Raw genomic sequence first — 56,705 nt, 5'->3', positions numbered from 1 at the left:
GCTAATCGATTGACGATTAGCGGCAGCCCGCTGCAAGTTACTTAATTTTCTTCAAGCCTCATCAGTTCATCCGTCAGAGTTTTGAAGGCGTACTCGTCCTTTTCATCAAGCGCAAGATCAATCAGCCTCAAGAGGCGTTTCTTCGTTTGCTCACGATGAATATGGTTCAGAAATAAATCCATGTAAATATCATTCAACAATCTCTCCGCTTGAAGAGAAGTACTACTTTTCCCCACGGCTTTTAAGAACTCGGCATATGAATAATTGTTTTCCATCTCCCTCACCCCTGATGCCTTTTTTTTATTATACATACATTCCGGGATCAGTTGCAAGGTTTTTGAGAATATTCTATTATTATTTTTTCAGGACGTTCCGTTCAAGCTTCCTCCGTCTTCTCATTTGAAGCACGGATTGTCACCTCGGAAACGATGAATACGATCGCTGCCATTATGACTGGCGTTACGGAAATCCCGACTGTAATCAGACCTGCCACGAGGACAGAAATTGCCTGCAACAGTTGAACACCAGTAACAGTTTTGCGGATTGCAGGTTCCCTTGTACTTTCTGCTTCCGGGAAAAGCATGTCCATCCGGAAGTCATCCCCCGCTCGTAATGCATGGACCAATTGGATGGATGAAGCAAACGCCAACGCACCGATAAAAATATATACGACGATCGGGAAAGGAATGAGGACGACACCTAACACCGCCAACGCCGTCAACCTGACCCATAGCCAGAAAATATCGTCCGTGCGCATCAGAGTCCGTCGCAGCAAATATCGCTGAGGGGACGTTTGTCCGAACTGTGCAGGGCGCATAAGGAATCCGAGCCACGCACGGCGGCTGACCGAGCCTTTTAAATGCGGGACATCTGTAAAGTAATTCGCGAAGCGGTAAAAACGCATCATCCGATTTTGCTCAAGCGTTATGAAATGTTCATAAGGAAACGGATTTGCATCACTTCTTTTCTTCCAGAATAAATAATAGACAGACATTAGTACACCGATTAAAGGAATTAAAGGGTATAAATAAGTAATTCCTGCTAGCACCGCATAAAAGAGAAGCGAAGCCAATACGAATCGAACAAGACGATCTTTCCAAATCCCTTCACCTTCATTCGCACGGCGGTAATAGTACTCCGTCTCGACATACTTCCATTTTACAAGGAAGATGACGACAGCCGTCAGTATGAATTGTGTTTTCCCTGCTACATCCGTTGCTGCCAACAATGGCAAAAGAACGATAAATAAAATGTATGGAATAGGAAGCTGTGAGAATAGCGAGTACCGCAATGACCGCTTCAAATACTCTTCAAGCTTGTTCTCCATTGGAAGGAAAAAGACGATATCAGCAGGCTTCAACAACGTAACAGGCGACCCGATGGATAAAGCCGCCCCGATGAGGATAGCCGCTATGATTGCAGAAGGGAATTCTGATGGCACTTCCTTCAGCCATTCACTGTAAGCGTACCCCCCCGCTCCTATCGTAAAGAGCAGGACGATTGCCAAGTGGCCAGTGAAAACGAACCGCATATATTTTTGCAGTTCAGTCATGTAGTGGACGAACCGGTTCCCCCAAATTTCACGCAAGTTGTTCATTGTCATTATCCTCGGTCATTGAAATATAAAGCTCGTCCAATGATGCATTCGGACGGTTGAACGCTTTCCGTAAATCATCCATCGTACCTTGCGCCCTCACACGTCCTTCATGAAGCAGAATGATCCGATCGCAATACTTTTCCGCAGTGGAAAGCACATGGGTCGACATCAATACCGAAGCGCCGTTAGCTTTCCTTTCGGATATTTGATCGAGCAAAGAACGGATTCCGATCGGGTCAAGCCCGACAAACGGTTCATCGATAATATACAGTGAAGGCTCCACTAAAAACGCACATAAGATCATGACTTTTTGCCGCATCCCTTTTGAGAAATGCGACGGAAACCAATTCAACCGCTTCTCCATCATGAACTCTTTCAATAATATTTCAGATCGTGCCTCGAACGACTCCCGATCCAATCCATATGCCATCGCTGTGAGCTCAAGATGTTCCTTCAATGTCAGCTCTTCATATAAAATCGGTGTTTCCGGAATATATGTGAACGCTTTACGGTAAACTTCAGGGTTTTCGCGAAACGTGACGCCATTCACTACAATTTCGCCTTCATGCGGATTCATTAGGCCAATAATATGTTTGATCGTCGTACTTTTTCCGGCACCATTCAAGCCGATCAAACCGACGAGCTCGCCTTTGCCGATTTCAAATGGTAAATCATGCAGGACAGGCTTACGTGTATATCCGCCTGTCACGTCTTTCACTTCAAGAATTGCCATAACCATCCTCCATTCTTGTTTCCATTTTACCAAACATCGGAACGGAATGCTTTGTCCATCTTTCACGTGTTAAATGAAAATATGCTACACTTGTGTCATTAATGAATACTTCTCCATGTTACGGAGACTGAGAATCAGAAAGGATGACTGCAAATGACATCATGTATCTTTTGTAAAATTGTAGAAGGCACCCTCCCTAGTGAGAAAATCTATGAAGACGAGAACGTCATCGCCATTATGGATGTCATGCCTGTGACGAAAGGGCATGTCTTGCTAATTCCAAAAGAGCATCGGGAAAACCTGTATGAAATGACGGAAGAAGAAGCTTCCCAACTATTTTCGGTTGCCCCAAAAATCGCGAACATCCTTAAAGAGGAATTCAAACCTGCCGGGATGAACTTGCTTCAAAACAATGGCGCTCCAGCAGGCCAGGCCGTTTTCCACTTCCATATGCATTTCATCCCAAGATACGATCAAACGGATGGTTTCGAATCAGATTGGAATCCGAAAGTGGAGGAATTCACACAAGAACGGATTCAAGAAATTGCAAATCAAATCCGAAGCCGTTTCAACAAAGAATAAGGCTTGACCTTCCACATAATTCCTGTATAATAAATGTAAGTTTTCGCTGACGATCGCGAGGATACGTTGGGAGAACGAAAAATAGAGTATAGTTGAGGAGAGATGAGAAATGAATACGAAAAATCTTATGTTAATGGCGCTATTAGTATCAGTCGGTGCCGCTTTGTACTTGGTCATTCCGGGGTATGGCGAGGGCATGAAGCCTGACTTCATGCTGACAATGATGTTCATCGGCATCTTTTTATTCCCGGACGTCCGCAGCGTCTTTTTGCTCGGAGCGACGACCGGAGTCATCTCAGGGATTTTCACAAGCTTCCCTGGAGGTTTCATACCGAATATTATCGATAAGTTCATTACGGCGTTTGTTGTTTTTGCGGTCATCGTTCTATTAAAGAAAGCCGCTAACCACTTAATCATTTCGACAATCATCGCTTGCTGCGGAACACTGTTATCCGGAACAATCTTCCTATCTGTCGCCATCTACGTTATCGGCGCGAAAGTTCCGTTCGGATTATTGTTTGTAACAGTCGTCCTTCCCGCAATCGCTATGAACGGGATAGTATTCTTCATCATCTACCCGATCATCAAAACATTATTGAAACGCACGTCATTTAAAACAGCATTATCCAATTGATAATAAAGCTTTTCCTTCCGGGGGAAAGCTTTTTTCATTTGCCCAAAACACTTTACCATGTTTTAATAAATCTATGAAAAGGAATACTATTCAAAATGAAAGGAGTGCACTCCATGAAAACTTCTACATTTCTCGCTGGTCTACTTGCAGGATCGGTGACAGCCGCTGTCACTGTGTTATTTTCCACTCCACAAACGGGAAGCGAAATCCGCTCGTCCGTTAAGAGCGCTTCAACTGACATGAAGCATAAATTGAACGACGTTAAAGGAAAAATCGCCGAGTTGAAAAACTCCATCACACATATGACGAAGGAAGCGAAGGAGTTAGTTCCTGAAGCTGTCACTGGCATTAAGGGGTCTATCGAACAATGGCAACTCTCGACTGAATCTAACAGACTTAAGCTCGAGAAGGAATTATCGGCAATCCAGACGTCACTCGCCGAATTGGAACAATCCATTGCGGAACAACAGAAGTAATAGGCATGTCTATGAGACTGTCCGGAAAGTCGATCAATCGACTTTCTGTGGCAGTCTTTTTTGTTTTGAGGCGGCGATTTATGATCACTTGTCGAGACTTATGATCACTTGCTGCGATATATGATCACTTGCCGGGATATATGATCACTTACTGTGATATATGATCACTTGCCGCGATATTTGATCACTTGCCACGATATATGATCACTTGCTGCGATATATGATCACTTGCCGCGATATATGATCACTTGCCACGATATATGATCACTTGCCACGATATATGATCACTTGCCGCGATATTTGATCACTTGCCACGATATATGATCACTTGCCGCGATATATGATCACTTGCCACGATATATGATCACTTGCCAGGATATATGATCACTTGCCGGGATATATGATCACTTGCCGGGATTAGTAACAGGTGAGTTATTGAACGGCCATAGTATTTATCATCACTTACTTCTTAAATCAAAACTTTCACTTGTATCGTTCCAATCTATTTTTATAACTAACTCATCATTAGAAGTTGTAGAAGGAAAATTAGAACTTAATGATTTGTTGTCATACTTGCCTTCTTGATTTAACGTAACATCATTCTCACCGAAATTTATTACCCCATTATTTTTTGATTCCACATAATAATGAATAGCGTCAATTTCCTCTACGTTAATTCCTTTGTTCGTAAGCTGAATTTGATATGTTTCTTCTCCTTTCGTTTGAAGAACGGTTACTTCTGCTAACCAATTTTCACTTTCGCCAACAAACGTTAAGTCACTCTTATTCATTTGGCACGCAGATAATAAGAAAAAGATGAGTAGTATAAATAATTTCTTCAACATATCAACCCCTTCATAAAAGTAAAACACCTCCGATTTAAGTGAACCTCATCGAAGGTGTTACTATCATCGTCCGACTCCCAATATCCCAATAGTAACAAGCGAGATTATAAAGCTCGTAACAAGAGACATTCCCCAATCGACCTTCCTAGTTTGGCGGAATAAAATATTCACGAAGCTACAAACAATAAAATTCGCAACGAACAGTACACCTAACAATATGAATGTTGTTATGGGGAACACCTCATTTACAACTTTTTATGATACGGGAATATTTGGATTTCTTTACTCGCAAATCAAATGTATCACGACTTGAAATAGAAAGGAAATATTCTTTGAATTGTTATGTTATTGTTTCTTTACAGGGAAAGGCTATAGTTATATTAAATAAAGCAATTAATAATATGAAAGCTTATAAACGCTAAGAAAGGGTGTGTAAAATGACCACCTTATTTCATATATATCGAAGTTCAAGACGCTTCTCTTCATTTTCGAAATCAAAAATTCATCCAAGAGAATTTACTTTGATTGAAGAACAGTCTCTGGCTCCTACTTTTCAACGTTTTCACTTCAAAAAGGATCATCAATTAATTCAGGTGTTTCTTTATTCTAGCAGCATCCAAGAAGAGCTTTATATATTAATTGAGGAATGCGCGCTAAGAAAGAAATTTATTGAAGAATTGAGGACCAATGATTATCATGACGCTAATTTAGATGTATTTCTCGTAGATACAAATCCAGCTAAGATGATAGAAGCGATAGATCAAGCTATAGATTTGCCTGAAGAAGCAGGGATATTACAAATATATGGTCAACAAATGTGGCATAGTGACGCTTTCATTGTTGGTAATCGCGAAGCTTTGAAAAGGTTGCGAAACGCAATAGACCACGCATTACTATATGGTGAAAAACGTGAATTATTCTATCCAGAAGACAATGAAGCATTCGATCTGTATATTTCATGCACTGAAGAGTCCTTTGATATGAGTCAATTAGATCCGCCTTATCATGACCCTGACATTTTCAGCAAACGAAAAAATCCTGTTCAAGCATTTCGATATTATCCATTTGACTGAAGCAAGTTCCACTTTAAAGTTCTGCCTCTTTGCTTTAATTACAGGTGAACCGAATTTCTCCATATTTAGAAACGCCCATTCTCTCTTTCCGAGGTAAAGAAGCGACTTCTCTATTGAACAATCGCACCCGTAAAATCAAAAAAAGGTGCTATTCCCTCTTGAAGGAATGCACCTTTTCGCCAGTTTTTAACATTCTTCTTCAATAAAAAGCACTTGAATATCACGGCAATCTATAAAAATAGTTAAAGTAATTGTTTGACCCTCTTCTTCTTCTACACCTTCAAACCTGGCGCAGCAATTACTGGCGTCAAATTCTTTAAATGTGAGATCTTCCAGCCTTACACCGCCTACAATCAAGTCTACGTCTGTGTCCCGTTCCAGCATACTTAGCTGATCACATATACATTTATCACACATATTTTGTATCCCCATAGAAATTTCACCTCTATTCATAAAGAAATTACTTACATTTCAACATATGAAAGGAGGCCTCTAACAGTTTGTACAATATGGTAGTACAATTACTTAGTTTGTCCCTGTGGTAAACTTGTTGCTAAATACATTTATTTTTTTAATTCCACTAATCAAATGTTTGGCATTGTTTTCGGATTTCTTCTTGCGAAATATGTTTCTTTATTTTTACGTTTGTTATTTGTAACCCTGTCCGGTTAGAATCACTTACAGAAAAAGTGAGTTTATCGTAATCCCCCCCGTGGTGTCCGGAATAGTTTAAAGCACTGGCAAAAATGAGGTGCCGTCTAGGATCTCCATCAATGGGTTCTATCTTGATTTTTGGGCACATGAAGTATTCTGAAAAAGTTGGGCCCAAAAGATATAAATAACGTGTAAACAATGCTTCTTCAAGCAACTGTTCTTTAGTAGGTCCGTCCAATTCTTTTCTCCACCCTACCATGAGCCAATCATAAAGGGTTTGTGACTTTAATCGAACTTTTTGTTTGTTATCCGATACAATTAATTCCCCTTCTTTAGCCGTACAAATATTTCGCTCATGATCAGATACACATGTATAAGCGGGTTCTATAGTAATGACTTCATCATTTGCCATTTGCAACGTCATTTTATTGGATGGATTATCTATAGATACCTCGATTGTCCCGTTCACTCGGCTAGAGTTATTAAGCCAGTAGACCACTTTTCTGAGTACGCGTTCTTGATAACCATCGTTGATACTGAACAGACGCTGAAGTCCTGAATTATTTTCAACTTTTATATCTTGAACATCAGAATGCTCCAATGAATGCGACATTAATTGCTCCAAAAAAGGTCGATTCGTCTTCTTCTTCGCTTCTTGCTCCGCAAAAACTACAGTATTAGTTACTAGAAAGAGGATACAAAAAAGGATGTAAAGTTTTTTCTTCAAGAAAGCCCACCTACCTTTTCTTTTTAGGTATCTTTCCCGAATATTCTTCAACTATCCGCTTTCGTCTGTACACTTCATTATCACTTTAAACATATTGGATTGTTTATTATTTTGTGTGGCGACTTTAGAAAACGAATAATTTTTATTGCTGGAAAACCTCGCCAATCTCACATTCTCACGTCAAATCATTTAAGAATATATAGTATTTTTGGAATTTCTACTTTTTTAATCGAAGTTTTCCTGCTATAATGAAAACTGATAACTATTTGATGCTGGAGGTATTTCATGACTGAGCAAAAGTTTTCCCAAAAAGAAGCAATGATTTATAGTCAACGTGTTGCCCAGATGTCAAAAGCACTTTGGAAAGCTGTCGAAAAAGATTGGCAGAAGTGGATAAAACCTTATGACTTGAATATTAATGAACATCATATTCTATGGATTGCATACCATCTGCAAGGCGCGACAATTTCAGACATTGCAAAATTTGGCGTCATGCACGTGTCTACAGCTTTCAACTTCTCAAAAAAACTTGAAGAACGTGGCTACTTGCAATTCTTCAAGAAGGACGACGACCGTCGTAATACATACGTATCAGTAACTGAAGAAGGAGAAGAACTTCTTCTAGGCATGAATGAACACTATCATGACTCAGAACATGGCATCTTGGACGGATCACTTCCGATTAAAAGTCTTTACGGAAAGTTCCCTGAATTTTTGGAAGTCATGTCTGTCCTCCGAAATATTTACGGAGAAGATTTCATGGAAATATTCGAACTCGGCTTCAAACGGATCGACCATACTTTTGACGACGAGCTTGTCTCCTTAAGCCGCACCGAAAAGGAATCTTTAGAAGTCGCTGAATTGCAGACAGTCGAAGAAAAATAATGTCATTTTTCGGGGTAGTCTGCTATGATGAAGTGAAGGCTTAAAGAGGAGGAATTGATTTGATCCTTATCGTAACTGTCATGTTCTCATTGTTTTATTTATTTCAGATAAACAAGATGACTTTCGCTCTATGTCAATCGCGAGAAATCCCAGAAGAAAAGCAACCAAAAATATATCGTACCGTCAATATTCTAATTACGATTTTAATCCTTTCGTTCTATCTTGAAGTGCTATTGAACGTATAAGGTGAAAAAGTCCAGCTCCCTTAATAGGAAGCTGGATTTTTTCTGTTTAGTACAAGAATGCAGCTCCGACGATGATCAACAGAATGAACAACACAACGATCAAAGCGAATCCAGAAGAGCCTTGGCCATATCCACTCATTGGGGCACCTCCTCTCTCTTTGTATCGTATGCACACGACAATTAACCGTTTTAGGCATTTGGTAAGGAACCTTTTTGTTTTATGATCGTTTTTATGGTATAGTTTCAATTGTTGTAGATCATAGTTAGGGGAGAAAAAACCATGAAAAAAACAGTCCTTGCAATGACGATGGCGGCTTCAGTATTGACACTTGCAGCATGTAACAATGATCAAAAAGCGGCTGATGATGAAATTATCGCAACAACCAAAGTCGGAAATATTACAAAAGAAGATCTATATGAAGAGATGAAAGATGCAATTGGTATACAAGTAGTTGAAAATTTGCTTCTTCAACAAGCGTTGGAGACCGAATATAAGATTTCCGACAAGGAATTGAAAGAAGAAATCAAAAAGCAAAAAGATGCGTTGGGGGATAATTTTGACATGTACCTCCAACAACAAGGAATTACTGAAAAATTCTTCGAGAAGAATGTAAAATCCCAAATGCTTCAGAAGAAAATGATCGATTCACTGAAAGTGTCCGATGAAGATATCGCAAAAGGCGTGGAACGCGCAAAAACGGAAGTCCATGCTCGTCATATCGTCGTGAAAGACGAAAAGACGGCGAACGAAGTGTTGGCGAAATTGAAGGAAGGTGGAGATTTCGCTAAACTAGCGAAGGAATATTCCACTGAGCCAGTTGCAGAACAAACGGGCGGAGACCTCGGATGGTTCGGTCCAGGCAAAATGGTGCAAGAGTTTGAAGATGCGGCTTATTCCCTTAAAAAAGGTGAAATTAGCGAACCAGTAAAGACAAGCTTCGGTTACCATATCATTGAATTACTTGACACTCGCAAGGCTGAAACTGATAAGACCGAAGAGGAAATAAAAGCGGAAATCGAAGACGGATTAAAACGAGTCCAATTCGAAGAGAAGCTCCAAGAATTGATCAAAGCGGCTGATGTCGATATTAAAGTCGATGAGTTCAAAAAAGCTTTGGACGCTTATTTGCCAGCAACAGCTGATAAAGAAAAGAAATAAAAATTAAAAGGCTGCCTGCAAATCGATCAACCATCGACTTGCAAGCAGCCCTTTTTTTATTCTATATTCGGTTTGTAGAACGAGCGGTTATCCAGAGGGAAAATTCTTTCCGTAAATTCACCGTTTGCCGTCTTCGACATCGCCCGGTCGAGCATATTCATTTTCGCATCGATATTATCGATATAATGTAGGATTTCCGCTTCCATCAACATTGGACGTTTCGGGCTTCCCCATTCCTCTTTGCCATGGTGGGACAGCACCATATGCTGAAGAAGCATCACTTCTTCCCCTTGAATATCGAGTTCATCCGCAGCTTTCGATATTTCATTCACCATGATTGTAATATGGCCGAGCAAGTTCCCTTCGATCGTATATTGCGTTCCGATAGGGCCGGATAGCTCTATGACCTTTCCAACGTCATGCAAGATGATTCCAGCGTACAGCAGATCCTTATTCAAAGAAGGATATAATTCGGCAATCGCCTTGCCGAGCTTCAGCATGGACACGACATGGTCGAGCAACCCCGACACATAGTCATGATGGTTTCTCGTAGCAGCCGGGTAAACGAGGAAGTCTGATTGGTGTTTCTTCAACAGATGTCTCGTAATTCGCTGGATATGTGGATTTTTCATTTCGAAGAAATATTGTAGTAATTCTTCAAATAACACTTCCTTGCTTTTCGCTGAAGATGGGACGAGATCTGAAATCGTCACACCTTCCTCTTCTTTCACGGGACGGATGCTTTTAATGCGCAACTGGTTTTTACCCCTGTATTCATGCATTTCTCCGCCGACTTTTACGATTGTCGCGGCCGCATACAGGCGCTCCTGCTCTTCACCCGTATCCCAAAGCTTCGCCTCTATATCACCGCTCTTATCTTGCAAAATGAGTGTCATAAAAGGGCTTCCCTGTTGGGTTATGCCTTTCGTCGATTGTTTAATGAGTAAATATAGATCAATCGGCTCCCCGACTTGATGTTCCATTAATTTTTTCACCTTGTCATCGCCCCCTTGGCGCTTCCGATGTCGGAAACGTTAATAATCGTTGCATTGGTCCAGTATTCTACTATCTTATCATGACATGTGAAGTAGATGAACTGATGCTTCGCACTTAGCCGCTCCAATATTGCCGTCATTCTTGAAAATCTCGTTTCATCAAAGTGGACAAAAGGATCATCTAACAATAATGGAAAAGGAGCTGTCTCCTCTTTTGCGGCTGCCAGCGATAGACGTAATGCAATATATGCCTGTTCCTTCGTCGCCTGGCTTAGCTCAATGATCGGATAACGTTGTCCATTTTGGGCAACGGCTTGGAAATAACCATTTTCCGATAATGCGAGTGACATGTATGTCCCGCCAGTCAGTTCACTGAATATATTCTCCGCCCTGCTCAGCACTTCGGGCAGCCTTTTCTCCTTTAACTCCTCCATCATGCCTGTGATCGCTTCTACGATCGCTTGGCGGACCGACCACTGTTTCGCGAGCTCGGCAAACTCAGCCTTTTTCATTTCAAACATCTGTTGCTTCCGCTGATAGGAATCATCCGTCAACAACTTCTCTGTTTCCACTTCCAATGAGGTTTTCTCCTTAACGAGCGCCCCCATCTCTTCTTCCAGTCCGGCAAGCTCCCTGCCGACTTGATGGATATCTTCCCGAAGTTGGTTTTCCGAGCGTTCAATATGATCCTCTACAGAGCCAAGAGCTGTCAACTGGGATTCGACATCTTCGATTTGATGTGTCAACGTCAGCGTTTCCTGTGATGCGGCATACGCCATATAATACTGCTCTTCCGTCTCCACTCCGGCTTCTTCGAACAGCTCTTGTTGTTGGCTGCGCAAGGAAGCTGCCAGCTCTTCCGCTTCTAGCTTCTGCGTTTGGTACTCTTCAATCCTATGACTCAACGTGTTAAATAATTGCATCTTCTCTTTCAAAGAGATGTATTCCGATCGCAATGTGTCATAAATGGATGATTCCGGCACATCAATCGAGATGAGCCTCTCCAATTCTGCTTGCCTCAAGTGGATATTATCTTGAATCGTTTGCGATTGACGTTCAATGTCTTCTAGTTCGCGTTCAATCTCCTGCAGCGAGCGTGCCATGCCAAAAAACTCATGAAGGATGCCGGAGTTCGGGATTTTCCGAAGGCCATACGCAAGAAAGAAGCTGCTTAATGAATGTTCTAGACTTTCCTTCCCCTGCACGATTGCCCCATACTCTTCTTCCAGCACACCCATTTTCCGTTCAATCGTCTTGGCCGCCTCGGCTAGCCTGCTTTGCCTCTGTTCATAGTCATTCACTTTCATAATGAGCGCTTCCATCGTCGCTGCCTGTCCTTCATAGGCGTCGACGAACCGCTCCATTTCAGCATCTTTGTTTGTCGGCTGGCCGCCGCGTTTCCCAATTTTAAAAAGTACGGCAATGACCGCAAGGCACGCGCCAAGCCCGACGACTATCCATTGATCACTAATTAAACCTACTATCGACATGAGTGCCGCCACGATCAGGAGGATCAAAAGCATTTGTGGGTTTCCGTCACCCTGATTCGACCGGCTCATTTGCACATACGCTTTCGCTTCGGCCAATCTACTACTAATGGACGGCCACTCCTCCGCTTGCTTCCTTTCCATTTCCGTCGGGGAATTCCTTTGCAATGAAAGCTGCTCGTTTCGAATATCCCGCAGTTCATTCTCCAACTGGGAAAGCTGCCGATCCATATAGCCTATCTGTCGACCCATTTCATCCATCTGTTGCAGTTGTTCATATAGATGTTCTTCCTGATGAATCGAAACGTCCGCACGCAACAACGCGTCCGACTTATCCAAGCCTAAACGATCTAGCAACCGCATCCGCTTCACATTCAACTGAGACTTGGTTTCGCGGATCGAGCCAAGTGTCGACCGCCAATCATGCCATTCCGGCTCGCGGGCAAGCATTCGCTCGATTGCAGACAGCATTTCAGGACGCGGAGAATCGGGCATCTTCTGCTCCATCGCCGCGATTTCAGCTTCCAAACCTCGCTTCTTCGCTTCCATCTCAGTCAATCTGCCGCTTATCACTTCAAAACGGCGGATGCCGTCAGACGGAAAGGAAGACGTCCGCACTTCGTCCAGTCTGCTTGAAAGTTTTCGTTTCCTCTCCTTCAACGGCAATAATTGCAGCTCCAGTTCAAGAGCCCGATGTTCCTCCCGCAATGAATCATACGCTCGTTTAGCTTCCTGCCATTCCCTTTCGATTTCGTGGATCCTGTTCATTTTCGGAGCGTATGCCGCAATCCGTTCCTGTTCGCTTTTCAGCTCTTTCTCCATTTCCTTCAACTCGGTGGCCCTAACATTCATTTCGGGATTCCGGCCAGTTTTTTTGAATAAATCCCCCAGTTCTTTCTCCATCTTCTTTTCAACACGCAATAATGTGTCGACGCCAGTTGTGCCTGATGAGAGAAGTGTCCGGCTCAATTCGGTCTCATCCATCCGCTCAAAGCCTTGCAATTGAAGAAGGGAAAACGAGAAAATCGATTCAAACGATGCGCGGTCGTATTGCCTCACTAACGCTTTCACAGCTTCCTCCTCGCCTTGCGTGCCATCTTCAAAATAGACGGTGACATCCCCTGCTGATTTTCCTTGCACCCGTTCGACGATGCAGTTGCCATGGACTTCGTCATGCAAATGGACCTGGCCGCCGAATTTGCCGCCCGCTTTCGGTTCATATCGAAGCTGCGCGCTATTTTTTTGTGGAAAGCCGAAAAGTGTTAGCACGATGAATTGCTGGATCGTCGTCTTGCCCGCTTCATTGTGGCCGTAAATTACATTTATGCCGTCACTGAAATCGATCGTCTTGTTTTCGTGCTTCCCGAAGCCGTAAATGACTATTTTTCGTATTTTCACCGAATCACCTCCAACTCGGTCGGTAATTCATTCAATAAGTGCCTCTCCACTTCATTTCGTAAATCGTGGATATCCTCTTCCGTCAAGGGATCAAGGTATCGAGCTGTCCGTACATGTTGATAAAGTTCTCCTAGTACTTGCTTCCACTGTTCGGACGACCAGCTGTCGACTTGTCCAAGCACGGATTCCACAAGCGCATTGTTCTCCTTATTATGGAGAGTCGCTGTAACTGTTAAGCGTTGCACCCATACAAACGGCTCCTTGCCATCCATCACTTCGCGGATTGCGTCCAGCCAAACGTCTTCGGCAGTCTGAGCAAAAAAAGCTGCAGTCTCCTCATCGAGATTAAGGATTTCAACATCGACGACCGATGGACCATTTTCTGTAGCGAATGAAAGAAGTGCCTCTTCGCAATTAGCAAGCCATTCATTTGCATGCTGGATATTTACACATGGGATTTGCACTTTCCCGAAATGAACGGCTGCTGTCGGCACGAATGACAGGATTGTCTCCGATTTACTAAGCTCTACTTCGTAAAACCCTTTTTCACCTGATTCATTCCGGTGACGTCCTTGGATATTCCCCGGATAGACGATTGGTGGGTCTTCCGATAATTGCTGTCGTAAATGGATATGGCCAAGCGCCCAGTAATCATAATGCTTCGACTGCAGCTCTCCGATAGTGAAAGGCGAGTAGACCGCATGCGTATCATTTCCTGCTATGCTGCCGTGCAACAATCCGATATGGAAGGAGTAGTTGTCCGAAGCAACGGGATATTTGCTGATCATTTCTTCCCGGACATGCCTATTCGGGTAACTGAAGCCATGGAGCACAACCTCTTGCCCCCTAACCGTCAAAGACACTTCTTCCACTTCCCCAGAAAATTCGTGGACATTTGGCGGCAGCTCGAAACGGGTCCAATTCCCACTCAGATGATCATGGTTGCCATACGTGATATAGACAGGAATTTCCGCTTCATGCAGCTTTTCCATTCCTTCTTGGAATTTCCGCTGTGCACGCAAACTTCGATCTTCGCCGTCATAGATATCCCCGACGATCAATAGAAAGTCTGGGGAAGTTTCCACCGCATAGTCAATTAATCGGTTGAATGCTGTAAATGTGCTATCCCGCAATTCATTCAAACGTGCCGGCGGTAGTCCTGTCATCCCTTTGAACGGACTATCGAGATGCAAATCTGCCGTATGTATAAACCGGATTGTAGACAATAAGCATCTTCCCTTCCTAACGAATATTTGTTCTAATTTTACCATATGCGCAAGAGTAATAGAAATAAATAAAAGCGGAGGGAGCCTGCCTAGAAGCGACAGGCATAAGGCACAGCTACGAAGTGGCGGTCTTTGCCACGTAGTAGCTGTGACTTATGACCCCGAGCTTCTGGCGATCGGAGCTAGATATGAAAAAAGCCGCTGTCCGTCTAACTTTCCGACGAAAAACGGCTTTCTATCATTCTTTACCTAATTGAATCGCTTTTTTGATGTCTTTCAGTGAACGGGATGGTCCATACATGAGAACTCCGCCACGGTAAACGCGTGCGCCGAACCAACCGAGGATGAAAATCGTCAACAGCATAATGGCAATTGCCAAAAATGGTTCCCACATTGGTAAATCGAGCATGCCTACCCGTAAAAACATGACGAGTGGTGCAAAGAATGGGAAGTACGACGAGTACGTCACATAGCCGAGTTCCGGATTGCCCAAGCCCGTCATAGCAATGAGGAAAGCCACTACAATCAGCAAAGACATCGGCATAATCATTTGCTGGACATCCTCAGTCCTGCTGACCAATGAACCTAATAACGCGGCAAGAGTTGCATAGAGGAAGTAGCCTAGTATAAAGAATACCGCCGCATATACCAATGTGCTGATGCTTACATCTTGTATACTGAAGAAATCTGAAAATCCATCAGGCACTTCCGTAGCAGACGTTTTGAAGGCGATAAAGCCGACAACTCCATAAATGATGATCTGTAATATCCCTAGTGATCCGATACCCAACACCTTCGCAAACATATGCTTCACTGGTGAGACGCTCGAAATGAGGATTTCCATCACCCTCGAGGATTTTTCATTTGCCACATCCATCGCAATCATGCTCGAATACAAGATGACTGCAAAATAGATGACAAACATGAGAACATAGACGAGGACTCTCGCCTGGCCTAGTTCCTCTTCCGATTTTGCGGAAGGCGAAACATTTTTCTGCTCAAACTGGATCGGTGTAAACAACGTTTGCACTTGCGTACCCGTCAGCGAAAGCTCCTCCGCCTTTAATCCCGTTTGAATCGATTGCAGTGCATCCTGGATACGCAGTGGCACTGAAAAGTCCATCATGCTCATCGTCGTATATTTTGCATGGATCGTTCCTTGTTCATCGACCGTAAGAGCTAGGAATGAGTTGATTTCACCGGACGAGACTTTATCTGCAAGAACCTCCTCCGTTTCATTGGCCGCTTCGACAGTGATGTCATACTCTCCAGCCTCTAACTGCGATTGCAGTCGGTCAACAATGATTCCACTCTCATCCACAACTTGAAGGACCTCTTTTGAATCACCTGTTCCTGTGACGTTTTGTACCGTATCGATGATCTTTGAAAAATTCGCGAGCAGGAAGATCGCAATAATCATGATTACAGTTGTAATGATGAAAGACTTGGACTTTGCCTTTGACGAAAATGCCTGTTTAAAGATGATCCAAAACTCACGCATACTCTTTCCCCACCTTTGCGATGAAAATGTCTTGCAAGGAAGGCTCTTCAATCTCAAAATGACGGATAGGTCCCGCTTGCAATGCTGCTGACAGCAAATCGTTCGCAACCGCTTCCTCCTCGATTTGGAAGACGGCCCCTTCCACCGAATGAGCGACGGAAATAATTCCTCGTACGTTGTTGAGAGCCTTCAAATCATAGTCGGATCGGATGCGCACATTTTGTCTGCCAAACGACCGCTTCACATCTCGCAGCGAGCCGCTCACGATTTGCTTGCCATGATGGATGATGCTTAACTTCTCACATAACTCTTCTACATGGTCCATCCGATGGCTTGAGAAGAGGATTGTCGCTCCGTTATTCCTGAAATCAATAATCGCTTTCTTCAACATTTCGACGTTCACCGGATCGAGCCCGGAAAACGGTTCGTCAAGGATGAGTAGCTTCGGATCATGCATGAGTGCAGCGATGACTTGGATCTTCTGCTGATTCCCTTTCGAAAGCTCCTCCACATTTTTGTTCTTGTTTTGCGACACTTCGAAACGGTCCAGCCAATAATCGATTGCCTTCTTGGCATCGGCCTTTTTCATCCCTCGTAGCTCACCGAGGAAAATGAGCTGATCTTCCACTTTCATTTTCGGATAAAGTCCTCGTTCTTCCGGCAAATAGCCGATTTCAGGGCTCGTTGCGTAGGAAATTGTTTTACCGTTCCAAGTGATGTGTCCTTCATTGGCGTTCAATAATCCTAAAATCATTCGGAACGTAGTTGTCTTGCCTGCCCCGTTTGCACCTAGGAAACCGTACATTGAACCCTTCTCTACAGTCAGATTCAAGTGATCCACCGCGGTGAATTCCCCGAACCGCTTCGTTACGTTTTCTAATTTTAATGCCATTCTATTTCTCCCTTCCCTTTTCAGGCTTCACTCTTCTACGTATATCATAGTATATAGTTTCATATGCCCAACACTTTTGAAATGAACAACTATTCATTTTTCATGTATTCATAGTATAATGGAGAAAAGGGATGGAAGGATGAGCAGCTTGAGAACTTATAAATTAACAGCGTATGAAAAGACAGGAAAGTTAATTACAGAAGAGACGTTCACGGCGGAGAATGATGAATCGGCAAAAGAAAAAGGCCATGCGTTGCTCGAAGAAAAGAATCTTCTTGAACAAACGCATCGCCTTGCTTCGCCTGCTGGGAAGCTATTGTTGTTTCATGTTTGATACAAATCGGCAATTGCAATAAAATTTGGCTACCATCATGCTGCTGTGATATGTTAATTGAGCAAGCTACAGGATGGAGGTGCTTCACTTGAACATTGCACTTATTGCCCATGATCAGAAAAAAGACGAAATGGTGAATTTCACGATTGCATACAAACATGTATTTTCAAAATACAATCTATATGCAACAGGGACAACCGGGAAGCGAATTATGCAAGAGACAGGCCTTCACGTTAACCGAATGATGTCCGGACCGTTAGGAGGGGACCAGCAGATCGGTTCAATGGTTGCTACGGGAAAATTGGACTTGATCCTCTTCTTCCGCGATCCATTGACCGCCCAGCCCCATGAGCCTGACGTCAGTGCGCTTTTACGCCTTTGTGATGTATATGGAATTCCGCTTGCAACGAACATTGCGACTGCAGAGTTATTAATTGCAGCGGTTGAAAAAGGATATTTCACTTGGCGGAATACCGCAGATAAATACAAATCAAAAGGGCTTAATCCCGTGGAGGATTAAGCCCTCTTTTTAATTTGTGAAATAAATGCTCAATGCTTGCTGAAGCGTTCCGACCATTTGCGTATTCCCATCGAATTGAACGCCGAGACGCACCATGCTCCGGACGACATCCGGCCTCAATCCGGTAATGGCAGTCGTACATCCCATCAATGCTGCACCGTCAATGATCTTCTTCAACTGATCGATGACTTCCGCCTCCATGTCCGCAATTCCTGAAAGGTCCATCACCAATGTTTGAATATGCAATCGACCAATTTCCGTCAACACTTTCTCCTCCATCACTCTCGCCCTGTAATAATCGATTGAGCCGATGACCGGAAGGATACATACCGTCGGGTTGATCGGGATGATCGGTACAGAAAGGTTTTCAACCAAGTCCCTTTGAGCTTTCAACAGTTCATCCTTATAGGCGGAATAGCTGATGAAAAACGCGTTCAGAAATTGATCGATAGAGCTATTGATCTGTCTTTCCAACTGGAAGAACTCGATGTCAACCTTATTTTCATTGAGATATCGTTGAAGGAAAGTCCAAAGCGTTCTCCGAATCGCCTGCACCCATTCCAATTTGAACGATAATGTCAATGAATGGGTCGCCCAAGCAATCCCTTCCACATTGGCGAATTGACGAAGCTCATCCAATTTGTTCTCCAAAGCATAACCGACAAGTTTAAAAGCATTGTTTATCAAATCGATGTTGCCGACTTCAAGGATTGTATTGATTTTCTCCTTCACAGTTGACGCTTCAACTAATAGTTCATCTACAAAACTCTCCCCGTTTTCTTCGATGAATCTATTCAATTCATTCTTCAGTGCGTTTGTCATGAGCATCCTCCGGTGTAATCCCATTTTTTGCAGGCATATACAGCTGTTGCCCTACTTGATGGACAACAGCTGTATTTGTCTATTCTCCTATAAATGCCGGTTTTCGTTTTTCTACGAAGGCATTGATTCCTTCCAAATGGTCTTTTGTGTTACGCATGGCGACTTGCTGTTCACTTTCCATGCGCAATACATTTTCCAATTCACCAATCTTTTGTTCATGTAAAATCTTTTTAGATGCAAGCATTGCTGCAATCGGAGCAGATAGAAACTTCTGCGCCAATTCTTCGGATGCTTGACTGACGCTTCCATCGGGAACGATTTGATCGATCAGTCCCTTCCCCTTGGCCGTTTCTGCGTTCATCACGTCTCCCGACCAGATTAGCTGCTTCGCTTGCGGCACCCCGATCCGTTCTTTTAAGAAGAAATGTCCGGCACCGTCAGGCACAAGCCCGATTCCTATGAAATTCATTGCAAGTTTACTGTTCTCTTCAGCGATAATGACATCGCATCCGAGCGCCAGACTGAACCCAAGTCCTGCAGCAGATCCATGGATTGCGGCAATTGTAATTTGCGGAAGTTCATATAACCCTTTTGCGAGACGTGACACATCGGTCATCACTTTTTCGATATCCATTGGCGCATCCGGGTCGATCATCTTCTTAATGTCCCCGCCCGCCGAGAATGTGCGGCCTGCCCCATTGATAATCAGCACTTGTACTTCATTATGAGATGAAAGTGATTCAAAGGCGTCCGCCAATTCTTTCATCATCGTATCATCCATTGCATTCATGGATTCCGGCCTATTCATAGTCAGCCGTGCAAGCCGGCCTTCTATTGTCAATTCAATTGTAGAATACATAATGAATACCCCCTCTCGATAATGAATAAACATTCATTATTACTTATTCGCTATTTTTCGAGGAAACCCTCTTAAAATTGAAAAAACCTTGGCACTAGTAAAGTGCCAAGGTTCAGAGTGTAGACAAAGTCGGACTTTGACTTTGTCTACACTCAATTTTAGGGATAAATACTATTAATAGACATTTCCCTCAGCCTGATTGAAAACGCTTGTCATCCTAGGCGCGAAGTGGAGAGAAGACGCGAATAGAACTAAAGTTCATGAGCGGACGAGCGACATGAGCAACAACGGATGCGAGCGTTTGTCAACAGGCTGAACCTTGGCACTAGTAAAGTGCCAAGGTTATCTGCTAGTTCAGTTGACTTGGATAGCTTGAGGGAAAATCCTTTCAAGATGTTCGATCTTCTTCTCGATATATTCTTCAAACGTAAGGATATACGCAGCGGGATCTTTCGGATTTTGGAATTGCGTAATTTTGCCGGTCGTGGGGTCCATAAATTTACTGGAAGCGCCGCAACCGATTCCGATGATCGTCTGTACTTCCTCCATAATAATAATATTGTATATGCTTTCTTCGCCCAGCTTCGCATATCCGACATTCTCCAAGTTGCCGAGAATGTTTTTTTGGCGGTACAAATAATACGGGACATAGCCGTTTTCTTTCGTCCATTGCTCGCCCATCTTCATCATCTGTTCAACCGTTTCCCGATCCGCCACTTTATATTTCTCTTTGTTCCTTGTCATCTCGGAAGCCCGTTTGAATGAAAGTGTGTGGACAGTCAGCGATTCAGGCTGCATCTTCTCCGTTTCGTCGAGCGAATGGCGGAATTCCTCCAGCCCTTCATTCGGCAGACCGATGATAAGATCCATATTGATGTTTTTCATGCCCATATTTCGGGACAGCCAGAATTTATCAATCGTTTCTTGCACGGAATGGTGCCTTCCGATCGCTTTCAACGTTTCATCCGTATACGACTGTGGATTGACGCTGATCCGGTCGATCCCCCATTTTTTCAGGACGTCGATTTTGGCAGGGGTAATCGTGTCCGGCCGCCCCGCTTCGACGGTCACTTCCCTCACTTCTTTCATATGCGGGAATGAATCATACATGGTTTTATACAGGGCATCCATTTCATCCGCTTCGATGGAAGTCGGTGTTCCTCCGCCAAAATAGATAGTCGTGATTTTGATGTCCCGCTCCGTCAACCATTTCCCGATTTCGCGGATTTCTTCATGCAGACCGTCGAGAAATGATTCGACCCGCCCGTTTTTCCGATGGATGGCGTATGCCGGGAACGTGCAGTACGCACATTTTGTCGGACAGAACGGGATGCCGATGTAGATGCTGACATCGTTTTGAATCTGATGTAAATCCGGGATTGCCCGCAGCTGGACTTGCTCGATCGTTGCGAGAAGCTCACTTTTCTCTTCGGAAATCCGGTGTTTTTCCATTAGGAGCCGCTTTGCCTCTTCCACGCTATGTCCTTGCTGGCGGTATTTATGGAACAGTTTCATCGGACGGATTCCGGTTAGAATTCCCCAGGATTGTTTCATTCCGGTAAGCTGCTCTAGAACTTCGAGAAACACGTGGGAATAAATCCGTTTCAGCTGCCGGGTCTCAGTTTCAGAACTGTCTTCTGTCACTTGTTCAGAAAAAGTGGCGCTGAATTCGTTGCCATTATACGTTAATTGGGCGAAACCATTTATCGTTGCACCATCTTGCTTTATGGATAAGTCGACAAGTATTCCTTCTTCTTCGGTGTCTATGATGACTTTTGATTGTTCGAAGAATAGATTGGCGAGGTGGGTGAACATCCGTATCCAATCTTGTTCGAATGATTTTTTAAGGATTATCTTTTGCATGGTTTGACCAACTTTCATTAAAGATTACATGAAATATAACACAAAAAAACCGGCTGAGCCGGTTTTATTGCATCGTTTCGTACATTTCTTGAACCGGCTTCATCAAGACACGGTTCACTTCTTCGATCAGGCCGCTGAGCTTCATTTCCGCTTGGAGCATTTGCATGATCTTATCGTTTTGCTGAGCAAGCTGTGCTGTTTTTTGTGCATACTCCAGCTCTTCATGCGCGATTTCTTCGCCTTGCATTTGCTTCTGCTGAAGCGTCATTTGAATTTTACGGAAGCTCTTGAACAGTTCCAGCGCCTGCTCGTCTTTCTTCACTTCCTCAATCGCGTTCTGCACCTCCGCATATTCATCAGTCTTGCGAAGTGTCGACTCTAATTTGTTCAAGTCATCATAAATATTAACAGTCATCATTAATTCCCCCTAGTAGTTTGTAAAAAAGACGATCAATCCTTGCACTATTCCGATGATACCACCTAACAGAGCTCCAAGGACAGTAATCATTTTGAATTCGCGCCTTGAAATACCGAGAACAAGATCCTCCAGGACAGAAACCGGGAAAGTATCTACCTGCTCCTTGACAATTTCATCAAGCTTCAGCTTTTTCAATGATTGCTCCAGCTGCTTTTGGGCTTGATCAAAAGCGAATTGCGTCACTTTCGGCGTCAGATTTTCTGCAGTCCACTCGGAACCTTTCGGCCAATAATCTTGGATTGTTTTATCCAAACGGGTATCCAGCGCAAGTTCCTTGTTAGCATATGCTTTAATGGAAGTAAACAGTCCATCCCAGTTGAACCCTGCAAGCAGTTCTTCCATCGGACGCTTTTGCAGCTTCGAAAATTCCTTCTCAAACATAGTGTGCAGCAGATTGTATGTGCCTGGTGCATTGATGAACTTCACCGCTTCCCTCTGCACCTTTTCAACAAGCGAGTTGGAATCGCCAAAGAACATATTCAACATGCCGCCAAACGTCCCTTTCGACTCGAGGAAATCATTGATCAACTTTTGGAACATCACTTTGCCTTCATAGGAGTCCACAAATTGCTCGCCTCGTTGCAGAATATAGTTTGTCATTGCAGGAATATGTGCCTTCGCACGCTCCTGCCAATCCAGCGGAACGACCTCTTCAATTGTACCCGTTGTCAATTTCTCGCGCACGTTCATGAGCTGTCCATCGATGAGGGCATCGACTTTCCGCTCAGCTTTCTCTACAATGTCTTGAGCCCCTGCCACTTGTAGCCAATCGTGCAACGTCTTGTCCGATAGCAGCACATACTCCTCTATCTTGCTTTGGAAAAATGCTTCCGCTTTTCTTTCCATTTCGGGCGTGAGTAATTTATTGCGCAACACATCAGGAGTGACTAAATAGTTCGTGACCGTCCTCCCCAATTGTACGGCAAGTTCGTCACGCCGTTTCGGAATCAACCCTGGCGTAAACGGAAGACGCCAATTGCCAATATATTTTGCCTCATGGGGTCTGAACAGCATTTTGATCGCCAAGTGATTCGTAAATCCCCCGATCAACGCCCCAATGAAAGCCATAAACAACAATGTCCATATGAAATCCATCGCTTCACCTTATTTCCGATTCATTCGGATTTCATTATAACAGAAGGCGGGCTTCTGGAAAAAGCATTCGATTGGGGCGACGGCTTGCATGAAAAGAGCCGATCACCTTTATTGGTAATCGGCTAGTGCGATACATTGTTTCGACCCCTCGCATTGTTATGCATACTCTTTAGTTCCACCCGTTTTTATACACTTATTATTTGATTGGAACCACGTAACTCGAAAGGCCCTTTCTCCTTCAGAAATGAACAAATTACATCGATAGCTTGATGGACAAAGTATGATTTATCTTTTTCACTTTCCTTTAGTACTTGGCCGCCTCCTCCTGCCACTTTATACGTTGCATGATCGTCAAGTTCTTTTCCTCCAACATGCAAAGTTTGGATTCGGTACCCCTTTGGATTATACGGCTTGTATGTCATGGAAAGGCCTGAAGAGCGCAGGATGTAGCCACCTTTCTGCTTGAACGGATCCGCAGAAAATACCATTTCTAAATTATTTTCCAATACTTTCCGAAGTGCTTGCCCCTCCATTTCGACTGTGAACAAGTTCGGATTCGTCGGAATGATACTGTACAAGTCAAAAATGGACAATGGACCGGCTGCCATCGGAGGACCATACCTCCACCCATGCGAAAAGGCGATATGACAGTCAGAGGAATGCAAGTATGCATCTGTAATAAGCTTATCCATCGGTGCTTGTTCTAACGACATCCGGTGAAGCAGGGTATTTGTTACACCGGCAATCTCATTTATTTCCTTACTGAATGGTTCAAGTGCTGCTTGCACCAAGTCCGCGACATGGGGATCTTCCTGCATATGTTCATGTATATCAATTAGCTTGTAATCATAGTGAGTGATGCAGCCACCTTCTACTGTGAGATCCAAACGGCCCAAAAATGCAGCGTTTGAACCTGCTTGAACAACAAGCGTTCCTTCCACGTCAATCGGGCTTATAACCCGGTCATGACTATGCCCGGAAAGGATAACATCGATTCCTTTCACAATGGATGCCAACTTCACGTCCAAAGGCAAACCCAAGTGACTGACCACGATGATAAGATCCACTTTATCTTGGATTGCCTCGACGATTCCGCTTACTTCTTCCACGCCCAATGTAAAGGATAGTCCTTCAGTAAAGCTTTCCGGCATTGTCTCCTTTTCATGTCCATACGTCAGTCCAATGACGCCAACATTCATTCCCGCCATTTCATAGATCTTAGAAGGTGTAACAAATGGCTCTTGGGTATCATCTTCGAATACGTTACACGCGAGTGTCAAGCAAGGCAATTTGCCAACTAATTTTTTCAATTGCTTTTTTCCATAAGCAAAATCCCAATTACCCGGCACAAATCCATCTAACTCCATTTCTTTCAAGATAGGGATCAATGCCTCCCCTTGGCTTTTCACTAACGGCAACGTACCATGGAACAAATCGCCGCCGTCAAAGAACAAGACATTCTTATGTTGCTTTTTTACATCTTTCACATACTTGCTGATTCTCGCAAGACCCCCCGCCCTTTTTAGAACAGGGTCATTTCCTTGCCAATAAAATTCATCATGTGCATCTAAACAACCATGTGTATCATTTTGCTGAAATATAGTTATTTTTTTCGTCACGTGATCTCCCCTAACCATACTTATTCAAAATGCTTCCTCCACCCAAAACCAAAACCGATGCACCCGGCCGTCCGTCTCTACACCGACTTTTCCCCCATGCCGCTCCACAATCTCCCTTGAGATCGCAAGGCCCAACCCCGCCCCGCCGAGGTCACGGTGCCGGGAAGGTTCCATCCGGGTGAAACGTTCGAACAAAATTTCGGGAGCGTAAGTAGGAATGGGAAGGCCTGGGCCTTTGACGGCAATCGTATATCGACCACCGCCAGAGCGCCCAATAATCCGGATTGGCCCAGGACCGTCATAATAGCGGATCGCATTGTCAAGCAAATTGGCAAGTACTTGGGTAATGGCAGCCCGATTCATCTTAAAAACGGTTGGCTCGACATCCAGTTCCCAAGGGATGCTGCGATCCCTCAACTTCCATTCAAACATGCTAGCTGCCTGAGCCACGACGACCGCGATCTCTATGCTGCTTTCTCTTTCTGAGTCATAGCCTTGGCGCCTGTTTTCCCATTCCTTCAAAGTGTCAAACTGCTTCAGAAGATCGATAAGCCGGACTGTTTCTTGATAAAGAGCCTCATACAATTCAGGCCCCCCATCAACGAGACCTGTTTTCAGAGCTTTCATATAGCCATTCAGATTTGTAACTGGTGTCCGAATCTCATGAGATAGGTCCGAGATGAATTTCTTTTGCTGGCGGCGGTTGAATTCGAGCTGGCCGGTCAATTCATTGAAATGCCGGATCAGCTCCTCCATCTCGCCGTTCGTCTGAATCTGAACCATCTCCGGATTTCCGCCCGCTTTCAACTCTTTTATCTTTCCAATTAACAGTTGAAGTGGACGGACGAGCTTCTGATTTAGCCAGATATGGAATACGCCTCCGATGAGGATAGCGGCAATGCTGAACACCCAAAGGTCTTTACGCAGTGCTTGCCGGAAAGCGCCGGCACGGTTGTTGCTCATCCCTTCGAAGAGAATGCAGGCAGTACTGTAGATGGCCCAGCTGCTAATGGCAATGAACAAGGCGGTAATGACAAAGTTTAGGAGCGTGAGCCGCCAAAAGATTGTTTTTGGCAAGTACTCATGAATCTTAGTCCACAACAAATTTATAGCCCATCCCCCTCACAGTCCGTATCCTCTCAGGTGAAGACGGATTTACTTCAATCTTTTCTCTTAGTTTTTTAATATGGGCATCAATCGTCCGATCCATGACAGATTGGCTGCCGTTCGGGTGAAGGTTTTCGATAAGGGCTTCCCGGCTCAGAACCATGTTTGGATGTTTCATGAAATGATGGAGCAGACGAAACTCGTGGGAAGTTAAACAGACAAGTTGATCACTTAGCCACACTTCTCCCTTCAAGGGTTTCAGGCAAAGACCGTCATATACGATTTTTTGGCAGAAGCGGCCGGTTCGTCTAAGGACAGCCTCGACATTCGCAAGCAGTTCTTCCGGGTCAAACGGTTTAGTCAAATAGCTGTCTGCCCCTATATGCAGACCACTGATTCTATCTTCAGTGCTCACCTTGGCAGATAGCATGATGACCGCCGCTTCATCCGGAGACTGCTCCTTAACCCACTTGCACACTTCTTCTCCACTCAATTTAGGCAGCATGAGGTCCAAGACAAGCAAACATGGCTGCGTCTTGACATACACACGCTTCGCCTCTTCACCGTCTGCAGCTTCCACGACCGTATAGCCCGCCTTTTCAAGATAAAGACGCAGCAGATTGCGGATCATCAGGTCATCTTCGACAATCATGATCGTCTGTTTCATTTTCATCCCTCCGGCTTTATCCTACATAATCTGCATCATCATCTCAGCTTATTCAGCTCACGCCGCATCATATCGTAATTCATCGCGCCCATTGCGACGAATTGCACCCGTCCTTCCGAATCAATCAAATAGGATGTCGGATAGGCAAACACCCGATATTGTTCAGCGAGCTTACCGTCTTCTTCAAGTGGAATTGGAAAAGTGAGGCCTAACTCTTCGATGAATTTGGCTGCATCATTCTGGTTTCGCTCGGTGTACGCCAGATTGACAGCGAGAACTACTACATCTCCATCTTCTGAAATCTTTTGGATATCCGGCATTTCCGCACGGCAAGGCGGGCACCATGTCGCCCAGAAATTAATGAAAACCCGCTGTCCCCGGTAATCCGAAAGACGAGTGGTTTCCCCATCTAACGTCTGCAGTTCAAAGTCAGGGGCAATCTGGCCTCGGGAGACGCCTACAGAGTCCAGCGCTTCCGAATCTGCAGTTTCGGTATTGGTTGAAATGACCGGGGTGCGTCCGCTGTCCGGCTCAGATACCTTCTTTTCGATAAAGTCATATAATACCCAGCCAATCAATGCAATCATCAAAAGGCCTACTACTGTACGTTTCATTCATTTATTCTTCCTTTCATCCCAATTTGGAAAGCCATGAACCACTGATCAAGTCCAAAATATACGCGGCAATTTTCGGCATCCAGCCGAACAGCAGGACTAGGCCCATAAGAATCATGAGGGCACCGCCAATTTTCACGATGATGCCGGACTTTCGAACGAGCCACTTTGACGAACCGATATAGAACGTCAGTACAAGAAAAGGAACCGCAAAGCCAATGACATACATAATGGTATACAACATGCCTTGTGCCGGCTGGGTGGCAGCAAACAGGAGGATTGAAGCAAAGATCGGACCGATGCACGGCGTCCAGCCGGCAGCAAACCCGACCCCTACAAAAAATGTTCCTGCAAAACTCGTTTTAGACTTTGAAAACTGGAAGCGCCGTTCTTTCATAAACAGCGGGATTTGAACCCAACCAGCCACTAATAAGCCCATGAAGATAATGAAAATACCGGCAAGCCGCTGGATCAGCAGTCCCGAACTTCCTGAGAGAAGGTCCTGCATCCATTGTCCGACTAAGGAAGCCCCGGCTCCCAGACTGATGAAGACGACCGAAATCCCTGCTATGAAAACCAGCGCATGGCTGAGAAGCTTTTTCCGTACAGCAGCCGACCGGTCCTCCTGGATATCCATGACACTCACCCCGGTTATATAGGAAAGATAAGCTGGAAAAAGCGGCAGTACACAAGGAGAAAGAAACGATAATGCTCCTGCCCCGAATGCGAGAGCCAAGCCTAAGAGCAAAGCTGTATCTGCGGTAATCATACTCATAAAATCCCCACTTTCTGTTTAGTAAATGTAAGTGAAGCAACTGCAAAGGAAAGCAAAAGCAAAAGAACAAACCACGGAGAGAGAACAATGCCAAACAGAGTTATAAGTCCAACCATTTGCAAGATGACAATCGCTCCGATACTCCAAAGCAGGACGGACAGACGGATGGCTTGCCTCTCAGGCAGCCTGAAAAGAATCACATTTGCCGCCAGCATCCCATAAAGCAATAGGTTCAACACCACTGAATCATGTCGCGCATAGAAATATTGAAGGAACTCATAGAAAAAAGCAGACAATAACAAGACTTGTAGGAGAAATACTTTGAATCCGGCCGAATTCGTTTCCCGCTTCCGTCTATACAATAAAGAAACAGCAGTCAGCCCTACTGCTATATAAAAAGATTGCGAACCTGCCGGATAAGCCAACACAGCAAAGGGGTCGCGAATGAGGAGGCTGAAATTCCCAACAATTTTGCCGATCCAAAGGAATACGATGAAATCAGTAAACAAGGATACCGCCCGTGAAACGAACCCTTTTCCATTCAATAGAAAAGCGACTACCCCCACACCCGCCGCAAGACTCATGAGAATCAGTCCGACTTCCATCATCCTCTCCGACATGAAGATCTTCTCCTCTCTGTTACTAACTCGACCATCGTACCGGCGCAATATGAAAATTTGATGAATGAACGTAAAAAAACGAGCAGGGCTTTTTTGAAAGCCTTGCTCGTTTGTAATTTCTCTCTACTATTTTTTTATTTCTGAATAATTTCCGATTACTTATGCCCATTTATTAGGACTTTTATCATTCAATGCATTCACAAGCTCTTCTTTTAAATGTTGGAACAGCGTCATACTCTCGTATTCGTATCCGACTTCATAAACAATCTGACCATCCAGCCGACTGCGAGGCTGAACACGAAGTGGCCGGCTGTCCAATAGAACCACGCCATCCCGTCATCTGCAGCGGGCGGCTTTTCTGTTAGCAGCGTCAAAAAGTACAGCACTCCGCTACCTGCGGTATATACAGCGACATATGGCCAAATGCTGTAGTGCCAATCAAAGAACGTTAATATGTAAAACAGGCCAACGACACTAGCGATGCAAAAAACAAGATGAAACGCAAAGCCAAACGAGGCGCTGTCCTTGAAGATATGAATGAAAGGAAAATAATCTACATTATACAGCAAGATGTACGCTTCGTTTCCTGTCAGTGCAAAAACGAGTTGCATGAGGACAGCCAAAATGATTCCGCTTGCGATTCCGATTCCACTCAGCTGCAAGAATTTCCTCATCCGTTCTCCTCCCAAATCGATCAAGAACAGCGCATTCTCGATATCCAACAATTGTAGCAATAGGTTAGCCTTTGATGGCATCTCCTGCTATTCCCCGCTCTACACCGAACGTGCCAGTTTCTGGGCATTCGGCGGTCCTTCTAGAAAGAAAGCTTACCATCTTCATTTAATTTAATATGTGTATCATTCCAAGTCAGTTCAACCGGGTATGATTCCGATACTTTTTTTGAAAAATACCAGCGGCGGCCAAGCGGAACGAGGACGATGAAAGCATCTCCGCGTCCGAGGAAGTTTAGCTCCTCAGGTTCCACTTCAATCCCGTCACGCAACGGAATGCCGAGATCTAGCAACTGGTCGCCGACTTCGACGACATGGGGCGTCGCCATACCGATCTCGCTAATACTTAAGAATGATTCTTTCGTCAAATCTCCGAATAGATCACGTTTTCTTCGGCCAATTAGTTCGACGATATTGCCGACGGGATCTTCGAAATACATCGAATCCGCATCAAAGCTCGGAAAATATACTTCATCCCGTCCTTCTTCACGGTTTAGCGTGACGCGGTCCGTTATCCAATATTTCATCATGGAAAATTGATTGCCCGGGATGTTGATGGCGAAATGATAGAAAGCCGGTTGGTCAGTCTGTTTGAATGTAAGATGTGATTCGCCGATCCTAACTGTGAACTTCTCAGCTGTTGACTCTGTCATATCGAGTTCTAACACGTTTCCGTAAAAACGTCGTAATGCTTTCAGATTGTTTGTATATAATGTTGCAGACTTGATCATCTTGACTTATCCCCTATCTCTGTATCTTTATTTAATTTATTCAACCCGCTTAATTATCCTTCTTCCCCAATACATACTAGTGACAGTTTTAAGAATTATTGATAAACTACTATACACCTATCTTACCATAAACTATGAAAGAATATGGAGTGATTGTTATGATTCGCTATCCAATACCATTGCAACAAGGAGACACAATCGGCGTAACAGCCGCATCTTCTGGTGTGGACGAAGTCCTTCACCATCTCGTCCATAATGCAAAACGGCAGTTTGAAAACAGGGGATACAAAGTAAACATCGGAGATACGGTGTGGACACAAAACAAATCCGCTTCAGCAACGAAAGAATCTCGTGCTGCTGAACTCATGGCAATGTTCAAAAACCGGGAAATCAGTGCCATCATTCCCCCTTGGGGCGGGGAGATCCTGATGGAGATATTGCCGTTCATTAATTGGAAGGAAATTGACCCTAAATGGATTTTAGGCTATTCGGATACGAGCACTTTCCTATTTGCGCTGACAGTCAAAACCGGCATAGCGACCGCGCATGGACCAAACTTCGTCGAATTGCGCAGCGATGAATGGGAACCTGTTGCAAGTAAATTCATTGATGTATTACAGACTCCTGCTGGTTCAACCATTGAACAGCAGTCATCTGAAAAGTTCCAGTCCAAATGGCAGCACGATGCTCCGGACGATCCTTACGTATATAAACTTGATACACCGACGGAATGGAAGGTTCTCGGGACAGACAATGTCGAATTGGAAGGTCGCTTTTTAGGTGGCTGTATCGATACGATCCGTCACCTCGTCGGAACGCCATATGGCGATATTGCTTCATTCCAGAAAAACTTCTTGAACGATGAGCCGATCTTATGGTATTTCGAGAACTGCGAAATGAACGCTACTGATTTTCACAGGTCAATGCTTCAGTTTGTCTATGCAGGATGGTTTGACAATGCTGCGGGCATCATCTTCGGCCGCTCCCCTGCCGGTCAGGATGTGAAAGGATTTACTGTATTGGATTCAATGGAGAGAATAAAAGAGCTGACCGGCTTGCCTATCATTTACGATGCTGATGTAGGCCATGTACCGCCACAAATTACGTTCGTCAATGGAGCGAACGGTAAAGTAACTGTTAACAATGGAAAAGGGCACGTAAAGACCACACTCCAATAATCAATCTACGACCAACCCGGCTGACTTTTCTGTCAGTTAACGATAGAATGAAAGAAAGCTTATTTTAAGGGGGAGTACGATTATGCCAATTTCGTTACGCAAACATGAAGAATATTTCACATTCCACGACCCGATGCAAGACGGGAAGTTGATTGATAGAAAGACTGAAATTAGATTCGATCCTCTAACCGGTGAAACGTCACGGATCATTTTCGACCCGGGCGCACCTTTCGTTCCGAAGGATTATTCGGAGCTTGCGAAGGCGGCCGAAGGCAAAAAATGCCCTTTCTGTGCTGAAAATGTCTCTACGATTACGCCGCGTTTCCCTGATGAATTGGTGGAAGGCGGGCGGTTCGTCGGCAAAGAAGCGGTCGTTTTTCCGAACCTATTCCCTTACAGCAAGCATAATGCAGTTGTTCGCATGTCAGAACAACATTATGTGAAGCTCGAAGAATTCACAGAAGATCTAATCTCGGATTCATTTAAAGCCGCACATCAGTATATAAAAAATGTTCTCGAGTTTGACCCAAAAACCGAATATGTCTCCATCAATTGGAATTACTTGCCGCCTTCAGGAGGCAGCATCCTTCATCCTCACATCCACGTGCTCGCTTCCGAGCAGCCGACGAATTATCAAGCGGCTGTCACATCGAGCAGTCACGATTTCTATAAAAATGAAGGAATGAATTACTTTATCTCGCTTGCTTCTGAAGAGAGAGAACATGACGAACGATGGATTGGCAAAGAAGGCTCCATTAACTGGATGCACGCCTTTGCACCGAAGAGCCATTGCGATTTCCTCGGAGTTTTCGATGCGCCTTCTTTCAATGAACTGGATAGTGACGCCTTTGACGACCTTGCGAAAAGCCTTCTCCGTTTCTTCCGCTATTTTAAAGAAAATGGATTGGAAAGCTTTAATGCTTCGTTGTTCATTCCCGTCAACAAGCATGCTGCGGAGCAAGTCCACTTCAGGCTGATCCCCCGTATGACAATCGGGATGTTGGATACGAGTGATATGAATGTTTTCAATTACTTGCACGGGGAGCCATTATCCTTAAAAGCTCCTGAAGAAGTTGCAAAGGCAGCCGCAAAGTTTTTCGCAGGAAAGGAATGAAGCAAAGTTTTGAATAAAACTGTTGTAGACCAGGTCGGACGAAGTGTCACTTTTACCTTCCCGCCAAAACGGATCGTGTCATTATGCCCTGGCATTACCGATACATTATTTGCACTCAATCTTGAAGAGGAAATCGTCGGGAGGACCCGTTTTTGCATCCACCCGAAAGGCAAGGTCAAAAATGTACCGGCTGTTGCAGGTACAAAGGACATTAAGCTGGAAGCAATCCAAAACGTGCAACCGGACCTCATCATCGTCGAGAAAGAGGAAAACACGAAAGAGATTGTGGAGGAGTTGGAGAAACACTTCCCCGTCTATGTCGCAGAAGTCCAGTCAGTGGATGATGCATTCCGGATGATCGAGGACATGGGCAGCTTGACGGATCGGGGAGAAGCTGCCAGTCAATTGAATGCCGCTATCCATGAGCAATTTGAGTCTTTGCCTAAAGCTACGGGGAAACGAGTAGGCTATGTCATCTGGCGGAAGCCATATATGGTCGTCGGGAAAGATACGTATATCAATTCCTTACTGGAGAAAATGGGCTTCATCAATCCGTTCATCGAAGCTAATGGCAGATATCCTGTTGTCACTCCAGACGAATTTCAGAGCGCAGCATTGGACTATGTATTATTGGCATCAGAGCCCTTCCCTTTCAAAGAAAAGCATTCCGCAGAGTTTCTAGAAATAATGCCAACTACTAAGCCAATCTTAATTGACGGGGAAATGTTCTGGTACGGACCGAGGATGATGGAGGCGGTAAGCTATTTTCAAAAGCACTTAAGATTTAACAGCAGCAAATTCCTAAACCCACTTTGAGTTTAGTCAATTTAGTTGATTGAAGGAGCACGTAAAAACACTTGCCAATTGAGGCCAAGTGTTTTTTTGTTTTAGCTTTATGAAAAACAGCCCTCCCTTTTTACAGGAAGAGCTGCTTTAGATGTATGTTATACGTGACCACCAAGATAGGCCATTTTTATTTCCTCACTTGCTTGAAGCTCATTTGCCGTTCCGGATAGAGTAACGCGACCCGTTTCAATGACATATGCTCGGCTCGCAACTGAAAGAGCCATGTTCGCATTTTGCTCAACTAACAGAATAGTCGTTCCTTCTTTGTTAATATCATCAATTACCTGGAAGATTGTTTGAACCATAAGTGGCGCAAGCCCCATGGATGGTTCGTCAAGTAGCAACAGTTTTGGTTTAGCCATAATCGCTCTACCCATTGCCAACATCTGCTGTTCACCACCGGACAGCGTTCCAGATAACTGTTTTCTTCGCTCAAGCAACCTTGGAAATGTTTCATAAACTTTCGATAAATCTTCCGCGATTCCTTTCTTATCCTTCCTTGTGAAAGCTCCCAACTCTAGATTTTCTTCTACAGTCATGTTAGCAAACACTCGGCGTCCTTCCGGTACATGGGATATTCCTGCTTTTACAATCGATTGGGCAGGCTTTCCAACAATTGAAGAATTCAAATAGTGGATGGTTCCTGACTTTGGTTTTAATAGTCCTGACAATGTTTTTAGAAGGGTTGACTTCCCTGCACCATTCGCACCAATTAGCGTAACGATTTCACCCTCGTTTACCTCTAAACTCAACCCTTTTAGTGCATGAATATTTCCGTAATACACATCGATATCTTTCACACTAAGCATGGACAGGGACCTCCTCTCCTAAATAAGCTTCGATGACTTTCGGATGACTGCGAACTTCTTCAGGTGTTCCATCGGCTATTAAGACCCCGTGGTCCAGCACATATATACGTTCACAAATCCCCATGACTAAGTTCATGTCATGCTCGATTAGTAAAATTGTCAAATCGAATTTTTCTCTGACAAATGCTATGAGCGACATGAGTTCCTGCGTTTCTTGAGGGTTCATGCCTGCAGCTGGTTCGTCGAGCAAAAGTAATTTAGGGCCCGCTGCTAACGCACGTGCAATTTCTAACCTACGTTGTTTCCCATACGGCAAATTTTTTGCAAGGGAATGTAAATCTTCATGTAAATTAAAGATCTTTAAGAACTCGATCGATTTTTCTTCCATCTCTTTTTCTCCGGAAAAATGAGAAGGTAAACGCAATATTGAGCTAACAATCGAATGCTTGGCTAGAGAATGATACGCTACTTTCACATTATCCAAAACGGATAGTTCATTAAACAAACGGATATTTTGAAATGTACGACTAATCCCTCGTTGCGTTACTTGATACGGTGCAAGCTTATTAAGCTTTTTGTCGTTGAACGTAATTTCACCAAATGTTGGTGTATACACACCCGTTAATAGGTTGAAGCTCGTCGTTTTACCAGCCCCGTTCGGTCCTATTAAACCGACTAATTCCCCTTGATGAATTTCCATATTAAATCCTGATACAGCTTTTAATCCCCCAAAATTGATGCCAACATTTTGTATGGAGAGCAATGGCTTATTTGACATGCTGCGCCACTCCTTTCCGGAACTTTTTAAAACGTAGGAGATCTGTAATTTCACGTGTTCCCATTAATCCTTGAGGTCGATAAAGCATAACCAATATTAAGACAAGACTATAAATAATCATACGAGTTTCAGGAAACCCTTGTAGATAAGTAGAAACGATGGTTAACAAAATGGCTGCAATCACTGAACCCGACAAACTTCCAAGTCCGCCTAATACAACAAATATCAAAATATCGAAGGATTTTAAAAATCCAAAGTTTACAGGTTGAATAATATAAAAGTTGTGCGCATACAGTGCTCCTGCAACTCCGGCAAAAAAAGCACCGATCGCAAACGCAGCTACTTTATAAAAAGTCGTATTAATGCCCATCGCATCAGAAGCTACTTCATTTTCACGAATTGAAATACAAGCACGACCATGCCTGGAGTTCGTAAAGTTAGAGATGACTAAAATTGTGATGACTAAGCAAACAAACGCATAGGTCCACGTCGTGTAATGGGAGACTTGCATTCCGGCTGCCCCGCCAACATAGTCAATATTCAAAAAGATAATCCGGATTATTTCAGCAAATCCAAGTGTTGCGATAGCCAGGTAATCTCCTCTTAAACGTAAAGTTGGAATACCAACGACAAGTCCCGCTAATGTAGCGATAATTCCAGCAGCAATGATCCCGACGATAAACGGAAGTTCTAATTTCATCGTAATAATGGCAGAAATATATGCACCCACTGCCAAAAATCCTGCGTGTCCAATAGAGAACTGACCAGTAATTCCGATAACTAAATGTAGGCTGACCGCCAAAATGATATTTATGGCCATTAAAATGAGGGTATTGGAATAGTAGGAACCAAATACTCCAGTCGCGATAAGTAATTGGACGACACTATAGATAACTACCGCTAACAAAATAAAAAGCCAAAATCGTTTTGCTTTTTTCATCTATCTCTCACCTACACTTTCTCACGCGTATTCTTACCGAAGATACCATTCGGCCTGAAGATTAAAATCAAGATTAAGATGACAAAAGCAGCCGCGTCTCTCCATAACGAGCCACCAGATGCATTGACAAGTGTTTCAACAACTCCTAAAACAAGGCCACCAACCATGGCACCCGGTATAATACCAATCCCACCGAGAACCGCTGCTACGAACGCTTTAATCCCTGGAATAATCCCCATTAACGGATCGATTTTTGTATAGTACAAACCAAAAATAACGCCCGCAGCTCCTGCCAAAGCTGACCCAATAGCGAAAGTTGCGGAAATCGTATTATCAACATTAATGCCCATTAATTTAGCCGTCTCATTGTCATGAGAAACTGCACGCATTGCCTTCCCAATTTTCGTCTTGTGGACAATGAAATGTAGTATCATCATTAGAATGAGAGAAATCGATAAGATAAGTACTGACTTCACACTGATTTGTGCACCTAAAACTTCAAAAGTGCCATTCACGATAACGTCAGGAAACGCCTTTGGTTGTGGACCCCAGACAAATATAAAGCCATTCTCTATTAAGAGCGAGACACCAATAGCCGTTATTAATGCCGCAATTCTTGTGGCATTTCTTAACCTTTTATAGGCAATTCGTTCAATGAGGACCCCAAATAATGCACAAAAAGTCATCGCTAAAACTAACGCTGTAAAGAAATCGAGACCTAATCCCGTAATGGAATAGAATCCAATAAACGAACCAACCATGAATACATCACCATGTGCGAAGTTAATAAGTTTTATGATTCCATATACCATTGTGTAGCCAAGTGCAATTAAAGCATAAATGCTTCCGAGTGAAATACCATTCACCAGCTGCTGAATCCATTCCATGAACATTCACTCCTATCTCAACTCTTTATGAGAATTAGAAATGGGAGGAAACTCCTCCCATTTCATCATTATTCGGGATTTACTTTTGAGTTAAACTTCATTTGTCCATCAACAAATTCCAAAATCGTTGCAGCTTTAATCGGGTTATGGTTTTCATCGATCGTCAGTGCACCTGTAACAAGTGGGAAGTCTTTTGTTTGCTCTAATGCTTCCTTAATCTTCACTGAATCGGCTTCACCCGCACGCTCAATCGCATCTTTTAATAAATACACTGTGTCATACCCCAATGCACTAAATCCATCCGGCGCTTCTCCGTGTTTGTCTGTAAAAGCTTTTACGAAGTTTTGAATCATCGGATCTGGATCTTCTGCAGCATACGCAGCTGTGACAAATGTATTATTTAACGCTTTTGCTCCTGCTAATTCAACTAATGTTGGAGAATCCCAACCATCCCCACCCATCAGTGGTACATCAATGCCTAATTCACGTGCCTGCTTAACGATTAGACCAACCTCTTCATAATAACCAGGAATATATACAAATTCAGGGTCTGCTGATTTAATGCGCGTTAATGTTGAACGGAAATCTGTGTCTTTAGCGATATAAGATTCTTGTTTAACAATCTTTCCTCCACCAGCTTCAAACGTTTCGATAAATGCAGCTCCTAACCCTTTAGCGTAGTCACTTGCGTTATCCCCATAAACAGCTGCTGTCTTAACTCCTAATTCATTCAACGCAAAGTTTGCAGCGACTGTTCCTTGGAATGGGTCAATGAATGTCGTACGGAATGCATACTCATTGAGTTTTCCTTTTTCGTTTACCGTAACGACCATGCTAGTACCAGAAGGAGTGATTAGCACTGTCTCTTTATTATTCGCAATTTCTACTTGCGCAATTGTATTACCACTTGTTGCAGCGCCGATAATTGCTACGACCTTATCTTGGTCTGTTAGCTTAATAGCACCATTCGTTGCTTCTTGCCCATCAGACTTGTTGTCAACTGGAATTAGTTTAATCTGCTTTCCATCTACCCCTCCAGCAGCATTGATTTCATCAACTGCAAGCTGTACTCCTTGGTTAATCCCTGTGCCATATGAAGCAACGGCACCTGATAATTCAAGGTTGAGACCGATTTTAATCGTATCTCCGCTTGCCCCACTGCTCGCCCCACTGCTTCCCCCACTGCTTTCTCCACATCCTGCCAATAGTCCCGCGAATAAAGCAGATGCGGCGAATAATTTGACTAATTTTTTCTTCATTTACTATGTTCCCCCTTTGTCGTTGGTATTTCTAATACTTTCAACCTATGCCCCCAAGTTATAGTTATCAGAAAATACCGTTTTATGTGAACATGTCCATTGTAAAACAAACTAAACTATTAGTCTACACAAATTTATTTTTCTATTTGAACATTTCCAATCATTTAAATCAGGTAATTTGTCATGAGAAAAAAGACTGACGCAGGATTGATTAATTTAATATAAAATTTTCACTCTTTTTATTTGTAATTCCATTATTGGATTCTGCTTGTTTGCTAGCAAAAAAAACACGGGATCATCGTAAAGATGGTCTCGTGTTTGCAATCACTTCAATGAATTATAAATCGTCGACATCCGGATGGCATGCTCCATTTCGTCATGCATGGCAATAAACAAAGGATTATAAGCTTGCTGAATAGGTATCGTCAACAGCATTTCCTTATATGTTTCCACCCCATCCAACTCACCGACGAGCGCCTGTTTGACACATTGCTTGAAGTTATAGCATGGAATCGGCTTCTTCGGATTTTGTACAAATGTCCCGGTCATCATATAATAGAGTTGTTGAAACATTTCATAATGGCTTTTTTCGTCTTCATAAGCATGTTGGATGAAGTCCCGCCAAAGCGGATCATCTGTTTTTTCATACATGGACTTGTAAAAGTAATAGTCTTTGTATTCACCCTCGATGGCCTGCTTTAATTTATCGACAAACACGTCAGCACCCTTTCGCATCTTTTGTACACTTTATGCGGGTGGGCGCTTGTCTATGAAAGGAGTATGAATACGATGCTTCAGCATTTCAGCTACAAACCGATGTTTGCAGGTGGCAGCTTGCCAGGTTGGACGTTTTCATTTTTTTATAAAAACGAACGTTTCACAGGAGACTATAAACCGGATGGCACGATTGTCTGGACAAGTTGCACTCCGACTGATGAAGAAAACGTCAAAAAAATGATCCACGAACTAATGACATTCCACGTATATGAATGAAGGAATTTTTTCCGTACATACTATCCCTCGATAAGGAGGCGATGGATGTGGATAAAGAAAAAACCCCTGAACAATTACAGAAAGAAAAAGAACAATTGGAAGTGCAAAACCAGAAAACTGAAAATGTCTTTGAGGATAAAAGCCGGGTGCCCAACGAGCAGAATGCTTGGAAGGAAACCCAATATCAACGAGGCGAATGACAAAAGGGCGATCCCGGAATTGGGATTGCCCTTTTTTATTCCCCTGCCAATTTTCTTCTACCAAAAATGAAATAATAATAAACCGATGAAACAATATATAGCCCTGCTGTAATCGTGAATGCATATGCATAGCCCCAATAAGATCCGTTAGCAACTACTAATCCTGTCGCAACCGTTCCCATCGTGGCCCAGCCAAGACTGAATACCATCTGGTTCATGGAATTGGCGAGCCCTTTGTATTTATCCGACACGACTTCCATCGCCACGGCACTTTGGATTGGATTGCCTGCATTCATGAGCGCCTGCCGTAGGAGAAAGCCGAGTGACGCCAACCATAGGGACGTTGTATACGCAGTCAATAGAAGGAAAGGGATCGACAACGCTTGAAATAAAATAAGCGCCTTCACCTTGCCGACTTTCCGTGAGAGTGCGGGGCCGATCATTGCTGCTACCGCTGTCATGGCCGAACCCAATGACAGCACAAGCCCGATATAGGAATTGGAAGCATTAAAACGATTAGCAAAATACAAATTCAAGTATGGAACGACCAATCCCGAACCGAAACCGATCAGCAAACTTGCGAATGAAAAGTGAAAAATGACAATCAGATTCCGCTTCAAGCTATCATCCTCTGTTGAAGCTTGCTCCTTGTCTCCCTTTTTCGCCTTTGCGAACTCAGTTCGATTCTCCTTTAATTTGAATAAAGGAATCAAGCCGGCTGTAAAAATAGCTGCACCTAAAAGCAGTGAATATCGTATTGCTTCCGCTGCACTGATCTTTAGAACAGTTTCTAGGAAATCCGCGATGATTCCTCCCGCTAAAGAACCGATGACATTCGCAATCGTTATAATTGCAAAATTGAAGCTGAAAAGCTTGACCCTTTCAGTTGGAGACGAGTTTTCCGCTAGGAACGGGATACCCGAAACTTGAACGAATGCCATGAATAAACCCGTCAAAAATGCAGCCGCAATAATCGGAGTTTCCGAAACCGCGATACCCCTATAAAATAGCGTCGTTACCGTAAGTAGGGCACCGCCGACAATCATCCATTTACGGCCGAATTTATCACTTAAAAACCCGGCAGGAACGAGCATGATTGCAGAAGCCATTGCGGTCATGGAAATCACTCTCCCATTAACCGTTTCCGGCATTCCGAGTTCCCGTATGTATAAATTGTACATGACCATGAAAACACCCATCCCGACCTGAATGAGCGCATTCCCGATAATAAAAAGCCTCACATTCCGATTGAAAGAGGAAAATTTCCGTCCCCATTCACTGAACCATTTCATCCACATTTCCAACTTTCTCGCGACACGATATTTCGATACTCTAAATATACGTGTTTGCGAAGTATTTCGCAATGGGATTATCGTTTTAATCAAACCTTTGAAAAAATAAAAAAAGAAGCCGCTTTGATATCACATAGAACGTGATATCAAAGCAACTCACTCATTACAACTTTGTGCAAGTGGATCGGCTAAATGCCACGGATGTAATCACTTACAGTCTTTTTGAAAGCTGCAGGTTTTTCTACATAACTGCCGATGACCCATCCGCATTCCGTGCAGATTAAAAGTACTAGACTATGATTGAATCCCATTCTCTCGTAGGGAGTTACACCAGCGTATCCAGATTGCCTACCTCTGCCTATTTCACGGCTGCCGCATTTAGGACATTCCACCACATTGAAATTCTTCATTATAATCTCCTCATTTCTTCTTTATCTATTTTCTGAACAGTCTCTTATTCCATTTACGGTTATGCACCATTAAAGTTTCAGCAAATTTGGCAGAGCGACTCGATTTGGCGCGCAACCTCTCACTCTGGACGCGCAACCACTCGCTTTGCACGCGCAACCTCTCACTTTGGACGCGCAACCTCTCGCTTTGGACGCGCAACCACTCGCTTTGGACGCGCAACCTCCCGTTTTGGACGCTGGCTCGCTTCATAACAAAAAAGCTGCCAAGAAAAGTCATTTTACCGACTTTCCGTGACAGCCCCTACCTACAATTTAACCAACTCTCGAACTATTCCCCGCCTGCAATTTATACATCTGTGCATACTGACCGCCAAGCGCGAGCAATTCATCGTGATTGCCTTGCTCGACGATTTCACCGCGGTCCAGCACTAAAATGCGGTCCGCGTTTTTAATTGTAGACAAACGGTGAGCAATGATGAACGTCGTTCGTCCCTTCTTCAACACGTCCATCGCATGCTGGATGATTTCCTCGGTTTCCGTATCGATATTGGAAGTGGCCTCATCCAATATGAGGATGGCCGGGTCAAAGGCAAGTGCCCGTGCAAAGGAAATGAGTTGGCGTTGACCAGACGAAAGCGTGCTTCCCTTCTCCACGACCGGCTCGTCAATCCCGCCAGGCAAATGCTTCAGCACACGGTCCCCGCCAACAGCATCAAGTGCTTGCTGCACTCTTTCGCGAGAAATGCGTCCATCCCCCAGGCTGATGTTCGACTCCACTGTTCCACTGAACAAATACGGATCCTGCAAAACGATTCCCATATGATCGCGGATCGTCTGGCGCGACATGTTTCCAATATTCATGCCATCAATCGTAATTTTCCCTTTCGATACGTCATAGAAACGGAAAAGCAAGTTCATGATGGAGCTCTTACCGGAGCCGGTATGGCCGACGAGCGCGACGGTCTCCCCTTGCTTCGCCTCGAAGGAAATGTCTTTCAGCACATATTCCTCATCTTTATAAGCGAACCAGACTTTCTCGAATCGGACGTTCCCTCGATAACGGGTAATCTTCTCATCGCTCACTGGCTCCCCTTGGCGATCCATTAGACTGAAGACGCGCTCTGCTGCGACGAGAGAATGCTCGAGTCGCGCAAACTGGTTGACGACTCCCGTAATCGGGTTGAATAGCCGTGTAATATAATCGACAAATGCGTAAAGCATCCCGACAGAAATGACGCTCTCCGCCGACAGCGAAGCACCGCCGAAATACCAGATCAGAAAGACGAAAGCCAACGAACGGATAATATCGACGAGATTATGGGACGTCGCCGCTTCGACTTTCAATAATTTGCTTTGATACTTATAATGCTCATCATTCAATTCATTGAATTCGCCATCCATCTGCTTTTCGCGGCGGAACGCTTGGATGATTGTCATTCCGTTGATTGATTCATTGATCATCGCATTCATCTCACTGTTTTTGCTTCGGATGATATGGTTCACTTTTGCAGCGAACTTCCGGTACAATTTCATCCAGACGTATAGGACTGGCAAGACGAATAGCGTGATCGCCCCCATTTTCGGATCCAAGTAGAAGAGGGCGATGAAAATCCCGAGCATATACATGCCGCTAATTGCGAACTGTGAAACGACCGTCACATACAAATTCCGGATTGCTTCGGTGTCATTTGTAATTCGTGCAACGACCTTCCCTGCCGGCAAATTATCGAAATAACGGATCGGCAACGTCTGGATATGCCCATACAATTCGTTCCGCATTTTCTGGATAATCCGGTTTGCGGCATTTTGCAGCAATAAATATTGGAAATACCGCAAGATAGCTGTAACGACTGCCAAGCTGAAAAATATAGCTAACAGTTTGGCGATCGGTGTGAAATTGATAGTCTTATCTACTGACGTCGCGATATGATCGTCAATGATCTTCTTCGCGATCAAAGGTCCCATCAAGTCTGCTGCGACAGCGAAGCCGAGAAGGACGAGTCCTGTAATTAAAAGCTTCTTATAATCAAGTGCATACTGTACTAAACGTTTTCCGGTAGTCATGTTTCAACCTCCCCGATCTGCTGGCGGTCGAATTGCTCTTTATACCATCCGTTGTTCGCAAGCAAGTCTTCGTGTGTTCCTTCTTCAATGACACGTCCATCATCGAGGACAATGATCCAATCCGCATGTTGGATGGCGGATAGACGATGCGTCGTAATGATCGTCGTTTTCCCTGACCGTTCCGACTGGATGTTTTCAATGATTTTCGCTTCCGTCTTCGCATCGACAGCGGAAAGCGAGTCATCGAGTATAAGGATTTCAGGATTTTTCACGAGAGCACGTGCAATCGAGATCCGCTGCTTCTGGCCACCCGATAATGCAACACCTTTCTCGCCCACCAATGTATCCAAGCCCGCCGGCAGCAATTCTAAATCTTTTTCAAAATGTGATAGACGGATCGATTCTGCAATGTCTTCCTCTGTCGCTTCCGGACGTCCAAACAGGATATTGTCCCGGACGGAACGTGAGAAGAGTACGTGGTCTTGTGGTACATAGCCGATCCAATCGCGGACTTGATCCTTCTTCAATGATTGAAGTGCAACATCCGAGAAGACGATTTCCCCGTCGCCCGCTGGATATTCACGCAAAAGCTGCTTGACGAACGTCGTTTTCCCACTTCCCGTCTTTCCGACGATGCCGAGCGTCTGTCCCCGATCCAACTGAAGTTCGATATGGTCCAAATTGATTGCATGCGACATTGGATACGTGAAGCTGACGTCATTGAATCCGACGCTTTCCGGCTGATCGACGTCGACTGGCTCGTCAGGATCTTTCACATCTTCCTCATAATCTAACGTCTCCATGACGCGGTCCAAAGAAGCATTTCCGCGTTGCAACACGTTGATCAACTCACCGATTGCAAACATTGGCCAAACGATCATTCCTAAGTAAACGTTGAATGTGACAAGATTACCTAACGTCATTTCTTCAGCTGAAACCAAATAAGCCCCATATCCGAGTCCAATCATATATGTCATTGCCGTGAGCACTTTCGTAAACGGCATGAACAGAGCGTCGATCTTTTCGACATGCATATTCTTCTTGTACACATCTTCCGTCATATCCGCAAACCGCTGCTCGGAAGCACGCTCCTGTACATAAGCACGGACGACCCGGACACCTGCCACGGCCTCCAGCACATTATCATTCAGTTCCCCGAACGCCTCCTGTGCAGTCATATACCGTTCATGTATCTTCTTTCCGAGCACTTGCAAAATGAAAGCCAAAATCGGTAACGGCAAAATCGCTGCAAGTGTCAGCTTCCATGAGACGACGAATCCCATTGTAATGATTAGCGTACCTAAATACAAAGTCGAGTCGACGAGCGTCATGATTCCGAATCCTGCCGTTTCTGAAATCGCACGGAGGTCATTCGTCGAACGCGCCATTAGGTCGCCTGTTTTGTTTTTCTCATAAAATGTCGGTGTCATTTTTAGGAAATGGCGCATAAGCCGAGTCCTCAATTGCCTTTCAATAACATATGCCCCACCGAAGAGCTGGTATTGCCAGACGAAGTTGCCGACATATGAGAAAAGCATGATGAGAAACATCGTACCGATGAATAGTGCAAGCAGATGCGTTGTCATCGTCTGCGTATAAATCGTGTCAATCGCCTTACCGATTAGCCATGGAGGCAAAATGACAAGCACATTCGTCATCATTAATAGGACAAGTGCAACCGTGTACCTTTTGCGGTTTTCTTTGAAAAACCACTTTAATTTAAATAAAACCGAAAACATGTTTTCAACCTTCTTCCTTCAATTCTCTCAACTATCCACTTTCAAGAGATTCCTTCTTTAATAATTTCCGTTGCTGATTTACATAGTTCATGATCAGCGCTCCTTTCCTACAGTTTTTTATGTTACACGGTAACCGTGAAAACACCGAAATTATTAATTCCAAAGACAAAAAAGGCACACGCCTCCTAAGATAAGCGTGTGCTCAAAAAAAAGGGACGATAAGTCATGCCGCCCCGATAAATTTCATAGAATAGAAAAACTGCAGGTCAGCACGGAATTCATATTTGATTGTTGTTTGATAAAAATGATTCTTTGCATTTTCCGCACCTTCCTAACTATTTAGATTTTCGAATAATTCAACATTACCATTGATAATTTCGATTTGTCAATACATTTCTATACAATTCGCATTGATTGTTTCAATTCGCTGCAATCGGGTATTGAACAGTCATACCACTCGAGAATAGAAACGATGTGGTTTTTACTCGTTTATGTGGATGTTCGACAATATTCACCAACAGTTACCCCACGGCAAAGTAACATATAGAGCGGGCATGCCAGGAGCATTATTCCTGGCATTTTTTAATGTATGCTAGTAATTCATCCATTATGACTCACCCAACTAATAAATGAGACAGAGCTCCTAATCCAGCAGTAATTAAAACAACAAGCCAAGGAGCCATTTTGTAATACATTAAGAGACCGAATGCGATGATGGCAATTCCGAAGTCTACCGAAGAACCTATGGAGCTTGTGAATACAGGATCATATAGCGCAGCTAGTAAAATTCCTACGACTGCTGCATTCACTCCTTTCAAAGCCGCTTGAATTCCTGGCTTCGAACGGATCGTTGACCAAAATGGCAATGTACCGATGACGAGCAAAAATGAAGGCAGGAACATAGCGATGACCGCAACCGCAGCCCCTGACGGTCCACTCATCAGCTGTCCCAAATAGCCAGCCAACGTAAATAGAGGACCTGGCACGGCTTGTGCCGCCCCGTATCCTGCGATGAACGTCTCAGCGTCCATCCAGCCCGCCGGTACGACTTCCCGTTCAAGCATCGGCAATACGACATGCCCTCCGCCAAAAACAATCGAACCGACCCGATAGAATATATCAAAAATCTCGATGAATGCATTTTGAAAGAAAGACCTGATTGCCGGAATTCCTATAAGCAGTAGGAAGAAAATCACCCATGCCGCCACGCCTGTCTTCTTTCCGAATGAAAGATCGATGGATTCAGGCTTCGGTGCCTTCTCCTTCTGGTATAGAGCATAACCGACAAATCCTGCGCCGACGATGATAGCAATTTGTCCCACCGCTGTCGGAATCAATAACGTCAAAACAGCCGCAACGAGGGCGAGTGTCAGTCTTGCCCGATCGGGTGTCAACGACTTGCTCATCCCGACCAATGCATGCGCTACAACAGCGACTGCAACAATCTTCAATCCTTTGATCCAACCGAGGTCAAAGGTAGCTGTCGAGGAAATGAGCCAGGCAAATGCCATTAACAGCAATACCGACGGCAATGTGAAACCGATCCACGAAAGGATTCCTCCGAGTAACCCCCCGCGCATTAACCCGATCGCAATCCCGACTTGCGAGCTTGCAGGACCCGGTAAGAACTGGCATAACGCCACAATATCCGCATACATTTTATCGTCGAGCCATTTCTTTTTCTTCACATATTCGTCTCTGAAATAACCGATATGGGCTGCAGGACCTCCAAAGGAAGTCAGTCCAAGCAGCAATGATGTGCGTAAAATCTCTGATGCATTTTTCTGCTTCTTCACAACTACACCTCCGAACGTACTATAACTAATATACAAGACTTAGGCAAAACCATTTGTTTTTTTCTTGTAAATAATTTATCATTATCTTAACTAACCATTTTAACCTTACAGGAGGTGTGCACTTTGTTCTACCCCTCATTCGGGCGCGGGACAAAGTAAACTTATTTGGAAATTGCCATACGATTGGCAGCATTTGCTGCCTTGATCGCACTCACCGCATTTTTTGTTGCGAGTGAATTTGCAATAGTGAAAGTACGAACAACGCGGATCAACCAGCTTGTCGCGGAAGGGAACCGCCGGGCGATCACAGCAAAAAGAGTCATCAGTAATCTCGACGAATATTTATCGGCTTGTCAATTGGGCATAACGATAACAGCTCTAGGACTGGGGATGCTTGGTGAACCAACCGTGAAACTGCTAATGAAGCCGGTTTTCTCCCATTTTGAAATTGCCCCGCATGCTGCGACAATCCTTTCTTTCATCATCGCATTTACCGTCGTAACGTTTTTACATGTGGTAGTAGGTGAATTGGCTCCTAAAACGATCGCAATTCAACGGGCGGAAGCCATTACGCTGGCAACAGCGAAACCGCTCATTTTCTTTTTTTTCATTATGTTCCCAGTCATTAAAGGGATGAATGGATCAGCACGTCTCATTACTCGGCTATTCGGGTTCAAACCCGCTTCCGAAACAGAAATGGTACACTCGGAGGACGAGCTGAGATTGATTCTGACCGATAGCCTGAAGGGCGGGGAAATTAACCAGTCGGAATACAAATTCGTCAATAAGATATTCGAATTTGACGACCGGGTCGCCAAAGAGATCATGGTGCCGCGTACCGAAATGATGACAATCGAGAAAGATGTCACATTACGGGAAATGTTTGAAATGATGGGTGTCGAGCAATTCACAAGATATCCTGTCACGGATGGAGATAAAGACCATGTCATCGGCTTGGTGAATATGAAAAATCTATTGACGGCGTTTATCAAAGATCCGACAACGGGAGATCAGCCTGTCAGTGAATATATGCAACCGATCATCCGAGTCATAGAAACGATGGCAATCGGCGATCTTCTGTTGAAAATCCAACGTGAACGGATCCACATGGCCATTCTTATGGACGAATACGGTGGGACTTCCGGACTTGTGACGATCGAAGATATTTTAGAAGAGATTGTCGGAGAGATCCAAGACGAATTTGATATGGATGAAGTGCCTGAAGTACAGAAAATAAATGATAACCATTTTATATTGGATGCAAAAATGTTAATTGAAAACGTTAACGATGTGCTCGATATTGATATCGATGAAGAGGATATTGATACGATCGGCGGATGGTTTATGTCGGAACGTTTTGAAGCGGTCCCGGGTGAAAAGATCATTGAGCAAGGTTATGAGTTCACCGTGAAGGACGTCGAAGGACATCACATCCTCTACTTGGAAGCTATGAAATATGATAAAGAGAACGGATCAGCCGACTTACAGGTTGAATCATAATAATAAACGGCATCTCCTTAACTCGGAGATGCCGTTTTGTTCTTATTAACCCTTTTTATATTCCACACGGTATATATCATGGCGGCGGTCCTTTAGCTGCTTCACTGTTCCGTCCTGTCGCTGGCGTCGTAATATCTCCAGATCGACATCCCCGATAAGAACCATTTCCAAGTTAGGGTTCGTTTCTCCGACGATTCCATCCCTTGCAAATTCGAAATCCGAGGGCGAGAAGATGGCCGACTGCGCATATTGGATATCCATATTTTCAGTTTGCGGCAAATTGCCGACCGTCCCTGAAATGACCGTGTAAATCTGGTTTTCAATCGCGCGGGCTTGTGCGCAATATCGGACGCGTAAATACCCTTGGCGGTCTTCCGTACAAAATGGCGTGAAAATAATATTCGCCCCTTTGTCCGTCGCAATTCTTGCAAGCTCAGGAAACTCGATGTCATAACAAATTTGAATGGCGATTTTTCCACAGTCGGTATCAAACACTTGGATTTCATCCCCTTGGCTGATTCCCCACCATTTCCTTTCATTCGGTGTAATATGGATCTTGTATTGCTTTTCGATCGACCCATCCCTCCTGAAAAGGTAGGCGATATTGTAGATCTCCTCATCCTCTTCCTCGACGAAATGAGAGCCACCGATAATATTCACATTGTAGCGGACCGCAAGATTCGTGAACATTTCGATATACTCCGGCGTGTACTCCGTCATCTTCCGCACCGCCCTGCTCGGCGAAGGCTCCTCTAGGAATGACATGAGCTGCGTCGTAAATATTTCTGGGAAGACGACAAAATCAGAACCCGCATCCGACGCGACATCAACGAAGTATTCGCATTGATTGGCCATTTCGTCGAATGAAGAAATCTTCCTCATTAAATACTGGACAACACAAATACGGACAGGGTAACTTGTCTTATAATGCCGTTTAGTAGTTGCTTTGTAATCAACATTGTTCCATTCCATGAGCGTCGCATATTTTTTTGATGCTTTATCATCAGGCAAATAATTCGGATTGATCCGCATGAGGGTGAAATCATTCAATAATTGGAACGTGAGGACCGGGTCGTAGATTTTATGCCGTGTCACCGCCTCCACATATTCGCGGGCAGACATTTCATTAGCATACCGATGATAATTCGGGATCCTGCCACCGATGATGATCGATTTCAAATTCAATCGTTGGACGAGCTCTTTCCTCGCTTCATAGAGCCGTTGCCCAACTTTCATCCTCCGGTATTCAGGATGGACCATCACTTCGATGCCGTAAAGATTGTATCCTTCGGGATTATGGTTCGTAATATAGCCTTTCGCGGAAATGTCATCCCAAGTATGGCGATCATCGTATTCATCAAAATTGATGATCAAGCTCGAACAGGAACCGATAATTTCCCCATCAAGCTCGGCGACGAATTGCCCTTCCGGAAAAATGGACAGATGGCTTTTCAGGTGCTCTTCCTCCCACGGCTCCATACCAGGGAAACATACTTCCTGCATGTTCAATATTTTTTCGATGTCATCCTCTTTCATCTCACGGATGACCATACTCATTTCAAATGACGATAAATCAATTTCTTCACTCATCCACAGTTCACCCTTTCTTCATATTATGTACCCATAATTGACGATGAAAAATCATGTGATTCCGATTATTTTACACGGATACGCCCACGCCGTATAATCAAAGAGGAGTCATAGAAACAGGAGTTGACAATATGCACAAACGGTTGGAGAACGGTCTTGTTTTCATCTTTACCATTTCCCTCATCGCAACATTCGGATCTTTATACTTTTCGATTGTACGAGGTTATGAACCTTGCACTCTATGCTGGTATCAACGCATCCTCATGTATCCAATCGTTTTAATGACGGGCGTCGCTTTATTCCAGAAAAATGCTAAAATCGCTTTGACGACAGCTGTTTTTGCAATTGTCGGCGGTTCCATCTCGCTGTACCATTATGGAATCCAGAAACTGAGTTTTCTGCAAGACAGCGCACCGGCCTGCGGAAATGTTTCCTGCACAGGCCAGTATGTGAACTATCTTGGATTCATCACAATTCCGTTCATGGCTTTGACGGCATTTGTGCTGATCCTCATTACAAGCCTCTTCTTATTGAAATGGCAAAAGGAGTATAATTGAATTGAAGAAATTACTTATCATTGGCGGTGTCATCGTCGCCATCTTCGCTTTAATCATCGTGTTGAATAATCAAACCAACAAAGATAAGTTGAAGGATAACCCATATGGGACTAAGCAACTTAAACAGTCTACTATCGACTTGATCGGCAATGAAAATTACAGCAACATCGTCCTTCCGGATGAACTTTACGAAAAAATCACTTCCGGAGAGTCTGTCACTGCATACTTCTTCTCACCAGACTGCCCGTATTGCATGCAAATGACACCGATACTTATGCCAATTGCGAAAGAAAAAGGGATTCATGTGTACCAATACAACTTGCTGGAGTTCGAACAAGAAGCCCAGCCCTATGGCATCACATCATGGCCGACGTTAATCCATTATGAAGATGGAAAAGAAGTTTCCCGTTCTGTAGGGTTGCCACCAGAACCGGTGGATGAAAATATTCGAGCCTTCTTCGATGAGTACGATAAGAAATGATGGAAAATCTAAATACGACCTTCCGTTATCAATCAAATCATGATGGGCTAACGATTGAAGAGCTACTTCGGGATGAATGGAAAGCCGGCAAAAAAACCATCCATCAGATGAGGATGGAAAAGGCTGTTACGGATACAGCCGGGAACCCAATAGATTGGCGCACGCCCTTACAAGCAGGAACAGAACTTATCTTTCACTTCAACGACGCCGTTTCTTCTTATAAGCCGGACGAACAAACCAAAGTCTCTGTCTTGTTTGAGGATGAACATATCATTGCCGCTCTGAAGCCTGCAGGCATGGCCATCCATCCAGATGAAACAGATGAAGGCGGGACTTTCATGAACGCCGTCATGGCACATGTAGCAAGGAACGGCGGAGCTTACGCAGAGCATATCCATCGTCTCGACAAAGGGACAGAAGGAATTGTGCTCGTTGCAAAGCATCCTATTGCCAAAGCGCTTTTTGATCGGATGATCGAGGAACGTGCGATTACGCGCATCTATCATGCCGAAGTCGATGGACGCTTAAAACGGATGAGAGGGACGCTTCAATATCCGATCGGACGCGACCGGCACCATCCAACAAGGCGCCGGGTCTCCCCAGGCGGACAGGATGCCATTACCCGCTTCCGTGTCTTAGAACGGGATGATGAGGCGACAAGAGTGGAAGCGAGTCTTGAAACCGGCAGAACCCACCAGATTCGAGTTCACTTCTCCCATATTGGGCATCCCGTCAAAGGCGATACACTTTATGGCGGAAGCGAAACTGCAGACGGAAACTATCGATTGGTCGCAAAGAAGGTTTCCTTCAAGCACCCTTTTACAGAAGAACAGACAACAATAGAAGTCATATAAAAAACCGCGGAAAAGAATGAACGTGTATGTTCAAACTTTCCGCGGTTTTTCGTTTTTATTCTCATGTAGTTAAATGAAACATTCACGCTTCGTCGTACTTCTCAGGGTTTGTTCCGGTTCGTTCATCGAGGTTCAAGGCATCAATTTTCATCATATCTTCCGGTGTCAACTCGAAGTCATTCACGTCGATGTTTGATTGGATGCGAGCCGGAGTCACCGATTTAGGGATGACAACCAGTCCATGCTGCAGATGCCATCTAATAATGACTTGCGCTGGAGTCTTTCCATACGTCAACCCGATCTGTTGCAATGTCGGCTCGTCCATGAGCCTGCCTCTAGCTAGCGGTGACCATGAAGTGACGACTATGCCATGTTCATTGCAGAAGTTTCGTAAAGGCTCCTGTGTGAGCCGCGGATGCAATTCAATCTGATTCACCATCGGCTTCACATTCGCAACGTTGAAAACTTTTTCGAGATGATGGATGTGATGATTGGATACCCCTGTAGCCCGGATCAGCTTTTCATCATAGAGCCTCTCAATTGCACGATATGTATCCTCGAATTTGTCTGCGACCGGCCAATGGGTCAAATAAAGGTCCAAATAATCCGTTCCAAGTCTTTCCAAAGAGGCTTCAAAAGCTCTCAATGTTGCATCATACCCTTGGTCGTTGTTCCACACTTTCGATGTGATGAACAACTGCTCTCTCGGAATTCCCGATTGCCGTATTGCAATACCTGTTTCTTGCTCGTTCTCATAGATTGCAGCAGTGTCGATAGCCCGATAGCCGATTTCCAAAGCATATGAAATCGCCCGTATTGTCTCATCGGAATCAGTCATCTTGTAAACGCCGAGGCCAAGCTGAGGCATTTCAACACCGTTCGATAATGTTATCTTGCCGTCAAAAGTATCCATTCCGCTTTCCTCCAATACAGTTTGTACTTTTATTGTACCTGTATTTCATAACTTTGACGAATGATGATAGTTAATAGTTAATCAGAATGACACAATTTAACTATGCAGACATTTCATTTTAAGACGTGATAGGGTATACTATATCAAGGACTACTGATTTTACGGGAGGTACATCTGATGAATCTTATCCTTATTATGGCTGTTTGCTTCGCATTCCTTTCTGCAATTCTTACAGGTGGATACGAAGATAAACCAGGTAAAGTGAAAAAATAAGTAGTAAAAACGGGACATGCCTCAAATGGCTGTCCCGTTTCTTTATTTCAAATCTAAAAATGATTGTTGCCGTAGGGCCTCGTAGATAAGAATAGCGGCTGTGTTGGATAGGTTCAATGATCTGATGTGATCATTCATTGGGATGCGCAGACAATTCTCTTTGCTTTGCTCAATAACTTCGTCAGGCAATCCTGTGGTCTCTTTCCCGAATACGAAAAAGACATCCTTTGAAGGATTCGAAAAATCAAAGTCCGAATAAGCCTTCTCGCCGAATTTCGTAATGAAGTAAAACTGCGCTTCAGGAAATGCGTCAAGAAACTCCTGTATGCCTTCATGATACGTAATATCGACGTATTGCCAGTAATCCAGTCCTGCACGTTTAAGCATTTTATCATCGGTGGAAAATCCGAGCGGTTTGATAAGATGCAGCTTAGTTCCTGTCCCGGCGCATGTACGGGCGATATTCCCGGTATTTGCGGGTATTAGTGGTTCAAATAATGCGACATGTATCGCCATTTCAGCACTTCCTTCAAATAGTCTCCAATACTCTTTCCATCTCGATGCGTACGTCGGCATCCTCTTCTTTTTGTATTGCTATTTCAATTGCTTCTATGCTCTCGCTCGTGCCGATTTGTCCAAGGGCCCATGCGGCTGTCCCCCGGATGAGAGGGCGTTGATCGTTCACAAGCAGTTCTGCCAGTGTCGGCACGGCCGTCTCGTCCTTGAAGTGCGCAAGCGCAAGGATGGCGTTCCGCTGTATCGGATTCTTGCCCCTCCATGAACCTGACATATGTCCATACGTCTCCTTGAATTCACGATTCGACAAACTGAGCATCGGCACGAGAAGCGGTTTCGCCAATTCCGGCTCCGGTTGAAACGCAGGCTGATGGAGATTGTATTTCCCCTTGTTTTTCGGACAAACGGTTTGACATGTATCACAGCCGTATACCCTGTTTCCGATTTTGGCACGAAATTCCTCGGGAATCGGTTTTTTCGTCTGTGTTAAAAATGCGATGCATCGCTGAGCATTCAGCTGACCGCCTTGAATCAAAGCCCCTGTAGGACAAGCATCCAAACAAAGTGTACAATCCCCGCATTGATCCTCCATCGGTATGTCCGGCTCAAACGGGATATTCGTTATCATTTCCCCTAAGTAGACGTACGATCCATATTCAGGCGTGATGACTGAACAATTCTTCCCTGACCAGCCGATTCCTGCCCGTTCGGCAACAGCCCGATCAACGAGCTCCCCGGTATCCACCATCGACCGCAGTTTAGCATTCGGCATCTTTTCGGAAATATATGTTTCCAGTAGTTGCAGCTTTTCACGGAGGACGTGATGATAATCCATCCCCCAAGATGCCCTTGCAAAGATACCGCGCCTTTCCCCCTTCTTTCCTCTAGGCGCATCTGTCATTTTAGAAGGATAAGCGACGGCAATGGAAATGATGCTTTCTGCGCGATCAAGCAATAGTATCGGTTCCGTCCGTTTTTCGATATCACTTTCTTCAAAGCCCGATTGATAGCCCAATTCCTGTTGACGTCGTAACCGGTTTTTTAATTCTAAAAAAGGGGCGGCGGTCGTAAAGCCGATTTTATCGATTCCGATAGTAGCTGCATATTCTTTTATTGATGACTGTAGCTGAGCGACATTCACTACGTTCCGCCTCCTTTATGGTAGGATTGATAAAAAGATAATGACAAAGGTGATGAAGATGAAAATAACTATAGATGAAGATCTTTTTCAACTGGTGCCCGGTTTGAAATTGGGCATTATCCATTATACCAAAATTACTGTGTCAGAATCTCCTCAAATGCTAAAAGGAAGACTCCAATTGTTCCAAGAACAACTGTTTTTCGAATTGGACACCAAGCCTTTAACGGATTTCCGAGGAATCCAGGAATGGAGAGAGACGTGGAAAGCTTTTGGGGCAGATCCAAACCGATACCGACCATCTGCGGAAGCTCTATTCCGTAGGATTAAAAAGCAGAATTACTTGCGGACAGTACATACAGCGGTTGACCTGAATACGTTTTTCTCTCTCCAATATGAAATCCCAGCAGGTATTTACGACTTAGGTAAAATTGTCGGAGATGTCCATTTGACCGTTGGCGGTGAGGAAGACGGTTATGACGGATTGAACGGTCGTTTCAACTCACTGCACCGCATTCTTCAATTAAAAGACGAATACAGTCCTTTCGGCAGCCCTTATGTAGACTCTGTCAGAACGGCCGTTACGGAAGAGACAACGGATGCGCTCCATGTCCTTTTTCTCCGCCCTTCGATGGACAAGGAAGAAGCTCTGCAACTGACGACTGCATGCGGTAATATGTTTACGTCCATTAGCGGTGGGGAATCTGCTTGCTTTGTTTTGAATGAAGAGAGTCCTTCCGTTATGTTAAATGGAAGCAAACCATTCCATCTGTGAACGTTCACGGATGGTCAGCAAGCAGATACTACTCCTCCCCATGGAAAACGCTCCTGTCCACGTAATAGTGGAAGGAGCGTTTTATTGTAGAACTGGATACCCAAGGCCGGACTTGAACCGGCACGCCTTACGGCATCGCATTTTGAGTGCGACGTGTCTGCCATTCCACCACTTGGGCATTGAAGAGAGATTAAATAAAACTGGAAAGAGAAAAGATGCAACCTTGGTTGCATCTTCTCGATGTGGATACCCGAGGCCGGACTTGAACCGGCACGCCTCGCGGCATCGCATTTTGAGTGCGACGTGTCTGCCATTCCACCACTCGGGCATAATAACAATTCACTTACAGCATACATGAAATATGGAGGCGGCAACCGGAATCGAACCGGTGGTAAGGGTGTTGCAGACCCGTGCCTTACCGCTTGGCTATGCCGCCGTAAGAAAAGTGGAGCGGAAGACGGGATTCGAACCCGCGACCCCGACCTTGGCAAGGTCGTATTCTACCACTGAACTACTTCCGCAAAAACTGGGGTAGCTGGATTCGAACCAACGAATGACGGAGTCAAAGTCCGTTGCCTTACCGCTTGGCTATACCCCAAGAATTAAATGGGGCGGACGAGGGGAATCGAACCCCCGAATGTCGGAACCACAATCCGATGCGTTAACCACTTCGCCACGACCGCCATAATAATTATATATTTTTTAATAGTACGCTGCATAGAATGGGGCGGACGAGGGGAATCGAACCCCCGAGTGTCGGAACCACAATCCGATGCGTTAACCACTTCGCCACGACCGCCATAATATTGGGTTGAAACAAGAATGGCAGGGGCAGTAGGAATCGAACCCACACCAAAGGTTTTGGAGACCTCTATTCTACCGTTAAACTATGCCCCTGTAAAAATAAATGGTGGTGGGGGACGGATTCGAACCGCCGAACCCGGAGGGAGCGGATTTACAGTCCGCCGCGTTTAGCCACTTCGCTACCCCACCAAGAGAAGCATGCCGGCGATAGGAGTCGAACCCACGACCTACTGATTACAAGTCAGTTGCTCTACCAACTGAGCTACACCGGCATAATATTAAAATGGTGGCTCAGGACGGAATCGAACCGCCGACACAAGGATTTTCAGTCCTTTGCTCTACCGACTGAGCTACTGAGCCACATAAAAATGGCGGTCCCGACCGGGATCGAACCGGCGATCTCCTGCGTGACAGGCAGGCATGTTAACCGCTACACCACGGGACCTTTTGGTTGCGGGGGCAGGATTTGAACCTGCGACCTTCGGGTTATGAGCCCGACGAGCTACCACTGCTCCACCCCGCGATAATAATAAGTTATTCATAATATAATGGTGGAGGATGACGGGTTCGAACCGCCGACCCCCTGCTTGTAAGGCAGGTGCTCTCCCAGCTGAGCTAATCCTCCGTGTTTAAAGTGTGATAAGCTGCGCATCTCTTTGTCAGCTTCTTTCACTCACTCGGTCACGTACTTAGGTACGCTCCCTCTTTCCTTCAATCGCTTCCGCGACCTGCTTGCTTCTCCCACTTTAAAGGGGATCCGCAATCTAATTGGAAAGGCTGTTCGTGAAAATGGTGACCCCTACGGGATTCGAACCCGTGTTACCGCCGTGAAAGGGCGGTGTCTTAACCGCTTGACCAAGGGGCCATATCTAGTAAGTAATAAATCTGGCGGAGAGCAAGGGATTTGAACCCTTGATACGCGGTTAGCGTATACACGATTTCCAATCGTGCTCCTTCGGCCACTCGGACAGCTCTCCAATTGGCTCCGCAGGTAGGATTCGAACCTACGACCGATCGGTTAACAGCCGATTGCTCTACCACTGAGCTACTGCGGA

57 protein-coding genes and 17 tRNA genes are annotated in these 56,705 nt (G+C 44.4%); 18 read left to right on the top strand and 56 right to left on the bottom strand.

Going from position 1 to position 56,705, the window contains the following annotated elements:
- Positions 1 to 41 precede the first annotated feature (41 nt).
- The 3 genes from AB1K89_RS05655 to AB1K89_RS05645 form a co-directional block, all read right to left on the bottom strand.
- Positions 42 to 275 carry an IDEAL domain-containing protein gene (locus AB1K89_RS05655; protein WP_413053806.1) on the bottom strand — a complete coding sequence of 78 codons (234 nt, stop codon included), beginning with the start codon at positions 273 to 275 and terminating at the stop codon, positions 42 to 44.
- 101 nt (positions 276 to 376) lie between these two features.
- Positions 377 to 1,597, bottom strand: a complete 1,221-nt coding sequence (locus tag AB1K89_RS05650; protein WP_413053805.1) for an ABC transporter permease — start codon at positions 1,595 to 1,597, stop codon at positions 377 to 379.
- On the bottom strand, positions 1,581 to 2,330 hold the full coding sequence (locus AB1K89_RS05645; RefSeq protein ID WP_413053804.1) for an ABC transporter ATP-binding protein: 750 nt from the start codon (positions 2,328 to 2,330) through the stop codon (positions 1,581 to 1,583). Before AB1K89_RS05645 ends, AB1K89_RS05650 begins: the two co-directional genes overlap by 17 nt.
- A gap of 153 nt (positions 2,331 to 2,483) precedes the next feature.
- Here AB1K89_RS05645 and AB1K89_RS05640 point away from each other — a divergent pair, with 153 nt between their 5' ends.
- The 3 genes from AB1K89_RS05640 to AB1K89_RS05630 all read left to right on the top strand — a co-directional run bounded on the left by AB1K89_RS05640 (position 2,484) and on the right by AB1K89_RS05630 (position 4,022).
- Complete coding sequence (locus AB1K89_RS05640) at positions 2,484 to 2,912, top strand: HIT family protein (protein WP_413053803.1); 429 nt, start codon at positions 2,484 to 2,486, stop codon at positions 2,910 to 2,912.
- A 109-nt stretch (positions 2,913 to 3,021) separates the two neighbouring features.
- A complete protein-coding gene (locus tag AB1K89_RS05635) occupies positions 3,022 to 3,546 on the top strand; it encodes a tryptophan transporter (protein ID WP_413053802.1) in 525 nt (174 codons plus the stop codon).
- Between the two features lie 113 nt (positions 3,547 to 3,659).
- Positions 3,660 to 4,022, top strand: coding sequence for a YtxH domain-containing protein (locus AB1K89_RS05630; RefSeq protein ID WP_413053801.1), 363 nt, complete (start codon positions 3,660 to 3,662; stop codon positions 4,020 to 4,022).
- A 458-nt stretch (positions 4,023 to 4,480) separates the two neighbouring features.
- Here the strand turns inward: AB1K89_RS05630 and AB1K89_RS05625 are convergent, their stop codons facing one another.
- Positions 4,481 to 4,864: a hypothetical protein gene (locus AB1K89_RS05625; RefSeq protein ID WP_413053800.1), complete on the bottom strand. Its 384-nt coding sequence runs from the start codon at positions 4,862 to 4,864 to the stop codon at positions 4,481 to 4,483.
- Positions 4,865 to 5,388: 524 nt separating this feature from the next.
- On the opposite strand from AB1K89_RS05625, the gene AB1K89_RS05620 reads away from it, so the two are divergent.
- The gene (locus AB1K89_RS05620) at positions 5,389 to 5,940 is read left to right on the top strand and encodes a hypothetical protein (RefSeq protein WP_413053799.1); all 552 of its coding nucleotides are present in this window, start codon (positions 5,389 to 5,391) and stop codon (positions 5,938 to 5,940) included.
- Between the two features lie 186 nt (positions 5,941 to 6,126).
- On the opposite strand, the gene AB1K89_RS05615 is transcribed toward AB1K89_RS05620, so the two are convergent.
- Positions 6,127 to 6,372, bottom strand: coding sequence for a penicillin-binding protein (locus tag AB1K89_RS05615; RefSeq protein ID WP_413053798.1), 246 nt, complete (start codon positions 6,370 to 6,372; stop codon positions 6,127 to 6,129).
- 148 nt (positions 6,373 to 6,520) lie between these two features.
- Positions 6,521 to 7,321, bottom strand: coding sequence for a hypothetical protein (locus AB1K89_RS05610; protein WP_413053797.1), 801 nt, complete (start codon positions 7,319 to 7,321; stop codon positions 6,521 to 6,523).
- A gap of 285 nt (positions 7,322 to 7,606) precedes the next feature.
- Between AB1K89_RS05610 and AB1K89_RS05605 the strand changes: the two genes are divergently transcribed.
- Positions 7,607 to 8,206, top strand: a complete 600-nt coding sequence (locus AB1K89_RS05605) for an HTH-type transcriptional regulator Hpr (RefSeq protein WP_413053796.1) — start codon at positions 7,607 to 7,609, stop codon at positions 8,204 to 8,206.
- 291 nt (positions 8,207 to 8,497) lie between these two features.
- Here AB1K89_RS05605 and AB1K89_RS05600 read toward each other — a convergent pair whose 3' ends face one another.
- Positions 8,498 to 8,590, bottom strand: coding sequence for a YjcZ family sporulation protein (locus tag AB1K89_RS05600; RefSeq protein ID WP_413053795.1), 93 nt, complete (start codon positions 8,588 to 8,590; stop codon positions 8,498 to 8,500).
- A gap of 141 nt (positions 8,591 to 8,731) precedes the next feature.
- On the opposite strand from AB1K89_RS05600, the gene AB1K89_RS05595 reads away from it, so the two are divergent.
- A complete protein-coding gene (locus AB1K89_RS05595; protein WP_413053794.1) occupies positions 8,732 to 9,610 on the top strand; it encodes a peptidylprolyl isomerase in 879 nt (292 codons plus the stop codon).
- Between the two features lie 56 nt (positions 9,611 to 9,666).
- Here AB1K89_RS05595 and yhaM read toward each other — a convergent pair whose 3' ends face one another.
- The 5 genes from yhaM to AB1K89_RS05570 all read right to left on the bottom strand — a co-directional run bounded on the left by yhaM (position 9,667) and on the right by AB1K89_RS05570 (position 17,109).
- Positions 9,667 to 10,593 (bottom strand): 3'-5' exoribonuclease YhaM, encoded by a 927-nt coding sequence (gene yhaM / locus AB1K89_RS05590; RefSeq protein ID WP_413054017.1) that lies wholly within the window; start codon positions 10,591 to 10,593, stop codon positions 9,667 to 9,669.
- An 8-nt stretch (positions 10,594 to 10,601) separates the two neighbouring features.
- On the bottom strand, positions 10,602 to 13,490 hold the full coding sequence (locus AB1K89_RS05585; protein WP_413053793.1) for an ATP-binding protein: 2,889 nt from the start codon (positions 13,488 to 13,490) through the stop codon (positions 10,602 to 10,604).
- Complete coding sequence (locus tag AB1K89_RS05580) at positions 13,487 to 14,716, bottom strand: metallophosphoesterase (protein ID WP_413053792.1); 1,230 nt, start codon at positions 14,714 to 14,716, stop codon at positions 13,487 to 13,489. Before AB1K89_RS05580 ends, AB1K89_RS05585 begins: the two co-directional genes overlap by 4 nt.
- 238 nt (positions 14,717 to 14,954) lie before the next feature.
- Positions 14,955 to 16,217: an ABC transporter permease gene (locus tag AB1K89_RS05575; RefSeq protein ID WP_413053791.1), complete on the bottom strand. Its 1,263-nt coding sequence runs from the start codon at positions 16,215 to 16,217 to the stop codon at positions 14,955 to 14,957.
- Positions 16,210 to 17,109 (bottom strand): ABC transporter ATP-binding protein, encoded by a 900-nt coding sequence (locus tag AB1K89_RS05570; protein ID WP_413053790.1) that lies wholly within the window; start codon positions 17,107 to 17,109, stop codon positions 16,210 to 16,212. Before AB1K89_RS05570 ends, AB1K89_RS05575 begins: the two co-directional genes overlap by 8 nt.
- A 148-nt stretch (positions 17,110 to 17,257) precedes the next feature.
- Here AB1K89_RS05570 and AB1K89_RS05565 point away from each other — a divergent pair, with 148 nt between their 5' ends.
- Together AB1K89_RS05565 and mgsA are read left to right on the top strand one after the other, a co-directional pair.
- Positions 17,258 to 17,443, top strand: coding sequence for a YhzD family protein (locus tag AB1K89_RS05565; RefSeq protein ID WP_252504105.1), 186 nt, complete (start codon positions 17,258 to 17,260; stop codon positions 17,441 to 17,443).
- 73 nt (positions 17,444 to 17,516) lie between these two features.
- Entirely contained in the window at positions 17,517 to 17,963 is a 447-nt protein-coding gene (gene mgsA / locus AB1K89_RS05560) for a methylglyoxal synthase (RefSeq protein WP_413053789.1), read from the top strand.
- 9 nt (positions 17,964 to 17,972) lie between these two features.
- Here the strand turns inward: mgsA and AB1K89_RS05555 are convergent, their stop codons facing one another.
- From AB1K89_RS05555 to AB1K89_RS05495, 13 genes are all read right to left on the bottom strand, one after another.
- A complete protein-coding gene (locus AB1K89_RS05555; protein ID WP_413053788.1) occupies positions 17,973 to 18,785 on the bottom strand; it encodes an STAS domain-containing protein in 813 nt (270 codons plus the stop codon).
- A 79-nt stretch (positions 18,786 to 18,864) separates the two neighbouring features.
- Entirely contained in the window at positions 18,865 to 19,644 is a 780-nt protein-coding gene (locus AB1K89_RS05550) for an enoyl-CoA hydratase (protein WP_413053787.1), read from the bottom strand.
- Positions 19,645 to 19,998: 354 nt separating this feature from the next.
- Positions 19,999 to 21,507 carry a coproporphyrinogen III oxidase gene (locus tag AB1K89_RS05545; protein ID WP_413053786.1) on the bottom strand — a complete coding sequence of 503 codons (1,509 nt, stop codon included), beginning with the start codon at positions 21,505 to 21,507 and terminating at the stop codon, positions 19,999 to 20,001.
- A gap of 64 nt (positions 21,508 to 21,571) precedes the next feature.
- Positions 21,572 to 21,922, bottom strand: a complete 351-nt coding sequence (locus AB1K89_RS05540; protein ID WP_252504110.1) for a YlbF family regulator — start codon at positions 21,920 to 21,922, stop codon at positions 21,572 to 21,574.
- Positions 21,923 to 21,934: 12 nt separating this feature from the next.
- On the bottom strand, positions 21,935 to 23,080 hold the full coding sequence (locus AB1K89_RS05535) for a DUF445 domain-containing protein (protein ID WP_413053785.1): 1,146 nt from the start codon (positions 23,078 to 23,080) through the stop codon (positions 21,935 to 21,937).
- Positions 23,081 to 23,265: 185 nt separating this feature from the next.
- On the bottom strand, positions 23,266 to 24,699 hold the full coding sequence (locus AB1K89_RS05530) for a bifunctional metallophosphatase/5'-nucleotidase (protein WP_413053784.1): 1,434 nt from the start codon (positions 24,697 to 24,699) through the stop codon (positions 23,266 to 23,268).
- A gap of 24 nt (positions 24,700 to 24,723) precedes the next feature.
- Positions 24,724 to 25,803: a sensor histidine kinase gene (locus AB1K89_RS05525; protein ID WP_413053783.1), complete on the bottom strand. Its 1,080-nt coding sequence runs from the start codon at positions 25,801 to 25,803 to the stop codon at positions 24,724 to 24,726.
- Positions 25,790 to 26,473, bottom strand: a complete 684-nt coding sequence (locus tag AB1K89_RS05520) for a response regulator transcription factor (RefSeq protein WP_413053782.1) — start codon at positions 26,471 to 26,473, stop codon at positions 25,790 to 25,792. The genes AB1K89_RS05525 and AB1K89_RS05520 overlap by 14 nt, the downstream gene beginning before the upstream one ends.
- A 38-nt stretch (positions 26,474 to 26,511) precedes the next feature.
- The gene (locus AB1K89_RS05515; RefSeq protein WP_413053781.1) at positions 26,512 to 27,087 is read right to left on the bottom strand and encodes a TlpA family protein disulfide reductase; all 576 of its coding nucleotides are present in this window, start codon (positions 27,085 to 27,087) and stop codon (positions 26,512 to 26,514) included.
- Between the two features lie 16 nt (positions 27,088 to 27,103).
- Positions 27,104 to 27,862 carry a cytochrome c biogenesis CcdA family protein gene (locus AB1K89_RS05510; protein ID WP_413053780.1) on the bottom strand — a complete coding sequence of 253 codons (759 nt, stop codon included), beginning with the start codon at positions 27,860 to 27,862 and terminating at the stop codon, positions 27,104 to 27,106.
- A complete protein-coding gene (locus tag AB1K89_RS05505; protein ID WP_413053779.1) occupies positions 27,859 to 28,482 on the bottom strand; it encodes a hypothetical protein in 624 nt (207 codons plus the stop codon). Before AB1K89_RS05505 ends, AB1K89_RS05510 begins: the two co-directional genes overlap by 4 nt.
- A 230-nt stretch (positions 28,483 to 28,712) precedes the next feature.
- Positions 28,713 to 29,237 carry a hypothetical protein gene (locus AB1K89_RS05500; protein WP_413053778.1) on the bottom strand — a complete coding sequence of 175 codons (525 nt, stop codon included), beginning with the start codon at positions 29,235 to 29,237 and terminating at the stop codon, positions 28,713 to 28,715.
- A 59-nt stretch (positions 29,238 to 29,296) separates the two neighbouring features.
- The gene (locus AB1K89_RS05495) at positions 29,297 to 29,944 is read right to left on the bottom strand and encodes a glyoxalase (protein WP_413053777.1); all 648 of its coding nucleotides are present in this window, start codon (positions 29,942 to 29,944) and stop codon (positions 29,297 to 29,299) included.
- A 158-nt stretch (positions 29,945 to 30,102) separates the two neighbouring features.
- Between AB1K89_RS05495 and AB1K89_RS05490 the strand changes: the two genes are divergently transcribed.
- The 3 genes from AB1K89_RS05490 (at position 30,103) to AB1K89_RS05480 (ending at position 33,052) form a co-directional block, all read left to right on the top strand.
- Positions 30,103 to 31,122, top strand: a complete 1,020-nt coding sequence (locus tag AB1K89_RS05490) for a S66 family peptidase (RefSeq protein WP_413053776.1) — start codon at positions 30,103 to 30,105, stop codon at positions 31,120 to 31,122.
- Between the two features lie 82 nt (positions 31,123 to 31,204).
- Positions 31,205 to 32,236, top strand: a complete 1,032-nt coding sequence (locus tag AB1K89_RS05485) for a hypothetical protein (RefSeq protein WP_413053775.1) — start codon at positions 31,205 to 31,207, stop codon at positions 32,234 to 32,236.
- 9 nt (positions 32,237 to 32,245) lie between these two features.
- Positions 32,246 to 33,052: an ABC transporter substrate-binding protein gene (locus tag AB1K89_RS05480; RefSeq protein WP_413053774.1), complete on the top strand. Its 807-nt coding sequence runs from the start codon at positions 32,246 to 32,248 to the stop codon at positions 33,050 to 33,052.
- A 128-nt stretch (positions 33,053 to 33,180) separates the two neighbouring features.
- Here the strand turns inward: AB1K89_RS05480 and AB1K89_RS05475 are convergent, their stop codons facing one another.
- The 6 genes from AB1K89_RS05475 to AB1K89_RS05450 form a co-directional block, all read right to left on the bottom strand.
- Positions 33,181 to 33,891 (bottom strand): ABC transporter ATP-binding protein, encoded by a 711-nt coding sequence (locus AB1K89_RS05475; RefSeq protein ID WP_413053773.1) that lies wholly within the window; start codon positions 33,889 to 33,891, stop codon positions 33,181 to 33,183.
- Entirely contained in the window at positions 33,884 to 34,669 is a 786-nt protein-coding gene (locus tag AB1K89_RS05470) for an ABC transporter ATP-binding protein (protein ID WP_413053772.1), read from the bottom strand. The genes AB1K89_RS05475 and AB1K89_RS05470 overlap by 8 nt, the downstream gene beginning before the upstream one ends.
- Positions 34,659 to 35,609, bottom strand: a complete 951-nt coding sequence (locus tag AB1K89_RS05465; RefSeq protein ID WP_413053771.1) for a branched-chain amino acid ABC transporter permease — start codon at positions 35,607 to 35,609, stop codon at positions 34,659 to 34,661. Before AB1K89_RS05465 ends, AB1K89_RS05470 begins: the two co-directional genes overlap by 11 nt.
- Positions 35,610 to 35,620: 11 nt before the next feature.
- On the bottom strand, positions 35,621 to 36,496 hold the full coding sequence (locus AB1K89_RS05460) for a branched-chain amino acid ABC transporter permease (RefSeq protein WP_413053770.1): 876 nt from the start codon (positions 36,494 to 36,496) through the stop codon (positions 35,621 to 35,623).
- A gap of 68 nt (positions 36,497 to 36,564) precedes the next feature.
- Positions 36,565 to 37,755 (bottom strand): ABC transporter substrate-binding protein, encoded by a 1,191-nt coding sequence (locus AB1K89_RS05455; RefSeq protein WP_413053769.1) that lies wholly within the window; start codon positions 37,753 to 37,755, stop codon positions 36,565 to 36,567.
- 324 nt (positions 37,756 to 38,079) lie between these two features.
- Positions 38,080 to 38,490 (bottom strand): ferritin-like domain-containing protein, encoded by a 411-nt coding sequence (locus AB1K89_RS05450; protein ID WP_413053768.1) that lies wholly within the window; start codon positions 38,488 to 38,490, stop codon positions 38,080 to 38,082.
- 54 nt (positions 38,491 to 38,544) lie between these two features.
- On the opposite strand from AB1K89_RS05450, the gene AB1K89_RS05445 reads away from it, so the two are divergent.
- Both AB1K89_RS05445 and AB1K89_RS05440 read left to right on the top strand, forming a co-directional pair.
- The gene (locus AB1K89_RS05445) at positions 38,545 to 38,748 is read left to right on the top strand and encodes a YheE family protein (protein ID WP_413054016.1); all 204 of its coding nucleotides are present in this window, start codon (positions 38,545 to 38,547) and stop codon (positions 38,746 to 38,748) included.
- A 47-nt stretch (positions 38,749 to 38,795) separates the two neighbouring features.
- Positions 38,796 to 38,948, top strand: coding sequence for a hypothetical protein (locus AB1K89_RS05440; RefSeq protein ID WP_413053767.1), 153 nt, complete (start codon positions 38,796 to 38,798; stop codon positions 38,946 to 38,948).
- Between the two features lie 35 nt (positions 38,949 to 38,983).
- Here AB1K89_RS05440 and AB1K89_RS05435 read toward each other — a convergent pair whose 3' ends face one another.
- The 4 genes from AB1K89_RS05435 to chrA form a co-directional block, all read right to left on the bottom strand.
- Entirely contained in the window at positions 38,984 to 40,240 is a 1,257-nt protein-coding gene (locus tag AB1K89_RS05435) for an MFS transporter (RefSeq protein WP_413054015.1), read from the bottom strand.
- A 722-nt stretch (positions 40,241 to 40,962) separates the two neighbouring features.
- Positions 40,963 to 42,714, bottom strand: a complete 1,752-nt coding sequence (locus AB1K89_RS05430; RefSeq protein ID WP_413053766.1) for an ABC transporter ATP-binding protein — start codon at positions 42,712 to 42,714, stop codon at positions 40,963 to 40,965.
- Positions 42,711 to 44,453 carry an ABC transporter ATP-binding protein gene (locus AB1K89_RS05425; protein WP_413053765.1) on the bottom strand — a complete coding sequence of 581 codons (1,743 nt, stop codon included), beginning with the start codon at positions 44,451 to 44,453 and terminating at the stop codon, positions 42,711 to 42,713. Before AB1K89_RS05425 ends, AB1K89_RS05430 begins: the two co-directional genes overlap by 4 nt.
- Positions 44,454 to 45,067: 614 nt before the next feature.
- Positions 45,068 to 46,249, bottom strand: a complete 1,182-nt coding sequence (chrA, locus tag AB1K89_RS05420) for a chromate efflux transporter (protein WP_413053764.1) — start codon at positions 46,247 to 46,249, stop codon at positions 45,068 to 45,070.
- Between the two features lie 165 nt (positions 46,250 to 46,414).
- On the opposite strand from chrA, the gene AB1K89_RS05415 reads away from it, so the two are divergent.
- Positions 46,415 to 47,749: a hemolysin family protein gene (locus tag AB1K89_RS05415; RefSeq protein WP_413053763.1), complete on the top strand. Its 1,335-nt coding sequence runs from the start codon at positions 46,415 to 46,417 to the stop codon at positions 47,747 to 47,749.
- 45 nt (positions 47,750 to 47,794) lie between these two features.
- Here the strand turns inward: AB1K89_RS05415 and AB1K89_RS05410 are convergent, their stop codons facing one another.
- Positions 47,795 to 49,339, bottom strand: a complete 1,545-nt coding sequence (locus tag AB1K89_RS05410; RefSeq protein ID WP_413053762.1) for a GNAT family N-acetyltransferase — start codon at positions 49,337 to 49,339, stop codon at positions 47,795 to 47,797.
- A gap of 131 nt (positions 49,340 to 49,470) precedes the next feature.
- Between AB1K89_RS05410 and AB1K89_RS05405 the strand changes: the two genes are divergently transcribed.
- From AB1K89_RS05405 to AB1K89_RS05395, 3 genes are read left to right on the top strand one after another with little or no spacing between them, the layout of a single operon-like run.
- Complete coding sequence (locus AB1K89_RS05405; protein WP_413053761.1) at positions 49,471 to 49,896, top strand: disulfide oxidoreductase; 426 nt, start codon at positions 49,471 to 49,473, stop codon at positions 49,894 to 49,896.
- A 1-nt stretch (position 49,897) separates the two neighbouring features.
- Positions 49,898 to 50,377 carry a thioredoxin family protein gene (locus AB1K89_RS05400; RefSeq protein ID WP_413053760.1) on the top strand — a complete coding sequence of 160 codons (480 nt, stop codon included), beginning with the start codon at positions 49,898 to 49,900 and terminating at the stop codon, positions 50,375 to 50,377.
- Positions 50,374 to 51,231 carry an RluA family pseudouridine synthase gene (locus AB1K89_RS05395; RefSeq protein WP_413053759.1) on the top strand — a complete coding sequence of 286 codons (858 nt, stop codon included), beginning with the start codon at positions 50,374 to 50,376 and terminating at the stop codon, positions 51,229 to 51,231. Before AB1K89_RS05400 ends, AB1K89_RS05395 begins: the two co-directional genes overlap by 4 nt.
- 82 nt (positions 51,232 to 51,313) lie before the next feature.
- On the opposite strand, the gene AB1K89_RS05390 is transcribed toward AB1K89_RS05395, so the two are convergent.
- From AB1K89_RS05390 to queG, 3 genes are all read right to left on the bottom strand, one after another.
- A complete protein-coding gene (locus AB1K89_RS05390) occupies positions 51,314 to 52,144 on the bottom strand; it encodes an aldo/keto reductase (protein ID WP_413053758.1) in 831 nt (276 codons plus the stop codon).
- A 315-nt stretch (positions 52,145 to 52,459) separates the two neighbouring features.
- A complete protein-coding gene (gene trmL, locus AB1K89_RS05385) occupies positions 52,460 to 52,933 on the bottom strand; it encodes a tRNA (uridine(34)/cytosine(34)/5-carboxymethylaminomethyluridine(34)-2'-O)-methyltransferase TrmL (protein WP_413053757.1) in 474 nt (157 codons plus the stop codon).
- 13 nt (positions 52,934 to 52,946) lie between these two features.
- Positions 52,947 to 54,074, bottom strand: coding sequence for a tRNA epoxyqueuosine(34) reductase QueG (gene queG, locus AB1K89_RS05380; RefSeq protein WP_413053756.1), 1,128 nt, complete (start codon positions 54,072 to 54,074; stop codon positions 52,947 to 52,949).
- Between the two features lie 58 nt (positions 54,075 to 54,132).
- On the opposite strand from queG, the gene AB1K89_RS05375 reads away from it, so the two are divergent.
- Positions 54,133 to 54,846, top strand: coding sequence for a B3/B4 domain-containing protein (locus AB1K89_RS05375; RefSeq protein WP_413053755.1), 714 nt, complete (start codon positions 54,133 to 54,135; stop codon positions 54,844 to 54,846).
- Between the two features lie 97 nt (positions 54,847 to 54,943).
- Here the strand turns inward: AB1K89_RS05375 and AB1K89_RS05370 are convergent.
- The 17 genes from AB1K89_RS05370 to AB1K89_RS05290 all read right to left on the bottom strand — a co-directional run bounded on the left by AB1K89_RS05370 (position 54,944) and on the right by AB1K89_RS05290 (position 56,705).
- Positions 54,944 to 55,024: transfer RNA gene (locus tag AB1K89_RS05370), tRNA-Leu, on the bottom strand.
- 69 nt (positions 55,025 to 55,093) lie between these two features.
- A tRNA-Leu gene (locus AB1K89_RS05365) sits at positions 55,094 to 55,174 on the bottom strand.
- A gap of 34 nt (positions 55,175 to 55,208) precedes the next feature.
- A tRNA-Cys gene (locus tag AB1K89_RS05360) sits at positions 55,209 to 55,282 on the bottom strand.
- Positions 55,283 to 55,292: 10 nt separating this feature from the next.
- Positions 55,293 to 55,367 (bottom strand) — tRNA-Gly (locus AB1K89_RS05355).
- A 5-nt stretch (positions 55,368 to 55,372) separates the two neighbouring features.
- Positions 55,373 to 55,444, bottom strand: a tRNA-Gln gene (locus tag AB1K89_RS05350).
- 9 nt (positions 55,445 to 55,453) lie between these two features.
- Positions 55,454 to 55,529 (bottom strand) — tRNA-His (locus AB1K89_RS05345).
- A gap of 40 nt (positions 55,530 to 55,569) precedes the next feature.
- A tRNA-His gene (locus tag AB1K89_RS05340) sits at positions 55,570 to 55,645 on the bottom strand.
- 24 nt (positions 55,646 to 55,669) lie between these two features.
- Positions 55,670 to 55,743, bottom strand: a tRNA-Trp gene (locus AB1K89_RS05335).
- An 11-nt stretch (positions 55,744 to 55,754) separates the two neighbouring features.
- Positions 55,755 to 55,839 (bottom strand) — tRNA-Tyr (locus tag AB1K89_RS05330).
- A 10-nt stretch (positions 55,840 to 55,849) separates the two neighbouring features.
- Positions 55,850 to 55,922: transfer RNA gene (locus AB1K89_RS05325), tRNA-Thr, on the bottom strand.
- Positions 55,923 to 55,934: 12 nt separating this feature from the next.
- Positions 55,935 to 56,010 (bottom strand) — tRNA-Phe (locus AB1K89_RS05320).
- A 9-nt stretch (positions 56,011 to 56,019) separates the two neighbouring features.
- Positions 56,020 to 56,095, bottom strand: a tRNA-Asp gene (locus tag AB1K89_RS05315).
- Positions 56,096 to 56,098: 3 nt separating this feature from the next.
- Positions 56,099 to 56,173: transfer RNA gene (locus AB1K89_RS05310), tRNA-Met, on the bottom strand.
- A gap of 26 nt (positions 56,174 to 56,199) precedes the next feature.
- Positions 56,200 to 56,275, bottom strand: a tRNA-Val gene (locus tag AB1K89_RS05305).
- Between the two features lie 165 nt (positions 56,276 to 56,440).
- Positions 56,441 to 56,515 (bottom strand) — tRNA-Glu (locus tag AB1K89_RS05300).
- 21 nt (positions 56,516 to 56,536) lie between these two features.
- Positions 56,537 to 56,627, bottom strand: a tRNA-Ser gene (locus AB1K89_RS05295).
- 3 nt (positions 56,628 to 56,630) lie between these two features.
- Positions 56,631 to 56,705 (bottom strand) — tRNA-Asn (locus tag AB1K89_RS05290).

This window comes from Sporosarcina pasadenensis (assembly GCF_047228845.1).
GTDB lineage: Bacteria > Bacillota > Bacilli > Bacillales_A > Planococcaceae > Sporosarcina.
The sequence above is the reverse complement of the archived record's forward strand: the minus strand, read 5'-3'. Positions and strand labels throughout refer to the sequence as shown.

Excerpts from the sequence above, each read along its gene's own strand:
- AB1K89_RS05435 (WP_413054015.1), bottom strand. The coding sequence starts at position 40,240 with ATGAAATGGTTCAGTGAATGGGGACGGAAATTTTCCTCTTTCAATCGG.
- AB1K89_RS05535 (WP_413053785.1), bottom strand. The coding sequence starts at position 23,080 with ATGGATTTCATATGGACATTGTTGTTTATGGCTTTCATTGGGGCGTTG.
- AB1K89_RS05390 (WP_413053758.1), bottom strand. The coding sequence starts at position 52,144 with ATGGATACTTTTGACGGCAAGATAACATTATCGAACGGTGTTGAAATG.
- AB1K89_RS05640 (WP_413053803.1), top strand. The coding sequence starts at position 2,484 with ATGACATCATGTATCTTTTGTAAAATTGTAGAAGGCACCCTCCCTAGT.
- AB1K89_RS05375 (WP_413053755.1), top strand. The coding sequence starts at position 54,133 with ATGAAAATAACTATAGATGAAGATCTTTTTCAACTGGTGCCCGGTTTG.
- AB1K89_RS05555 (WP_413053788.1), bottom strand. The coding sequence starts at position 18,785 with ATGACAAACGCACTGAAGAATGAATTGAATAGATTCATCGAAGAAAAC.
- AB1K89_RS05545 (WP_413053786.1), bottom strand. The coding sequence starts at position 21,507 with ATGCAAAAGATAATCCTTAAAAAATCATTCGAACAAGATTGGATACGG.
- AB1K89_RS05520 (WP_413053782.1), bottom strand. The coding sequence starts at position 26,473 with ATGAAACAGACGATCATGATTGTCGAAGATGACCTGATGATCCGCAAT.
- AB1K89_RS05445 (WP_413054016.1), top strand. The coding sequence starts at position 38,545 with ATGCTTCAGCATTTCAGCTACAAACCGATGTTTGCAGGTGGCAGCTTG.
- AB1K89_RS05645 (WP_413053804.1), bottom strand. The coding sequence starts at position 2,330 with ATGGCAATTCTTGAAGTGAAAGACGTGACAGGCGGATATACACGTAAG.
- AB1K89_RS05540 (WP_252504110.1), bottom strand. The coding sequence starts at position 21,922 with ATGACTGTTAATATTTATGATGACTTGAACAAATTAGAGTCGACACTT.
- AB1K89_RS05405 (WP_413053761.1), top strand. The coding sequence starts at position 49,471 with ATGCACAAACGGTTGGAGAACGGTCTTGTTTTCATCTTTACCATTTCC.
- AB1K89_RS05470 (WP_413053772.1), bottom strand. The coding sequence starts at position 34,669 with ATGTCAAATAAGCCATTGCTCTCCATACAAAATGTTGGCATCAATTTT.
- AB1K89_RS05395 (WP_413053759.1), top strand. The coding sequence starts at position 50,374 with ATGATGGAAAATCTAAATACGACCTTCCGTTATCAATCAAATCATGAT.
- AB1K89_RS05430 (WP_413053766.1), bottom strand. The coding sequence starts at position 42,714 with ATGACTACCGGAAAACGTTTAGTACAGTATGCACTTGATTATAAGAAG.
- AB1K89_RS05425 (WP_413053765.1), bottom strand. The coding sequence starts at position 44,453 with ATGTTTTCGGTTTTATTTAAATTAAAGTGGTTTTTCAAAGAAAACCGC.
- AB1K89_RS05490 (WP_413053776.1), top strand. The coding sequence starts at position 30,103 with ATGATTCGCTATCCAATACCATTGCAACAAGGAGACACAATCGGCGTA.
- AB1K89_RS05630 (WP_413053801.1), top strand. The coding sequence starts at position 3,660 with ATGAAAACTTCTACATTTCTCGCTGGTCTACTTGCAGGATCGGTGACA.
- AB1K89_RS05605 (WP_413053796.1), top strand. The coding sequence starts at position 7,607 with ATGACTGAGCAAAAGTTTTCCCAAAAAGAAGCAATGATTTATAGTCAA.
- yhaM (WP_413054017.1), bottom strand. The coding sequence starts at position 10,593 with ATGGAACATCAAGTCGGGGAGCCGATTGATCTATATTTACTCATTAAA.
- AB1K89_RS05575 (WP_413053791.1), bottom strand. The coding sequence starts at position 16,217 with ATGCGTGAGTTTTGGATCATCTTTAAACAGGCATTTTCGTCAAAGGCA.
- mgsA (WP_413053789.1), top strand. The coding sequence starts at position 17,517 with ATGGAGGTGCTTCACTTGAACATTGCACTTATTGCCCATGATCAGAAA.
- AB1K89_RS05650 (WP_413053805.1), bottom strand. The coding sequence starts at position 1,597 with ATGAACAACTTGCGTGAAATTTGGGGGAACCGGTTCGTCCACTACATG.
- AB1K89_RS05515 (WP_413053781.1), bottom strand. The coding sequence starts at position 27,087 with ATGAAACGTACAGTAGTAGGCCTTTTGATGATTGCATTGATTGGCTGG.
- AB1K89_RS05510 (WP_413053780.1), bottom strand. The coding sequence starts at position 27,862 with ATGAGTATGATTACCGCAGATACAGCTTTGCTCTTAGGCTTGGCTCTC.
- AB1K89_RS05655 (WP_413053806.1), bottom strand. The coding sequence starts at position 275 with ATGGAAAACAATTATTCATATGCCGAGTTCTTAAAAGCCGTGGGGAAA.
- AB1K89_RS05635 (WP_413053802.1), top strand. The coding sequence starts at position 3,022 with ATGAATACGAAAAATCTTATGTTAATGGCGCTATTAGTATCAGTCGGT.
- AB1K89_RS05500 (WP_413053778.1), bottom strand. The coding sequence starts at position 29,237 with ATGCCATCAAAGGCTAACCTATTGCTACAATTGTTGGATATCGAGAAT.
- AB1K89_RS05485 (WP_413053775.1), top strand. The coding sequence starts at position 31,205 with ATGCCAATTTCGTTACGCAAACATGAAGAATATTTCACATTCCACGAC.
- AB1K89_RS05595 (WP_413053794.1), top strand. The coding sequence starts at position 8,732 with ATGAAAAAAACAGTCCTTGCAATGACGATGGCGGCTTCAGTATTGACA.
- AB1K89_RS05455 (WP_413053769.1), bottom strand. The coding sequence starts at position 37,755 with ATGAAGAAAAAATTAGTCAAATTATTCGCCGCATCTGCTTTATTCGCG.
- AB1K89_RS05410 (WP_413053762.1), bottom strand. The coding sequence starts at position 49,339 with ATGAGTGAAGAAATTGATTTATCGTCATTTGAAATGAGTATGGTCATC.
- AB1K89_RS05450 (WP_413053768.1), bottom strand. The coding sequence starts at position 38,490 with ATGCGAAAGGGTGCTGACGTGTTTGTCGATAAATTAAAGCAGGCCATC.
- AB1K89_RS05550 (WP_413053787.1), bottom strand. The coding sequence starts at position 19,644 with ATGTATTCTACAATTGAATTGACAATAGAAGGCCGGCTTGCACGGCTG.
- trmL (WP_413053757.1), bottom strand. The coding sequence starts at position 52,933 with ATGGCGATACATGTCGCATTATTTGAACCACTAATACCCGCAAATACC.
- AB1K89_RS05600 (WP_413053795.1), bottom strand. The coding sequence starts at position 8,590 with ATGAGTGGATATGGCCAAGGCTCTTCTGGATTCGCTTTGATCGTTGTG.
- AB1K89_RS05475 (WP_413053773.1), bottom strand. The coding sequence starts at position 33,891 with ATGCTTAGTGTGAAAGATATCGATGTGTATTACGGAAATATTCATGCA.
- AB1K89_RS05570 (WP_413053790.1), bottom strand. The coding sequence starts at position 17,109 with ATGGCATTAAAATTAGAAAACGTAACGAAGCGGTTCGGGGAATTCACC.
- AB1K89_RS05465 (WP_413053771.1), bottom strand. The coding sequence starts at position 35,609 with ATGAAAAAAGCAAAACGATTTTGGCTTTTTATTTTGTTAGCGGTAGTT.
- AB1K89_RS05505 (WP_413053779.1), bottom strand. The coding sequence starts at position 28,482 with ATGTCGGAGAGGATGATGGAAGTCGGACTGATTCTCATGAGTCTTGCG.
- AB1K89_RS05460 (WP_413053770.1), bottom strand. The coding sequence starts at position 36,496 with ATGGAATGGATTCAGCAGCTGGTGAATGGTATTTCACTCGGAAGCATT.
- AB1K89_RS05495 (WP_413053777.1), bottom strand. The coding sequence starts at position 29,944 with ATGATCAAGTCTGCAACATTATATACAAACAATCTGAAAGCATTACGA.
- AB1K89_RS05615 (WP_413053798.1), bottom strand. The coding sequence starts at position 6,372 with ATGGGGATACAAAATATGTGTGATAAATGTATATGTGATCAGCTAAGT.